Source organism: Erwinia sp. CGal63 (assembly GCF_037026505.1).
Classification (GTDB): domain Bacteria; phylum Pseudomonadota; class Gammaproteobacteria; order Enterobacterales; family Enterobacteriaceae; genus Erwinia.
In genome coordinates, this window is record NZ_JAKUMN010000001.1 from 846,541 (window position 1) to 902,698 (window position 56,158).

General features: G+C 56.3%; 56 protein-coding genes (2 of these 56 running past the window's edge). 35 read left to right on the top strand and 21 right to left on the bottom strand.

Features of this window, described 5'->3' with window-relative positions; all coding sequences use genetic code 11:
• Window positions 1–18 carry the 3' end of a metal/formaldehyde-sensitive transcriptional repressor gene (locus tag MKZ79_RS03800; protein WP_336140265.1) on the top strand. The gene continues 258 nt to the left of window position 1, outside the view, so the window shows 18 of its 276 coding nt (coding positions 259–276); its start codon lies off the left edge, out of view; its stop codon occupies window positions 16–18.
• A 10-nt stretch (window positions 19–28) separates the two neighbouring features.
• Window positions 29–379, top strand: coding sequence for a DUF3147 family protein (locus tag MKZ79_RS03805; RefSeq protein WP_336140266.1), 351 nt, complete (start codon window positions 29–31; stop codon window positions 377–379).
• Window positions 380–420: 41 nt separating this feature from the next.
• On the opposite strand, the gene ribA is transcribed toward MKZ79_RS03805, so the two are convergent.
• Complete coding sequence (ribA, locus tag MKZ79_RS03810) at window positions 421–1,014, bottom strand: GTP cyclohydrolase II (protein WP_336140267.1); 594 nt, start codon at window positions 1,012–1,014, stop codon at window positions 421–423.
• Window positions 1,015–1,227: 213 nt separating this feature from the next.
• Between ribA and pgpB the strand changes: the two genes are divergently transcribed.
• The 5 genes from pgpB (at window position 1,228) to yciH (ending at window position 5,218) form a co-directional block, all read left to right on the top strand.
• The gene (gene pgpB / locus MKZ79_RS03815; RefSeq protein WP_336140268.1) at window positions 1,228–1,989 is read left to right on the top strand and encodes a phosphatidylglycerophosphatase B; all 762 of its coding nucleotides are present in this window, start codon (window positions 1,228–1,230) and stop codon (window positions 1,987–1,989) included.
• Between the two features lie 132 nt (window positions 1,990–2,121).
• Window positions 2,122–2,430, top strand: a complete 309-nt coding sequence (locus tag MKZ79_RS03820) for a LapA family protein (protein ID WP_336140269.1) — start codon at window positions 2,122–2,124, stop codon at window positions 2,428–2,430.
• Between the two features lie 6 nt (window positions 2,431–2,436).
• Window positions 2,437–3,606, top strand: coding sequence for a lipopolysaccharide assembly protein LapB (gene lapB / locus MKZ79_RS03825; RefSeq protein ID WP_336140270.1), 1,170 nt, complete (start codon window positions 2,437–2,439; stop codon window positions 3,604–3,606).
• 527 nt (window positions 3,607–4,133) lie between these two features.
• Window positions 4,134–4,895: an orotidine-5'-phosphate decarboxylase gene (gene pyrF / locus MKZ79_RS03830; RefSeq protein WP_442897122.1), complete on the top strand. Its 762-nt coding sequence runs from the start codon at window positions 4,134–4,136 to the stop codon at window positions 4,893–4,895.
• Window positions 4,895–5,218, top strand: a complete 324-nt coding sequence (yciH, locus tag MKZ79_RS03835) for a stress response translation initiation inhibitor YciH (protein ID WP_336140272.1) — start codon at window positions 4,895–4,897, stop codon at window positions 5,216–5,218. Before pyrF ends, yciH begins: the two co-directional genes overlap by 1 nt.
• Before the next feature lie 50 nt (window positions 5,219–5,268).
• Here yciH and osmB read toward each other — a convergent pair whose 3' ends face one another.
• A complete protein-coding gene (osmB, locus tag MKZ79_RS03840) occupies window positions 5,269–5,487 on the bottom strand; it encodes an osmotically-inducible lipoprotein OsmB (protein WP_336140273.1) in 219 nt (72 codons plus the stop codon).
• Between the two features lie 375 nt (window positions 5,488–5,862).
• Here osmB and MKZ79_RS03845 point away from each other — a divergent pair, with 375 nt between their 5' ends.
• Both MKZ79_RS03845 and MKZ79_RS03850 read left to right on the top strand, forming a co-directional pair.
• Window positions 5,863–6,564, top strand: coding sequence for an L-ribulose-5-phosphate 4-epimerase (locus MKZ79_RS03845; RefSeq protein ID WP_336140274.1), 702 nt, complete (start codon window positions 5,863–5,865; stop codon window positions 6,562–6,564).
• 197 nt (window positions 6,565–6,761) lie between these two features.
• Window positions 6,762–7,631 (top strand): crotonase/enoyl-CoA hydratase family protein, encoded by an 870-nt coding sequence (locus tag MKZ79_RS03850; protein ID WP_336140275.1) that lies wholly within the window; start codon window positions 6,762–6,764, stop codon window positions 7,629–7,631.
• Here MKZ79_RS03850 and pdeR read toward each other — a convergent pair.
• The 3 genes from pdeR to MKZ79_RS03865 all read right to left on the bottom strand — a co-directional run bounded on the left by pdeR (window position 7,628) and on the right by MKZ79_RS03865 (window position 12,122).
• Window positions 7,628–9,613: a cyclic di-GMP phosphodiesterase gene (gene pdeR, locus MKZ79_RS03855; protein ID WP_336140276.1), complete on the bottom strand. Its 1,986-nt coding sequence runs from the start codon at window positions 9,611–9,613 to the stop codon at window positions 7,628–7,630. The two genes, MKZ79_RS03850 and pdeR, sit on opposite strands and share 4 nt — an antisense overlap.
• Before the next feature lie 159 nt (window positions 9,614–9,772).
• Window positions 9,773–10,063 (bottom strand): YbdD/YjiX family protein, encoded by a 291-nt coding sequence (locus MKZ79_RS03860; protein ID WP_336140277.1) that lies wholly within the window; start codon window positions 10,061–10,063, stop codon window positions 9,773–9,775.
• Window positions 10,056–12,122: a carbon starvation CstA family protein gene (locus MKZ79_RS03865; RefSeq protein ID WP_336140278.1), complete on the bottom strand. Its 2,067-nt coding sequence runs from the start codon at window positions 12,120–12,122 to the stop codon at window positions 10,056–10,058. The genes MKZ79_RS03860 and MKZ79_RS03865 overlap by 8 nt, the downstream gene beginning before the upstream one ends.
• A 212-nt stretch (window positions 12,123–12,334) precedes the next feature.
• Between MKZ79_RS03865 and MKZ79_RS03870 the strand changes: the two genes are divergently transcribed.
• Both MKZ79_RS03870 and MKZ79_RS03875 read left to right on the top strand, forming a co-directional pair.
• Entirely contained in the window at window positions 12,335–13,054 is a 720-nt protein-coding gene (locus MKZ79_RS03870) for an SDR family oxidoreductase (protein ID WP_336140279.1), read from the top strand.
• A gap of 254 nt (window positions 13,055–13,308) precedes the next feature.
• Window positions 13,309–13,746, top strand: coding sequence for a 6,7-dimethyl-8-ribityllumazine synthase (locus MKZ79_RS03875; RefSeq protein ID WP_336140280.1), 438 nt, complete (start codon window positions 13,309–13,311; stop codon window positions 13,744–13,746).
• A 407-nt stretch (window positions 13,747–14,153) separates the two neighbouring features.
• Here MKZ79_RS03875 and MKZ79_RS03880 read toward each other — a convergent pair whose 3' ends face one another.
• The gene (locus MKZ79_RS03880; protein ID WP_336140281.1) at window positions 14,154–14,864 is read right to left on the bottom strand and encodes an IclR family transcriptional regulator; all 711 of its coding nucleotides are present in this window, start codon (window positions 14,862–14,864) and stop codon (window positions 14,154–14,156) included.
• A gap of 170 nt (window positions 14,865–15,034) precedes the next feature.
• Here MKZ79_RS03880 and MKZ79_RS03885 point away from each other — a divergent pair, with 170 nt between their 5' ends.
• A complete protein-coding gene (locus MKZ79_RS03885) occupies window positions 15,035–15,727 on the top strand; it encodes an RraA family protein (RefSeq protein ID WP_336140282.1) in 693 nt (230 codons plus the stop codon).
• Window positions 15,727–16,677 (top strand): hydroxyacid dehydrogenase, encoded by a 951-nt coding sequence (locus MKZ79_RS03890; protein ID WP_336140283.1) that lies wholly within the window; start codon window positions 15,727–15,729, stop codon window positions 16,675–16,677. The genes MKZ79_RS03885 and MKZ79_RS03890 overlap by 1 nt, the downstream gene beginning before the upstream one ends.
• A 317-nt stretch (window positions 16,678–16,994) precedes the next feature.
• Here the strand turns inward: MKZ79_RS03890 and MKZ79_RS03895 are convergent, their stop codons facing one another.
• The 3 genes from MKZ79_RS03895 to MKZ79_RS03905 form a co-directional block, all read right to left on the bottom strand.
• Entirely contained in the window at window positions 16,995–18,335 is a 1,341-nt protein-coding gene (locus MKZ79_RS03895) for an MFS transporter (protein ID WP_336140284.1), read from the bottom strand.
• Between the two features lie 471 nt (window positions 18,336–18,806).
• Window positions 18,807–20,741, bottom strand: a complete 1,935-nt coding sequence (locus MKZ79_RS03900) for an exoribonuclease II (RefSeq protein WP_336140285.1) — start codon at window positions 20,739–20,741, stop codon at window positions 18,807–18,809.
• A 307-nt stretch (window positions 20,742–21,048) separates the two neighbouring features.
• A complete protein-coding gene (locus MKZ79_RS03905) occupies window positions 21,049–23,355 on the bottom strand; it encodes an FdhF/YdeP family oxidoreductase (RefSeq protein WP_336140286.1) in 2,307 nt (768 codons plus the stop codon).
• A gap of 241 nt (window positions 23,356–23,596) precedes the next feature.
• Between MKZ79_RS03905 and MKZ79_RS03910 the strand changes: the two genes are divergently transcribed.
• On the top strand, window positions 23,597–25,189 hold the full coding sequence (locus MKZ79_RS03910; RefSeq protein ID WP_336140287.1) for a PTS transporter subunit EIIC: 1,593 nt from the start codon (window positions 23,597–23,599) through the stop codon (window positions 25,187–25,189).
• Window positions 25,190–25,214: 25 nt separating this feature from the next.
• On the opposite strand, the gene MKZ79_RS03915 is transcribed toward MKZ79_RS03910, so the two are convergent.
• A complete protein-coding gene (locus MKZ79_RS03915) occupies window positions 25,215–25,721 on the bottom strand; it encodes an SRPBCC domain-containing protein (protein WP_336140288.1) in 507 nt (168 codons plus the stop codon).
• Between the two features lie 141 nt (window positions 25,722–25,862).
• On the opposite strand from MKZ79_RS03915, the gene MKZ79_RS03920 reads away from it, so the two are divergent.
• From MKZ79_RS03920 to MKZ79_RS03950, 7 genes are all read left to right on the top strand, one after another.
• A complete protein-coding gene (locus MKZ79_RS03920; RefSeq protein WP_336140289.1) occupies window positions 25,863–26,768 on the top strand; it encodes a LysR family transcriptional regulator in 906 nt (301 codons plus the stop codon).
• A gap of 322 nt (window positions 26,769–27,090) precedes the next feature.
• Window positions 27,091–27,258: a general stress protein gene (locus MKZ79_RS03925; RefSeq protein WP_336140290.1), complete on the top strand. Its 168-nt coding sequence runs from the start codon at window positions 27,091–27,093 to the stop codon at window positions 27,256–27,258.
• Between the two features lie 335 nt (window positions 27,259–27,593).
• The gene (locus tag MKZ79_RS03930) at window positions 27,594–28,304 is read left to right on the top strand and encodes a DJ-1/PfpI family protein (RefSeq protein ID WP_336140291.1); all 711 of its coding nucleotides are present in this window, start codon (window positions 27,594–27,596) and stop codon (window positions 28,302–28,304) included.
• Between the two features lie 281 nt (window positions 28,305–28,585).
• Window positions 28,586–28,888, top strand: coding sequence for a hypothetical protein (locus MKZ79_RS03935; protein ID WP_336140292.1), 303 nt, complete (start codon window positions 28,586–28,588; stop codon window positions 28,886–28,888).
• Between the two features lie 226 nt (window positions 28,889–29,114).
• Entirely contained in the window at window positions 29,115–29,390 is a 276-nt protein-coding gene (locus tag MKZ79_RS03940) for a hypothetical protein (protein WP_336140293.1), read from the top strand.
• Window positions 29,391–29,675: 285 nt separating this feature from the next.
• The gene (locus MKZ79_RS03945) at window positions 29,676–30,059 is read left to right on the top strand and encodes a hypothetical protein (RefSeq protein ID WP_336140294.1); all 384 of its coding nucleotides are present in this window, start codon (window positions 29,676–29,678) and stop codon (window positions 30,057–30,059) included.
• Between the two features lie 547 nt (window positions 30,060–30,606).
• Window positions 30,607–31,506, top strand: coding sequence for a LysR family transcriptional regulator (locus tag MKZ79_RS03950; protein WP_336140295.1), 900 nt, complete (start codon window positions 30,607–30,609; stop codon window positions 31,504–31,506).
• Window positions 31,507–31,516: 10 nt separating this feature from the next.
• On the opposite strand, the gene MKZ79_RS03955 is transcribed toward MKZ79_RS03950, so the two are convergent.
• The 6 genes from MKZ79_RS03955 to sapA form a co-directional block, all read right to left on the bottom strand.
• Window positions 31,517–32,653, bottom strand: coding sequence for a CMD domain-containing protein (locus MKZ79_RS03955; protein ID WP_336140296.1), 1,137 nt, complete (start codon window positions 32,651–32,653; stop codon window positions 31,517–31,519).
• Between the two features lie 190 nt (window positions 32,654–32,843).
• Entirely contained in the window at window positions 32,844–33,647 is an 804-nt protein-coding gene (gene sapF, locus MKZ79_RS03960) for a putrescine export ABC transporter ATP-binding protein SapF (RefSeq protein WP_336141339.1), read from the bottom strand.
• The gene (sapD, locus tag MKZ79_RS03965) at window positions 33,647–34,642 is read right to left on the bottom strand and encodes a putrescine export ABC transporter ATP-binding protein SapD (RefSeq protein WP_336140297.1); all 996 of its coding nucleotides are present in this window, start codon (window positions 34,640–34,642) and stop codon (window positions 33,647–33,649) included. Before sapD ends, sapF begins: the two co-directional genes overlap by 1 nt.
• Window positions 34,643–35,533: a putrescine export ABC transporter permease SapC gene (gene sapC, locus MKZ79_RS03970; RefSeq protein ID WP_336140298.1), complete on the bottom strand. Its 891-nt coding sequence runs from the start codon at window positions 35,531–35,533 to the stop codon at window positions 34,643–34,645. It lies immediately after the preceding gene.
• The gene (gene sapB / locus MKZ79_RS03975; RefSeq protein WP_336140299.1) at window positions 35,520–36,485 is read right to left on the bottom strand and encodes a putrescine export ABC transporter permease SapB; all 966 of its coding nucleotides are present in this window, start codon (window positions 36,483–36,485) and stop codon (window positions 35,520–35,522) included. Before sapB ends, sapC begins: the two co-directional genes overlap by 14 nt.
• Window positions 36,482–38,104: an ABC transporter substrate-binding protein SapA gene (gene sapA, locus MKZ79_RS03980; protein ID WP_336140300.1), complete on the bottom strand. Its 1,623-nt coding sequence runs from the start codon at window positions 38,102–38,104 to the stop codon at window positions 36,482–36,484. Before sapA ends, sapB begins: the two co-directional genes overlap by 4 nt.
• Before the next feature lie 494 nt (window positions 38,105–38,598).
• Here sapA and MKZ79_RS03985 point away from each other — a divergent pair, with 494 nt between their 5' ends.
• Entirely contained in the window at window positions 38,599–39,111 is a 513-nt protein-coding gene (locus MKZ79_RS03985) for an O-acetyl-ADP-ribose deacetylase (protein WP_336140301.1), read from the top strand.
• Window positions 39,112–39,113: 2 nt separating this feature from the next.
• Here MKZ79_RS03985 and pspF read toward each other — a convergent pair whose 3' ends face one another.
• A complete protein-coding gene (pspF, locus tag MKZ79_RS03990; RefSeq protein ID WP_336140302.1) occupies window positions 39,114–40,112 on the bottom strand; it encodes a phage shock protein operon transcriptional activator in 999 nt (332 codons plus the stop codon).
• Between the two features lie 153 nt (window positions 40,113–40,265).
• Here pspF and pspA point away from each other — a divergent pair, with 153 nt between their 5' ends.
• The 8 genes from pspA to MKZ79_RS04030 all read left to right on the top strand — a co-directional run bounded on the left by pspA (window position 40,266) and on the right by MKZ79_RS04030 (window position 46,726).
• Window positions 40,266–40,931: a phage shock protein PspA gene (gene pspA, locus MKZ79_RS03995; protein ID WP_336140303.1), complete on the top strand. Its 666-nt coding sequence runs from the start codon at window positions 40,266–40,268 to the stop codon at window positions 40,929–40,931.
• Between the two features lie 53 nt (window positions 40,932–40,984).
• The gene (gene pspB, locus MKZ79_RS04000) at window positions 40,985–41,212 is read left to right on the top strand and encodes an envelope stress response membrane protein PspB (RefSeq protein WP_336140304.1); all 228 of its coding nucleotides are present in this window, start codon (window positions 40,985–40,987) and stop codon (window positions 41,210–41,212) included.
• Window positions 41,209–41,556 carry an envelope stress response membrane protein PspC gene (gene pspC / locus MKZ79_RS04005; protein WP_336140306.1) on the top strand — a complete coding sequence of 116 codons (348 nt, stop codon included), beginning with the start codon at window positions 41,209–41,211 and terminating at the stop codon, window positions 41,554–41,556. Before pspB ends, pspC begins: the two co-directional genes overlap by 4 nt.
• A 26-nt stretch (window positions 41,557–41,582) precedes the next feature.
• On the top strand, window positions 41,583–41,807 hold the full coding sequence (gene pspD, locus MKZ79_RS04010; RefSeq protein WP_336140307.1) for a phage shock protein PspD: 225 nt from the start codon (window positions 41,583–41,585) through the stop codon (window positions 41,805–41,807).
• Between the two features lie 49 nt (window positions 41,808–41,856).
• Window positions 41,857–43,254, top strand: coding sequence for a YcjX family protein (locus MKZ79_RS04015; RefSeq protein WP_336140308.1), 1,398 nt, complete (start codon window positions 41,857–41,859; stop codon window positions 43,252–43,254).
• On the top strand, window positions 43,251–44,288 hold the full coding sequence (locus tag MKZ79_RS04020; RefSeq protein WP_336140309.1) for a YcjF family protein: 1,038 nt from the start codon (window positions 43,251–43,253) through the stop codon (window positions 44,286–44,288). The genes MKZ79_RS04015 and MKZ79_RS04020 overlap by 4 nt, the downstream gene beginning before the upstream one ends.
• 91 nt (window positions 44,289–44,379) lie before the next feature.
• A complete protein-coding gene (gene tyrR / locus MKZ79_RS04025) occupies window positions 44,380–45,948 on the top strand; it encodes a transcriptional regulator TyrR (protein WP_336140310.1) in 1,569 nt (522 codons plus the stop codon).
• Between the two features lie 67 nt (window positions 45,949–46,015).
• The gene (locus tag MKZ79_RS04030) at window positions 46,016–46,726 is read left to right on the top strand and encodes a helix-turn-helix transcriptional regulator (protein ID WP_336140311.1); all 711 of its coding nucleotides are present in this window, start codon (window positions 46,016–46,018) and stop codon (window positions 46,724–46,726) included.
• A gap of 20 nt (window positions 46,727–46,746) precedes the next feature.
• Here the strand turns inward: MKZ79_RS04030 and tpx are convergent, their stop codons facing one another.
• Entirely contained in the window at window positions 46,747–47,250 is a 504-nt protein-coding gene (gene tpx / locus MKZ79_RS04035; protein WP_336140313.1) for a thiol peroxidase, read from the bottom strand.
• Window positions 47,251–47,408: 158 nt separating this feature from the next.
• On the opposite strand from tpx, the gene ycjG reads away from it, so the two are divergent.
• A complete protein-coding gene (gene ycjG, locus MKZ79_RS04040) occupies window positions 47,409–48,389 on the top strand; it encodes an L-Ala-D/L-Glu epimerase (RefSeq protein ID WP_336140314.1) in 981 nt (326 codons plus the stop codon).
• Here ycjG and mpaA read toward each other — a convergent pair.
• Window positions 48,372–49,079: a murein tripeptide amidase MpaA gene (gene mpaA, locus MKZ79_RS04045; RefSeq protein WP_336140315.1), complete on the bottom strand. Its 708-nt coding sequence runs from the start codon at window positions 49,077–49,079 to the stop codon at window positions 48,372–48,374. The two genes, ycjG and mpaA, sit on opposite strands and share 18 nt — an antisense overlap.
• A 168-nt stretch (window positions 49,080–49,247) precedes the next feature.
• Between mpaA and MKZ79_RS04050 the strand changes: the two genes are divergently transcribed.
• From MKZ79_RS04050 to licT, 3 genes are all read left to right on the top strand, one after another.
• Window positions 49,248–50,867 (top strand): peptide ABC transporter substrate-binding protein, encoded by a 1,620-nt coding sequence (locus tag MKZ79_RS04050; protein ID WP_336140316.1) that lies wholly within the window; start codon window positions 49,248–49,250, stop codon window positions 50,865–50,867.
• 122 nt (window positions 50,868–50,989) lie between these two features.
• The gene (locus MKZ79_RS04055) at window positions 50,990–51,319 is read left to right on the top strand and encodes a hypothetical protein (protein ID WP_336140317.1); all 330 of its coding nucleotides are present in this window, start codon (window positions 50,990–50,992) and stop codon (window positions 51,317–51,319) included.
• Between the two features lie 158 nt (window positions 51,320–51,477).
• The gene (gene licT / locus MKZ79_RS04060) at window positions 51,478–52,341 is read left to right on the top strand and encodes a BglG family transcription antiterminator LicT (protein WP_336140318.1); all 864 of its coding nucleotides are present in this window, start codon (window positions 51,478–51,480) and stop codon (window positions 52,339–52,341) included.
• 100 nt (window positions 52,342–52,441) lie between these two features.
• On the opposite strand, the gene ascB is transcribed toward licT, so the two are convergent.
• Window positions 52,442–53,830 (bottom strand): 6-phospho-beta-glucosidase, encoded by a 1,389-nt coding sequence (ascB, locus tag MKZ79_RS04065; RefSeq protein ID WP_336140319.1) that lies wholly within the window; start codon window positions 53,828–53,830, stop codon window positions 52,442–52,444.
• 17 nt (window positions 53,831–53,847) lie between these two features.
• Window positions 53,848–55,728: a PTS beta-glucoside transporter subunit IIABC gene (gene bglF, locus MKZ79_RS04070; protein WP_336140320.1), complete on the bottom strand. Its 1,881-nt coding sequence runs from the start codon at window positions 55,726–55,728 to the stop codon at window positions 53,848–53,850.
• Window positions 55,729–56,050: 322 nt separating this feature from the next.
• Here bglF and zntB point away from each other — a divergent pair, with 322 nt between their 5' ends.
• Window positions 56,051–56,158, top strand: the start of a protein-coding gene (zntB, locus tag MKZ79_RS04075; protein WP_336140321.1) for a zinc transporter ZntB. It continues 876 nt past the right edge of the window; 108 of the gene's 984 nt are visible here — the first part of the coding sequence; it begins with the start codon at window positions 56,051–56,053; the stop codon falls past the right edge of the window.

A 56,158-nucleotide genomic window follows, 5' to 3' on the forward strand; every position in this document is an offset into this window, starting at 1 on the left:
CGTTCCTACTTAAAATAAAGAGAACGCTATGTTGTGGATAATAACCAAATATTTTATTACGGCAGGCATGGTAGTGCTCGTTTCCGAAGTGGCGAAGCGCAGCGATCGGTTGGGCGGGCTGCTGGCCGCGCTGCCATTGGTTACCGTACTGGTGTTAATCTGGATGAAGCTGGAAGGGCAGAGTCAGGTCAAAATCGCCAGTCACGCCTGGTACACCTTTTGGTACGTGGTGCCCACGCTGCCGATGTTCGTACTGTTTCCGTTTCTTTATCAGCGCTGGGGTTTCTGGCCGACGTTGGGAGCCAGCTGTGTCATGACCATCCTCCTTTTCGCGCTTTGGGCTGGCGTGCTGCGGCGATTTGGCATCGCACTGATGTAGCGGCGTTAAAAAAACGGGAGCCAGAAGCTCCCGCTGTACCGTTACTCTTTTGACAGCAGATGGCCCATTTTCTCGGCTTTGGTGTCCAGATAGTGGGCGTTTTCCGGATTACGGCCGACAATCAGCGGTACGCGCTCCACAATATTTATGCCTGCCTCGCTGAGGATCTCCACCTTACGCGGATTATTGGTCAGCAGACGGACTTCATTAACACCCAGCAACTTGAACATATCCGCGCAAAGGGTAAAGTCACGTTCGTCAGCGGCGAAGCCGAGCTGATGATTCGCTTCCACCGTATCAAAGCCTTTATCCTGCAGGGCATAAGCGCGGATTTTATTCAGCAGGCCGATATTGCGGCCTTCCTGACGATGGTAGAGCAGCACGCCGCGCCCTTCTTCCGCAATATGGTTCAGCGCCGCCTCCAGCTGAAAACCGCAGTCGCAGCGCAGGCTGAACAGGGCGTCGCCTGTCAGGCACTCCGAATGCACGCGCGCCAGCACCGCCTCGCTGTCCGTTATATCGCCGTAAACCAGCGCCACATGATCGTGACCGGTTGCCAGTTCTTCAAAACCAACCATAAGGAAATCTCCCCACGGCGTGGGCAGTTTGGCTTCTGCTACCCGTTTAAGCTGCATGTGACTCTCCAGATACATCAGGGGCTGCGCTAACCTTTGCGCCGACCGTTCATAATAGCTATTTTGCCACATTCGGGCGCCGGGCGGTTAACCTCTTCGAGCGATTGTTTTAATACTCCGAAATTATCGCCATCTCAATCAGTATGTTATTATTTTTTATCATATTGTCATCTGAAAAGTGTCAAAACTCTCTTAATCCCGCCGGAGAAAGCCATGTATGAAATTGTTAAACGCACCACGCTGGGTGCGCTGCTGTTGCTGATAATGCCGGTCGGCGTACTGCTTTCCGGCTGGCGCTGGCAGCCGGTGGAAACCGGACCAGGCCATAAAATTTTGTTCTGGCTGACCGAAACCGTCACCAGTCCCTGGGGCGTGCTGACCAGCGCTATCCTCTGCGGCTGGTTTCTCTGGTGCCTGCGCTATCGACTTAAATCGGCGGTTATCCTGCTGCTTATCGTGGTATCGGCGATTCTGGTAGGGCAGTACACTAAATCCTTTATTAAAGATCAGGTACGCGAGCCGCGCCCTTATGTGCTGTGGCTGGAGCAGAGCCACGGGCTGAATGAGCAATATTTTTACGAGCAGAGCCGCAAGCAGCGCAGCGTTATGGTACGGGATGCGATTACGCAAGATCCGCGTCTGCCGGGCTGGCTGAAATCGCACTGGGAATTCGAAACGGGCTATGCTTTTCCTTCTGGCCATACCATGTTCGCTGCCAGCTGGGCGCTGCTGGCGATAGGATTGCTGTGGCCACGTCGCCGTATCGTGACCATCTGTCTGCTGGTGGCCTGGGCGACAGGCGTGATGGCCAGCCGTCTGGTGTTGGGAATGCACTGGCCGCGCGATCTTATCACCTCGACGCTGATAAGCTGGGTGCTGGTCACGCTGGCTACGTGGCTGGTGCAGCGCTACAGCGGCCCGCTGACCGTACCGCCAGCGGAAGAGCAGGAAATAAGCGAACGAGACGAGGCGTGATTGTGTTGGCGCGGTTTGCCCCCATAAACCAGAGAGCGCGGGCATTTCATGCGCCCAAAACGCATCAGGCAAGCAACAGGGTTATTTTTTTGGCATAATTCATCTGGTTATCACCAGACTATGGGACGGACTGTGAAATACTTGCTGATTTTTTTAGTGGTTTTAGTGATCTTTATTATCTCCATTACTCTCGGAGCGCATAACGATCAGGTTGTCACCTTCAACTATCTGCTGGCGCAGGGAGAGTACCGCGTCTCAACGCTGCTGGCCACGCTGTTTGCTGCCGGTTTCCTGATTGGCTGGGCGATTTGCGGTCTGTTCTGGCTTCGTCTTCGCGTCGCGCTGGCTAATTCTCAGCGTAAACTGAAACGTCTCCAGCAGAAGCTGGGACAGGCAGAAGAAGCGGCGGCATCGCCAGCTGTTCCTGCCGTTAAGGAATAAATTTCTATGTTGGAACTGCTGTTTCTGCTGCTGCCCGTTGCCGCTGCCTATGGTTGGTATATGGGGCGCAGAAGCGCGCAGCAGGACAAGCAACAGGAAGCGAGTCGCTTGTCGCGCGATTACGTAGCCGGCGTAAACTTCCTGCTTTCTAATCAGCAGGATAAAGCGGTCGATCTCTTCCTGGATATGCTGAAAGAAGACAGCGGCACCGTCGAGGCACACCTGACGTTAGGCAACCTGTTTCGCTCGCGTGGCGAGGTCGATCGCGCCATCCGCATCCATCAGGCGTTAATGGAAAGCGCCTCCCTGACTTACGATCAGCGCCTGCTGGCCGTACAGCAGCTGGGACGCGACTATATGGCGGCCGGGTTTTACGATCGTGCGGAAGAGATGTTTAGCCAGCTCACCGATGAAACGGACTTTCGCGTCGGCGCGCTGCAGCAGCTGCTGCTGATCCATCAGGCGACCAGCGACTGGCCGAAAGCTATTGAGGTCGCCGAGCGGCTGGTGAAGCTGGGCAAGGAGAAGCAGCGGATGGAGATCGCGCACTTCTACTGCGAGCTGGCGCTGCAGGCGATGGGCAGCGACGATCTCGATCGCGCCATGTCGCTGCTGAAAAAAGGCGAATCCGCCGACAGACAAAGCGCCCGTGTTTCGATCATGATGGGCCGCATCCATATGGCGAAAGGCGACTATGCAAAGGCGGTCGGCTTTCTGCAGCGCGTTATCGAGCAGGACAAAGAGCTGGTCAGCGAGACGCTGGAGATGCTGGAAACCTGTTATCAGCAGCTGCAGCAGCCCGAGGCTTGGGCGGATTACCTTAAACGCTGCGTCGAGGAAAACACCGGCGCGGCGGCGGAACTCTATCTTTCTGATGTTATAGAGAAGGACGAGGGCGGCGAAGTGGCGCAGGTCTATATCAATCGCCAGCTACAGCGCCATCCGACCATGCGGGTGTTTCATCGCCTGATGGATTATCACCTGCATGAAGCGGAAGACGGCAGGGCGAAAGAGAGCCTGATGGTACTGCGGGATATGGTCGGCGAGCAGATCCGCACCAAGCCGCGCTACCGCTGCCAGAAGTGCGGATTTACCGCGCACGCGCTCTACTGGCACTGTCCTTCCTGTCGCGCCTGGTCGTCGGTCAAGCCTATTCGTGGCCTGGACGGGCAATAAAGCAGAGGCCGGTTATTTAGCCGGCCTTTACTACGCTGCCTGTACGGCAGTGAACCTAATACACCATAATGCGATTACTTCCCTCTCTTTCTAAGCTGCCTGTGCGGCAGTGAACCCGCGCGTCATGCAGTCGTTTTCCAGCGAAATTTTCTAAGCTGCCTGTACGGCAGTGAACAGCGCACCTTAATTATCCGCCAATCTCTTTATTATCGCCTTTGCATCGCCTTTGCATCGCCTTTGCACAGATGCAGAGGCATATTTCGTCTTGCTTATCATTACACCTTACAAGCTAAGCTGGCGTGACGCTTTGTCATTCCGGTATAGCGCTGAGAACGGCTTTCAACCGTACCCGAACAACGCAACGAAACGGTGCAGGTTCAGGATCACATAGCTATATAGTTACAACATACTAAGATAAACCAGTCAACTAACTCTTTCCAGCGGCAGCAGCGCCCGATAAGTCAGGCAGCATACCAGGGAAAAAACGTCGCTAAACTGTGAATTTAGCGGCGCCGCAGGTAGAATGCTTGCCGTTTATCTCCTGCACCCGGCGGTGCGCTATCTCAGAGGATTTTCCTATGCAAACATCTCACGGCTCCCGGATTCTGGTCGCGCTGGACTACGCTAATCACGCCAGCGCGATGGCTTTTGTCGACCGTATCGATCCGCGCAGCTGCCGCCTGAAAGTTGGCAAAGAGATGTTTACGCTGTTTGGCCCTCAGCTGGTGCGGGATTTACAGCAGCGTGGCTTTGAGGTCTTCCTCGACCTGAAATTCCATGATATTCCCAATACCACCGCCCATGCGGTAGCTGCGGCGGCCGATCTTGGCGTCTGGATGGTCAACGTCCACGCCAGCGGCGGCGCACGGATGATGAATGCAGCTCGCGAAGCGCTGCTGCCGTTTGGCAAAGATGCGCCGCTGCTGATTGCCGTTACCGTACTCACCAGCATGGAAGCCGAGGATTTGCGCGGCATTGGTATTGAACTGTCGCCAGCCGACCATGCGGAACGTCTGGCGCGTCTGACCCAACAGTGCGGTCTGGACGGCGTGGTGTGCTCCGCTCAGGAGGCCCGCCGCTTTAAACAGGCGCTTGGCGACGCATTTAAACTGGTTACGCCCGGCATTCGCCCCGCAGGCAGCGAAGCCGGCGATCAGCGTCGCATTATGACACCGCAGCAGGCGCTGCAGGCAGGCGTCGACTATATGGTGATTGGTCGTCCCGTTACCCAGGCCGCCGATCCGGCTGCGGCGCTTAACAACATTCTCGCATCGCTTCAGGAGGCGTAATGACCAACAACAGCCGTCTGGTTTATTCCACCGAAACCGGACGTATCGACGAACCGAAAGCGGTCGCGCAGCGGCCAAAAGGCGACGGCATTGTACGTATTCAGCGTCAGACCAGCGGCCGTAAAGGCAAGGGCGTTTGCCTGGTGACGGGCGTGGATCTGCCCGATGCGGATCTGGAAAAACTGGCGGCCGAACTGAAGAAAAAGTGCGGCTGCGGCGGCGCGGTAAAAGAGGGCGTGATTGAAATTCAGGGCGACAAGCGCGATCTGCTGAAAACGCTGTTAGAAGCTAAAGGTATGAAAGTGAAGCTTGCCGGCGGCTGAAACAACAAGGCCGCATTCGCTGCGGCCTTGATTGCATCTGTTGCGCTCGCTTAGCGGCTGATCTGGTGGCCGATAATCCCGCCAACCGCAGCGCCGCCTACGGTGCCCAGACCGCTGCCGTTAGAGAGAATAGAGCCGCCGATAGCGCCCGCGCCCGCGCCGATAGCGGTATTACGATCGCGTTTCGACCAGTTTGAACATCCGCTTAACGAAAGCACCAGAGTGGCGGCCAGCAGGCCAGCGGTAATACGTTTAGTTGTTACTGACATAGTCACTTCTCCATCATTGCTGCTGCAGGAATAACGCTATAAGTATAGTGGCGAACCCCTCGTTAAGAGCCGGGGCGCGCCTGTTTATTAGCGATTTATCTCACGAAAATTAAACATCGCCGACATATATCGCGACCCCTGAAAAGGGATTTGTGAAGCAGTGCTTATACATTTGTTAAGTTTTAGACTTATTTGTGTAAAGCTATTGCTGGCACGTATTCTAAGCATAGACGATCCTCTTCACAGGTAAAAAATCTTAATTTTCCGCCGTTTTGCGTAATACCCAGCTGATTTCTGCCACGCATCCAGCTATTGCCTCCATACCCTGACGCGCTACCTGCGAGGACAATAGTGAAAAACAGCGGGAGAAACCAAATGCTGGAAGAACTGAAACAACAGGTGCTGGAAGCCAACCTGGCGCTGCCGCGTCACGGGCTGGTGGTTTTTACCTGGGGTAACGTAAGCGCGGTAGATCGCGAGCAGGGCCTGATGGTGATCAAACCTTCCGGCGTCAGCTATGAGCAGATGAAGCGTGAAGATATGGTGGTGGTCGATCTGCAAAGCGGCGAAGTGCGGGAAGGTGATATGCGGCCTTCTTCCGATACCGATACGCATCGCGCGCTCTATCTTGCCTGGCCGGAAGTAGGCAGCATTGTCCATACGCACTCGCGTCATGCCACTATCTGGGCGCAGGCGGGTAGAGAAATCCCGGCCTGGGGCACCACGCATGCCGATGACTTTTACGGCGCTATTCCCTGCAGCCGACAAATGACCCCGGAAGAGATCGCTTCCCGTTATGAATGGGAAACCGGGCAGGTTATTATCGAAACGTTCCGCGAGAAAGATTTAGACCCGCTGGCGATCCCGGCCATTCTGGTCAACTCTCACGGGCCTTTTTGCTGGGGAAAAACGCCGGAAAAAGCCGTTCACGCGGCGGTAGTGCTGGAAGAGGTGGCTTATATGGGCATTTACAGCCAGATGCTGACGCCTGTGTTGCCGGCTATTCAACAGCCATTACTGGACTGCCACTATTTACGCAAGCACGGCAGCAGCGCCTGGTATGGACAGATAAAATAATTTAATCAGAAACGGTAACGTTATTTACCCCAAACTTTCCTCGCCGTAAATCCTTTATTTTTTTATCGCCTCGTTGGCTATTTAGTCAGCGGGGTAAAAATAATTTACCTTTAAAATCAAACGAAAGTTCAGCCTTCCCGCACTCTGCATTACGCTTGTGGCGCGCTATCGCGCACCCATAAACAGAGGACGAGAATATGACCGTAATTAATCAGACCACCTGCAGGCTGTTTAGCGAAGCTGGACAAACCACTCAACTTTCAGCTTATTACGAAGAAGGACGGCGCACTTTATGGATGATGCTACGCGCGCAGCCGCGACCCAGTTTTAATCACGAATTAATCGAGGAGATAATGAACCTGAGCTATGCCGCGCAGCGCTCCGGCTTACCGATCGATTTTTGGGTCACCGGCTCGCTGGTGCCGACGATGTTCAACGCTGGCGGCGATTTGGGCTTTTTTGTGGAATGCATCAAAAATGGACGTCGCGAAGCGCTGCGTGCCTATGCGCGCGCCTGTGTGGATTGCATCCACGCGGCGGCGCGCGGGTTCGATACTGGCGCGGTGACTATCGCCATGATCGAGGGCAGCGCGTTGGGCGGCGGATTTGAAGCCGCGCTGGCGCACCATTTTATTCTGGCGCAGGACACGGCCCGCATGGGCTTTCCGGAAATCGCTTTCAACCTGTTTCCGGGCATGGGCGGCTACTCGCTGGTGGCCCGTCGTTCGGGCATGAAGCTGGCGGAAGAGCTGATCTACGAAGGCGAGTCGCATTCCGCAGAATGGTTTGAAACCCGAGGACTGGTGGATCGCCTGTTTCAGCCGGGCGACGGCTATCAGACTACCCGCACCTTTATTGATACCATGAAGCCGAAACTCAACGGCGTCAGGGCGATGTTAAAGGCGCGTCAGCGCGTACTGCAGCTGACGCGGGCGGAACTGATGGATATCACCGAGGATTGGGTTGATTTCGCCTTCTCCATAGAGCCTAAGGATATCGCCTACATGGAAAGACTGGTACAGCTGCAGAACCGCCACAGCGCGCAGGTGATGCGCAAAGCGGGTTAAGCGCCGGCGTAGCGGTTAGCCAGCCATTGCTCCAGCGCGTCTGCGGGCATAGGCCTGGCGTATAAAAATCCCTGGCGAGCGTCGACACCGCTCGCCATTATAAACTCCTCTTCCTCTGGCGTTTCGATGCCTTCCGCAATCACCTGCAGATTAAGCGCTTTGGCGACCGCCACAATCGCCCGCACCAGCGATTGTGAAACCGGCTGGCTGTTGACGCCGCGAATAAAGCTCTGATCCAGCTTGATGGCGTTAATCGGCACGCGCGCCAGCTGTGAAAGCGAAGAGTAGCCGGTGCCAAAATCGTCCAGATGCACTTCCGCGCCGAGCTCACGGAACTGCGCCATCAGCGCCAGCGCCTGCTGTTCGTTTTCGATCAGGCTGCTTTCGGTCAGCTCAATATCAATGGGGCAGTGTGTCAGCTCCGCTTTATCCAATGCATGCTTCAGGTCGGCATAGATGCTTTCATCAATCAGCTGCCGCGGCGAGACGTTGACGGCCACGCGCAGATTGATGCCTTTTTTGCGCCAGGCCATTATCTGCGCCAGCGCGTTCAGCATCACCCAGCGACCGAGCGGGACAATCAGTCCCGACTCTTCGGCGTAAGAGATAAAGTCCGCTGGCGACACCAGGCCGCGCTCGGGCGAAATCCAGCGCACCAGCGCCTCAACGCTGTGTACTTCACCGGCACGATTCAGTTTGGGCTGATAGTGGAGGATCAGCTGATTTTGCTCCAGCGCCTTGCGCAGATTGGTGTCCAGCCAGAGATACTCAAACACGCGCTGATTCATTTCGGCGGCGAAAATGCAATATTTACTGCGTCCGCTCTCTTTCGCCGTGTACATAGCCGTATCCGCGTTGCGGATCAGGCTTTCGCGATCTTCGCCGTGCTGCGGGCTGAGCGCGATACCGATAGAGCAGCCCGAATAGACTTCGATCAGGCCGATGCGGAAAGGCTGCCGCAGGCGCTCGAGGATGCGCGAGGCCATCGCCTCCAGGCCTTCCTGAGTTGCGCCAACGGCCAGCACCAAAAACTCGTCGCCGCCCAGCCGCGCCAGCGTCTGATCCTTCGCCAGGCAGCTTAGAATCGCCAGCGACACCGCTTTCAGCAGCTGATCGCCAAACATATGGCCATAGGCGTCGTTGACCTTTTTAAAATTGTCCAGGTCAAGATAGACGATGCCGATCTGCTGCTGTACATCCTCGGCCAGCGCCTCCGCAATAGCGTTATTGATCGCGTTGCGGTTCGGCAGGCCGGTAATGCTGTCGGTGTTCGCCAGCACGCGCAGCCGCTCCTGCGCACGACGCTCTTCCGTAATATCGGTGCCTGAGCAAATCAGGTAAATTTCATTTTTGCCGCTGCCGCTGTGCACAAACTTGTTTCGGAACAGAAATAAACGCTGGCCCTGGCGCGTTTTGACCCAGCGCTCTACCTCATACGAGCTGCCGTCGCGGAAAAAACCGCTGATATTGCGGCGCGAAGAGGCCGCTTCCTGACGCGTCATAAACAGCTGAAAAACGTTGCGGCCGATCACTTCCTGCTCTTTCAGGCCGGTATACTCCTCGCTTTTACGGTTAAAGCGCTGAATATTGCCGCGCTGATCAAGGATCACGATCACCGAGTTGGCTTCCGACACCACCTGTTCGGCAAACGAAAGGCCCAGCGCCAGATCGCGCGCCACGCTTTCGGTATCGCCCCAGGCAGAGGCGCTGCCCGCCCATTCAGACTGGTTGACGCGGCGGCCGACCAGATGCATAGGCAGCGGTTCGCCATACATCGACACCGTCAGATTGACGCTGGAGGTGATTACCGTCATGGCGCGCAGCAGATTAGCCTGGGAAGGCGTCAAAGGGATGACCACATGCGTGTCAGCCGATTCATCCTCGGCAAACAGCAGCGCGTCGCTGTCGGCCTTCAAACGCCAATGAGGGCTGTTAGTACCAAACCAGGTATAAAGTAACGATTGCCCTTGCTCATCGGTCATCAGATTTCTCCCTGGAGGATGCTTTTACAGGCTGTATCTTCTTATTTTAGCAACAGTATTCGGCAAACAGGATAATCTCAAGCGCAATGTTTAAGATATTTTTTATGTCGGAAATTAACCGTGGATAAAAAAGCCCCGATCGGGCGATCGGGGCGGACTTCAGCAGGGGCATTTTCCCACTTTTCCGGCGGTGGAGGGAAAGCGGGCTTCAAGGCAGTAACGGTGGAACTCCTTTTCCGTCATAGGTTTATTCAGGGGATGATGCAGCTGCATATGCCGCAGATAGGTCTGGTAATCCTGTACGCCGACCATTAGCCGAAAACACTGCGCCAGCCGCGACATTAACAAACGTAACGTTAATGACTCTTTTGTGACTGTCGCCGTTATGGGGCGGCAGCGGATGACCCGCAGTTCGTTTTTCGGGGGTGATGAAAACACGGCTTTAGCCATGGCGCGCCTCGCTTCGCAGGGAAATCTCAGCTTCATGTACCGTCGGCCGCTGGCTATTTAGCGCACGACGAATGACGAAAAAGGCGGCAATCAGCATCGTGATGGCGACCAGCATAAAAAAGGCGCAGAGCGCGGCGTTGATCTGATTACTGAAGACGATGGTCTGCATGTCCGCTACAGTTTTGGCTGGTGCTATGATCGTGCCGTTTTCAATGCCTTTGGAGAACTTTCTGGCCTGAGCGAGAAAGCCGATTGCCGGTTTTTCGTGGAAGATTTTTTGCCAGCCTGCATACATAGAGGTAATAAAAATCCATGCCGTCGGCAGAAGGGTTACCCAGGCGTAGCGCTGCTTTTTCATCTTAAACAGCACCACGGTGCCGAGGATCAGCGCCATAGAGGCCAGCATCTGGTTGCCGATGCCAAACAGCGGCCATAGCGTATTGATGCCGCCAAGCGGATCGCTCACGCCCTGATAGACAAAAAATCCCCAGCCGGCGACGGCGACAGTGGTGCCGGCCATATTGCCCAGCCACGAGCGGTTGTTCGCCAGCGAAGGCACTACGGTGCCGACAAGATCCTGCACCATAAACCGGCAGGCGCGTGTACCGGCGTCCACGGCGGTCAGGATAAACAGCGCTTCGAACAGAATGGCGAAGTGATACCAGAACGCCATCATGGCACGGCTGTTAAACACGTCAGTAATAATGTGCGCCATACCGACGGCGAAGGTCGGCGCGCCGCCAGCACGCGACAGAATCGTTCCTTCACCAACATCTCTGGCGATGCCGCTCAGCATTTCCGGCGTCACCACAAAGCCCCAGCCGTTAATGGCCTGCGAAGCGGATTCCACCGTGGTGCCGATCAGCGCGGCAGGCGAGTTCATGGCAAAGTAGACGCCGGGCTCGATAATCGAAGCGCAAATCAGCGCCATAATAGCGACGAACGACTCCATCAGCATCGCGCCGTAGCCGATCATGCGAATATGGCTTTCGCGCTCGACCAGCTTGGGCGTGGTGCCGCTGGAAACCAGCGCGTGAAAACCTGAGATCGCGCCGCAGGCGATAGTGATAAACAGGAAGGGAAACAGGCTACCGGAAAACACCGGCCCGCTGCCGTCGATAAAGCGCGTAACGGCAGGCATTTTCATTTCGGGCATGGCGAACAGAATGCCGATGGCCAGGCCGATAATCACGCCGATTTTCAGAAAGGTGGAAAGATAGTCACGCGGCGCCAGCAGCAGCCACACCGGCAGCACCGAAGCGACAAAGCCGTAGATCACCAGTACCCAGGTCAACGTAGTGCCTTTCAGAGTGAAAAAAGGCCCCCAGAACGGATGCTGAGCGATGCTGCCGCCGTAAACGATCGCCGCCATCATCAGCACAAAGCCGATCAGCGACACCTCCGCAATTTTCCCGGGCCGCAGAAAGCGCATATAAACGCCCATAAACAGCGCGATAGGAATAGTGGCGGCGATGGTAAACAATCCCCACGGACTGTTAGCCAGCGCTTTTACCACGACCAGCGCCAGCGCGGAGAGGATAATAATCATCACGCCCAGCGCGCCAAGCATAGTCACGACGCCGGCAAACGCGCCCAGCTCCTGTTTCGCCATTTCGCCCAGCGATCGTCCGTCGCGACGGGTAGAGATAAACAGGATCAAAAAGTCCTGAACCGCGCCTGCCAGCATCACGCCGATCAGGATCCACAGCGTACCGGGCAGAAAGCCCATCTGCGCCGCCAGGATTGGCCCAACCAGCGGCCCGGCGCCGGCGATAGCCGCAAAATGGTGGCCGAACAGCACCCATTTATTGGTCGGGACATAATCCAGCCCGTCGTTCAGCCTTTCAGCCGGCGTCAGCCGCCGGTCGTCCAGCTCAAATACGTTTTTAGCGATAAAGCGACTATAGAACCGCCACGCGATGCTGTAACAGGCAACGGCGGCGACCACCAGCCAGAGCGCATTTACCTGTTCGCCGCGGCTTAGCGCCAGCATAGCGAAGGCAATGGCGCCGACTATCGCTACGCCTGTCCAGGCGACGGCCGATTTAACCTTGATCATCACAATATTCCTTGTTATCTCTGAGAGAGGGTGAGGTTAAAGTAATGTTGATATTTTCTTAGCGAAAGCAGCGCAACAGAGAAGTGTGAGGCGGGCGGTTTTTTCGGCATGACGCGACGATTGCGCTGACCGATTATCGAATAGCGGCTAAGGCGCTTTGGCACCCTTAGCCGAAGCAAAGGGCAATGGCCCTTATCAACCTGGAGTCCGACATGAGCAAAAATGTGGTTATCACCGGCGCGAACAAAAGTATTGGCTATGAAACGGCGCGTCAGCTGGGGCAGAGCGGCTATCGCATCTGGCTGGGCTGTCGCAACGAAGAGCGCGGTCGGGCGGCGGTTGCCGCGCTGGCGGCCGACAATATCGACGCACGCCTGGTCATCATGGACGTGACTCAGCCTGACAGCGTTCGCGCCGCAGCGGAACGCATTCGCGAAGAGGACGGCAGGCTGGACGTGCTGATCAACAATGCGGGCATTCCGGGCGCGCAGCTGGTCGCGCCCAGTACGCAAAGCATCGATGATATTCGCAGCGTCTATGAAACCAACGTATTTGGCGCGATTCAGGTTACTCAGACCTTTTTACCGCTGCTGAGGGCCGCAGGCGAAGCCAGGATTGTCATGGTCAGCAGCGGCTTAGGCTCGCTGAACTGGGTTTCCGATCTCGATCATCCTTATTCCGCCGTCGAGGCAGTGGGCTACACCAGTTCAAAATCCGCGCTTAATGCGGTAACCGTTGCCTTTGCCAAAGAGCTGGCGAAATACGCTATCAGCGTTAACGCCGTCGATCCCGGCTATACCGCTACCGATTTCAACGGGCATACCGGCTACAGAACGGTGGAGCAGGCAGCTTCTGGCATTGTCTGGCTGACGGAGCAGGCGGTTTCCGTTACCGGCGGCTTCTGGTTCGACGGCCAGCGCGCGCCCTGGTAAACCGGCCCTCTATACGCGCATCAACAGTTGCTGTTCAGATCGTAAAGTCTGTCTGGCGCCAGTAGCGCCTGGATAAGAGGATGATGAAATGAATGCCATGCTCAACAGCGCAAACTGCCGAACGTCCATATATTGACCGGTTCGCCGGACGGACAGATAACATTTGCTAAAGCCCTCATTCATAAGCCATGTTATTGTTCTCTCCTGCCTGTTCCTGCCGAAGACGGGGAACCTAAAACAGACCTGGATGAATTATGAATAAGATTAAAATTGCCTTCATCAAAGCCAACTGGCATGCCGACATTGTAAATAATGCCCTGACAGGCTTCAGGGAAGAATTAGCCGTACAGAACGTGGACGCGGAATTAAAAACTTTTGACGTACCGGGCGCGTTCGAGATGCCGCTGCTGGCGAAACGTTTAGCTGAAACCGGTAAATACGATGCCATCGTTTGCGCTGCGCTGGTGGTTGATGGCGGCATTTATCGTCACGACTTTGTTGCCGCTGCAGTTGTGGATGGGTTAATGAATGTACAGCTCGCCACCAACGTGCCGGTTTATTCTGTTTCGCTGACGCCGCATAATTTCCAGCCGGTTGAAGTGCTGGAGACATTCTATACAGAACACTTTATTAAGAAAGGCAAGGAAGCAGCGCGCGCCGTGCTGGCGATCCACAATCTGTCGATTGACTGATTATTATATATAAACTCAACTTCCGGTATGGGCATTCATACCGGATTTTTCCGCTCATTCCGTTGTTAAGCTATGTCGAACCCGCAATCCCTGCATTTTCCCCGCCTCACTCTCTTCAAAGAAAACAATGGGTTACATTAATACCTGGCAATCCACAGCGCAAACGTCCGCTCTTTGCTCAACACAGCCATTAAATGTGTAATCCCCTGTAGATTTTCTATTCCACATAACCCTGGCAATGAAGTCGATGATGCGCTGGAAATATCTGAGTCGACTGCAGTCTGACTCGCGAGGACTGCAACAGCAGTCCTGTGCCAGAAGCAGACAATGATTAATCCTGAGGCCAGAGGGGGTATAAGTTTAATAAGCCTCTTTCAACGCGGGCAGGCAAACGGCTTCCGACCAACTTATAACAAATAAAAATTATCGCATTTGATTTTAGGCGCACCTAACTTCAGGGAAAGGCTGTAAGCCTTCTCTTTCATTAACTTGCCTGTACCACTATCGCGCATTGATTGTGTTAAACGTGAAGAGGGGCCCGTTAAGGCCAGAGCCGCGAGCAGCTGATTTCCCTCGCCAAAAACGGGCAGAGAAAAGGCAGCGATATGCGGATCGCGCATACCGGAAGTAAAAAGCGGCAATTCCGGGACAGATTCAAACAGCCTCTCATTGAGCCCCCAATGACGAAGCACTTGCCCTATTGCTGAATTATCCAGTGGCAAACAGGTGCCCGGTAAGCGCGTTTCGCGCAATCCTTCAGATGGCTCTGCCCTGAATAAGCAAAGTCTCTGGCTGTTCTCGAGCACATACCATGTAGCGCTTTCCCCCGTTGCGGTGGCCAGCGCGTGCAGTTCAGGTTGAACGATACTTGCCAGATGAAATGACTGCTCATAGAGCTTGCCAAGATAGAGCAATCTTGGGCCAAGGGTATAAACGCCGTTGTCGCGTCTGATAACGTAGTTCATGCGTTCTAGTGAGTTCATCAGACGATAAACCGTCGTTTTATGATAACCCGAAAATTGTGCAAGGGCGGTAAGCGTCAACGCTTCTTCGCCAGGCTTAAAGCAATCCAGTAACGCCAGCGCTTTCTCAACGGCAATTACGCCTTCATTCCCCATCGGTACGTTCTCCTGTTTACGACGGTATGAGTTTACAGGGTAATTTGTGATTCACATCGTATTTACATCACAAATGAATACTTAACACTGGTGAGATCTAAATTAACATCGATATAGTAGTTTTATATTGTACAACAATGTTGTACCAGGTAAAACAAAGGGGTCAATTTATGCCACACGCAGAAAATAGTTACATTAAACGCGACGTCATTCGTGTTGCGCCTGAGCTGGTGAAACAGGCTGCTGAGTTTCAGGCTGCAATCCTTGCCGACGTTGCCGGACGGCGCGGTACGCTGCACGGTCGCATTAAGCCCGTTGCGCCCACCATGAAGGTGGCCGGTCCCGCCGTTACGGTCGAGGTGCGGCCGGGAGACAACCTTGCCATTCACGCGGCGCTCGCTATCGCTCAGCCTGGCGATGTGATCGTCGTTGACGGCAAAGGCGATATCAGCTGCGCTTTGATCGGTGAGATTATGTCCACACAGGCAGAAGCATCGGGTATTGCTGGTATTATCATCGATGGTGCCGTCAGGGATGCTGACGCCCTGTGCGCAAACGGCTTCCCGATTTTCTCCGCGGGCTTGAATCCTTGCGGCCCGACCAAGTCGATTGCGGGTCGCGTTAACTTTCCTGCTTCCGTTGCCGGTGCAGCGATCCAGCCCGGCGATCTCATCATTGGTGATATCGACGGCGTGGTGGTGTTACCGCGTGAAGCCGTTCCGGCTCTGCTCGAACTGGCACAGAAAAAGCTGGATGCAGAGAGCAAGCGTATTGCGGCCATTGGTGATGGCGACATTCGCGCGCCGTGGTTAGAAAAAGCCCTGTTTGCGGCTGGTATGTTAACCGAAGGCGAGGAATTGTAATGGCATCTTCTTATCCCGTAGTGTTGGTCACCGGCAGCGATCTGGCTGAAGAAGCGCTAAGCCTGCTTAAAGGCTTCAGCGTTGTTTATGCCGGCAAACAACCCAGTGAAGACGAATTGTACAGGCTGTGCCAGCAGCATAATCCGGTTGCCATTATTGTCCGTTACGGAAAAATAAATGCCCGTATTATGGACGCCGCTCCTCATTTGCGGGTGATTTCCAAGCACGGCAGTGGGATTGACGTTATCGATCAAAAAGCGGCGGCTGAGCGCCAGATTAGCGTTCAGTCGGCGCCCGGTGCTAATGCAGCGGCGGTAGCTGAACATACATGGACGATGATTTTAGCCTGCGCAAAAGCGGTTATCCCACTCGATCGTCGAATGCGTCAGGGGTATTGGGACAAATCTACCCATAAGTCTGTTGAACTCGAAGGCAGAACGCTGGGTCTCATTGGGCTGGGCGCCATTGGCAGTCGGGTCGCCCGCATTGGCAAAGCGTTTGGTATGAAAGTGCTTGCATATGACCCGTTCGCCAAATCCTTTCCTGACGAATGTGAATCCTCGTCGCTTGAAGGCCTGCTGCAGCAGGCGGATGTGATTTCGCTGCATTGCCCACTGACTGAGCAGACGCGGCACATGATCAACAGCGACAGGCTGAACCAGTGTAAAAAAGGCGCCATACTGGTTAATACCGCTCGCGGCGGACTGATTGACGATGAAGCTTTGTTAGCGGCACTCGATAACGGCACTGTTAGTTGGGCAGCGCTGGATAGTTTTGCTGTGGAGCCCCTTACCGCGCCACATATCTGGCAGAGCGTTGAGAATGTTATTCTGTCGCCGCATATTGGTGGCGTAAGTGATAACTCCTACGTAAAAATGGGAACAGCTGCAGCAAATAATGTCCTGAAAGTGCTGGCCGAACCAGTGAAAAGGGCAGCTACCCTGTCGTAATAAGTTCATTCGAACCACAATATTTAACGACCTTACCTGACCTGCGGGAATAAGTGTTAGTCTGCGGGTAAGGTCGATTACCCTTCCTGAAGCCACCGGTATTACGCTCACCAACCCCGGCAACGAGTATTTTCCAGACAGATAACTGTCTGAAATCTGGTTGCCCGGCAACCTGATAACCTCAATGTCTTAATGAGCAGAAAGAATGTTTTTATGTGAAGCGCTGAAAAGCTATCGTTTGGCGCGTTGACAGGCGAGAGGGAATACGTGGAAAGTATCCCGCAGGCTTTGAAGTGACTACCTGCGGGATGGTGACGTTATTTACTCAACGGCGACGCGATATTTTCGGCATCGATATTCAACGCTTTTTTACGGCCCATAATCAGTACGGCAATACCGCCGATACCACATAAAATCGCCAGCGGCACCATGGCAAGTGTATGACTGCCAGTGGCCTGGTTGATGATGCCGTAAACATTGACCATTAATCCGCCGCCAATCAGATTAGCCATTGCGCCAATGGCCGCCAGACCGGCCGCCGCCGTGGTAGAAGACATCCAGCCGGAGGCCAGCGCCCAGAAAGGCCCTTTCATGGAGTACGCACCTGTCAGCACCAGCGAAAGAATAACAACGCTGCCCATCAAACTGTTGGTGATAAAGGCGGAGAGCAGACCGCCTGCAATCAGGAAGAGCGTGAGCGCGGTATGCCAGCGGCGCTCGCCGCTACGGTCAGAACTTCTGCCCCAGACAATCATCAGGACAGAAGCCAGACCGTAAGGGATGGCGTTTACCAGGCCGGTGGTGAAGTTATCCAGACCGAAGGATTTAAGCAACTGTGGAGACCAGACGCTTAACGTTGACCCTGCCGCAGACGCACCGGCATAAATCAGCGCCATCACCCAAATATGTTTGTGGCGCAGCAGTTGCCATAAAGAAATATGGCCAATCGCTTTTTTCTTCGCATTCTCCGCTGCAAGCGTGCCATTCAACCAGGCTTTTTGTTCCTGATTTAACCAGCTGGCATCTGTAGGCCGATTATTCAGCATAAAGAAAGCGGCAATGCCTAAAATTACCGCCGGGACGCCTTCCATGATAAATAACCAGTGCCAGCCGCGCATACCGTACCAGCCATCAAGTGACAATATGGCTCCAGAGACAGGCGAGCCGATAAAGTTTGCTGCGGGAATGGCTACCATAAAGGTGGCAATTACACGGGCGCGATATTTACCCGGTATCCAGTAAGTCAGATAAAGAATCACGCCAGGAAAGAAGCCCGCCTCAGCCGCTCCCAAAAGGAATCGCAATACATACAGCGTGTTGGCGCTTTCAACAAAGGCGGTGCAGACCGAGATAATGCCCCAGGAAATCATAATGCGAGAAATCCAAATCTTCGCGCCAATTTTCTGCATCGCAAGGTTACTGGGCACTTCAAACAGGAAATATCCGACAAAGAACAGGCTACTGGCCAGGCCAAAAACGGCTTTGGAGAGCCCCAAATCTTCATTCATCTGCAGCGAAGCCATACCGATATTCCCACGGTCGATGATGGCAATCAGATAGCAGACGATAAGAAAGGGCAAAATGCGCCAGACCACCTTTCTGACCGTCTGCTGTTCGATATCGGCAGAGAAAGTCGTGATTTGCTTTTTCTCAGACATGATGATCCTCACAAGTTTGTCATAGCCTTACACGGTAAAACGTGGGGAAGGTGGTTGTTTTACTGTGTAAAACCGCAGTGTACAGAGTGAAATCATATCGCGATATTCCTTCTTTTTTGTCTGTGATTGTTATCAGGTTGTGTCTCTTGTCACAAAAAGGTATGTGATGCTTTTCATTTGTGTGATGGTGGAAGGATTTTATAGCGGGTCAGATTCTGGCCAGAGTGGGTCGATTGAACCAGCGCGCCTGCGCGGCGACAGGATAGATGCCGTTAATTCAGGTGCGGAAAGAGCAATGGCTTAACGTCGCAACAGCTATGCCTCTGCGTTTGTTGCCGGGATACTGTACAACCTCGCTGCGGCAGCATTGATTTGCCTGTTGCTGCTGATTTTGAAAAGCGCGACAAAGGGAATTGAGTTTCTGGGAAAAACAGCAGAGCAGGCGGGAGAGGACTCCCGCCTGAAAGGTCGTTAAGCGACCGGACGAGCCACGATGCTGCGGGTTTCCATGCGGACTTCCGCGATAGTGACTTCAATCAGGTCGGTGACGCGATAAGCGACTTCGCCCTTGATCTGCACCGTGCCGTTCTCCTGGCTGCAAACCAGTTCATCACGCACCGCGTGAATAAACGGCGCCGGGATAAAGGCGACAGCGCCGTTAGCGGTCAGGCGCACGCGCATCCCGCCGCGGGAAACATCGATAATCTCCGCCGCAAAGCGGGTATCGGTGCCGGCCGACTTCTGCAGGAAGCGCGAGTAGAGCCAGTCGCCCACGTCACGTTCCGCCATGCGGTTCAGGCGACGGCGCTCGCTCATCTTCACGGTGATCTCGTCCTGCGGCCGCGCAGCCGCTTCGCCTTTGATCATCGCTTTCAGCAGGCGATGGTTGATCATATCGCCATACTTACGGATCGGTGAAGTCCAGGTCGCGTAGGCTTCCAGACCCAGGCCGAAGTGCGGGCCTGGCTCGATGCCGATCTCCGCGAAAGACTGGAAACGGCGAATGCGGCTGTCGAGGAACTGGGTCGGCTGCGCGTCCAGTTCGCGACGCAGCTGGCGGAAACCTTCCAGCGTGGCGATCGCCTGCGGGTCGACCTTCACGCCGTGGTTTTCCAACACGTTGGCGGCCTGCTCGGCGTTTACCGGGTCGAAACCGTGATGAATATTGTAGATGCCGAAGCCCAGTTTCTCGCGCAGCACGGTAGCAGCGCAGATATTGGCGGTAATCATCGCCTCTTCCACGATGCGGTTGGCGATGCGGCGATGCTCGGCGATGATATCGAGCACTTCGCCTTTCTCGCCCAGCAGGAAGCGGAAATCGGGACGGTCTTTAAACACCAGCGCATGGGTCTGACGCCATTCGCCGCGCGCCAGGCACAGCTTATGCAGCAGACGGATCTGCGTGGCGATAGCTTCGCTTGTCGGCTGCCAGTCGCCGCTGTTTTCCAGCCAGTCGGAAACCTGGTCGTAAACCAGCTTGGCTTTGGATTCAATCCAGGCCGCAAAGAAGTGAATATCTTCGCCCAGCGTACCATCGGCCGCTACCGTCACGCGGCAGGCCAGCGCCGGACGACGCTCGTTGGGACGCAGCGAGCAGATATCGTCGGAGAGCTGACGCGGCAGCATCGGAATATTGAAGCCGGGCAGATAGTTGGTAAAGGCGCGCTCGGCGGCGATAGCGTCCAGCTCGCTGCCCGCCGCAACGTAAGCGGTCGGATCGGCGATAGCGATAGTCAGACGCAGTTTGCCTTCAGGCAGTTCTTCAACGTAAAGAGCGTCATCCATATCTTCCGTGCTGGCGCTGTCGATGGTGACGAAGTCCAGCGCGGTAAGATCTTCACGCTCAGGCTGCTCGGGCAGCATTTCGCCGGCCACGGCTTCCGGCGCTTCGCGCTCCAGATTGTGACGGGAAAGCGTAACCCACCACGGCGCCAGATGGTCGTCGCCGGTGGTAATAAAAGCGGTCAGTTCAGCATAAAAAGTGCGATCGCCTTTCAGCGGGTGGCGCTTCATTTCAGCGACGGCCCAGTCGCCGGCCTGGAAATCATGCTTCAGGTTGCGGTCGGGACGGCACTGAATGGCGTCTTTCAGCAGCGGATGATCGGGAATGATGGAAAGACGATCGTCTTTCTTCTGCACGCGGCCCACAAAACGCGTCAGGAACGGCTCAACGAGTTTTTCCGGATCGGCGACTTCACGATCCTTATCGGTCTGCAGCACCGCGATAATACGGTCGCCGTGCATCACTTTTTTCATAAACGGCGGCGGAATAAAATAGCTTTTCTGAGCGTCGACTTCCAGAAAGCCGAAGCCTTTTTCGGTGCCTTTTACCACCCCTTCAACACGCGGCGTCTGGGAGTGGAGTTTCTCTTTGAGCTGCGCGAGCAGCGGGTTATCCTGGAACATAATCTCAACGTTTTCGTGGCCTAAGAGCGGCAGACAGTTTTACGCGATTAACCGCGTCGCGGCAAGTAAAAAGCCCGGAAAATCGCGGGCTTTACCGCGCTTCGCCTGAGTTCGCCGCACGCTTTTTCAGCGCGCAGAGAAGGGCGTGGCGCGACGGGACAGCGGCGCGAATTCTTCCGCGCGGTCAACGGCCTGACTGCTGCTTTCAGGGCATTTTCAGAATTGATCCGCCTGGCGGCAATGGCGTGCAACGCCGCAGACAGACGTAAAAAAGCCGGGATTTACCCGGCTTGATTTAGTGGCCAACTCAGGCGATACGCAGACCCGGTTTGACTTCTGACAGCGTGATTTTTACCGGCACCGATTTCGAGGTCGGCGTACCGCTGCCGTCGCCGAAGCTGGAGAGCGGCACCAGCGGGTTGGTTTCCGGATAGTAGGCCGCCAGGTTGCCTGCGGGAATGTTGTAAGGCACCAGCTTGAATTCGGTCACCTTACGCGTAATGCCGTCGTTCCACAGCGTCTCGATATCCACATTGTCGCCTGCGGAGAAGCCCAGGCGCGCCATATCTTCCGGGTTGATAAACAGCACTTCACGCTGGCCGTACACGCCGCGATAACGGTCATCGAGGCCGTAAATCGTGGTGTTGTACTGATCGTGCGAGCGCAGCGTTTGCAGCGTAAACGGCACTTCCTCATCCAGCTGCGGGAACAGCGAATCCGGCAGGCGAGCGGCGCTGAACTGCGCTTTGTTGTTCAGCGTGTTGAAGCGGAACTCCGCTGCCGCGTTGCCCAGGTAGAAGCCGCCTTTGATCTCGCATTTCGCGTTAAAGTCGGCGAAGCCGGGAATAGTGGCGGCGATATGGTCGCGGATCAGATTGTAATCCGCCGCCAGGCCCAGCCAGTCCACTTTTTCCGAGCCGAGCACGGCGTGCGCGATACCGGCGACAATTGCCGTTTCGGAACGCTGGGTGTCGGCGATAGGCTTGCCGACGCCTTCAGAGGCGTGAACCATGCTGAAAGAGTCTTCCACGGTAATAAACTGCGGGCCGCTAGCCTGAATATCCTGCTCGGTACGACCCAGCGTAGGCAGGATCAGCGCGTCCACGGCGCCAGGGCAGAGGTGGCTGCGGTTCAGCTTGGTGCTGATCTGCACGGTCAGGCCGCAGCGGCGCAGCGCCTCTTCGGTACGCGGGCTGTCCGGCGCGGCGGCGGCCAGGTTGCCGCCCAGCGCGATCAGCACCTTGATTTCGTCACGCAGCATCGCTTCCAGCGCTTCCACGGTGTTATGACCGATTTCGCGCGGCGGCTCGAAGCCGAAGTGGTTGCCCAGGCTATCCAGGAAAGCTTTGGTTGGCTTCTCGTCGATACCCATAGTGCGGTTGCCCTGCACATTACTGTGACCGCGCACCGGGCAAAGGCCTGCGCCTTTCTTGCCCAGCTGGCCGAACAGCAGCTGCAGGTTAACGATCTCGCGCACGGTATCCACAGAGTGCTTGTGCTGCGTCACGCCCATCGCCCAGGTACAGATCACGCGCTCGGCGCTCTGGTAGATAGCGGCGGCTTCGCGGATCTGCTGTTCGGTCAGGCCGGACTGCTGAACGATATGCGACCATTCGGTAGCGGCGACTTCAGCCAGATAGGCATCCATCCCTTCGGTTTTGGCGTTGATGAACACTTCGTCAAAAATACCGGGTTCGCCTGCCGCGATCCGGGCGAAATGGGTTTCCGCCAGCGCTTTCACCATGCCGCGCACCGCCGCCATATCGCCGCCGAGGTTCGGCTGGTAATAGGTAGAGCTGATGGTGCCGGCTTTGCTGGTGACCACTTCCAGCGGCTTCTGCGGGTCGGCAAAGCGCTCCAGGCCGCGCTCGCGCAGCGTATTGAACGTCACGATTTTCGCGCCGTGATCGGCGGCGTGACGCAGGCTGTGCAGCATACGTGGATGGTTAGTACCCGGGTTCTGACCGAAAACAAAAATCGCGTCCGCATGATCGAAATCATCCAGGCGAATCGTGCCTTTGCCTACGCCGATACTGCGCTTCAGGCCGGTGCCGCTGGCTTCGTGACACATGTTCGAACAGTCAGGAAAGTTATTGCTGCCGTTCATGCGGCCAAACAGCTGATAAAGCCACGAAGCTTCATTGCTGGCGCGACCAGAGGTATAAAGCTCCATCTGATCGGGGTTATCCATCGCCTTGATGTGTTTAGCGATCAGGGCAAAGGCATCATCCCAGCTAATAGGCTCGTAACGATCGGTTTCACGGTTATAGCGTAGCGGCTCGGTCAGGCGACCCTGATATTCCAGGAAGTAGTCGCTCTGCTTATAGAGCGCGGAGACGCTGTGCTGGGCGAAGAAGCTGGCGTCGATAAAGCGGCGCGTGGCTTCCCAGGTAACGGCTTTGGCGCCGTTCTCACAAAAGCTGAAAGTGCTCTTGTTGTCGTCGCCCCAGGCGCAGCCGGGACAGTCAAAGCCTTTGGCTTTGTTCATGCGCATCAGGTTGCGCATATTTTTCAGAACTTGCTTGCTGTCAAAAACAAAGCGGGTCGTCGCTTCCAGTGATCCCCAGCCGCCCGCCGCCGCCTGGTAAGGTTTTATTGCAGTTTTAAATTTCATAGTGCTTCGCAGGTGATTTGAATGTTTTTGTCTTGTTAAGAAGTTATGACTTCTTTTATCGGCACAGTCTGTGAGTTCTTAACAAAATTGTCTAATTGATTGCTTTAATCATGCGATAGGTGGGGTTTATCGCTAAAGCGTGAGGCATATCAAAGAATCACATGGAAGCTTGTGCTTTTCTCCGCCGCACTTTTTGCGCTGGCTCATACTCAGGCTTTCCGCTGCGAAAGACGAGGGGCCTGTGAAAGAACTTGCCAGTAAAATCCATGCTTTCGGCAAGGCGTTAATGATGCCGATCTCCGTTATCGCCGCCGCCGGTATCTTTCTGGGCGTGGCGGCAGCGCTGCAAAACCCGGCGATTACCGGCGAGGCGTTTGCCAACCTGCACGTGCCGCAGCTGATTATCGGCTTTATCCGCAAGGTCGCCGGCGCGCTGTTCGCCAATCTGCCGCTCTTTTTTGCCGTCGCCAGCGCCATCGGCCTGGCGAAAGCGGAGAAGCCGACCGCCGCTTTTGCCGCCGTTATCGGTTTTATCGCCATGCATGTCGGCGTCAGCGCCACGCTTGCCGCACAGGGGCTGACCGCAGCCACCACCACGCCGGAAGCGCTCCAGGCAAAGGGGATGGAGCAAACCGCCGCCATGATGACCTCGGCGGAATATATCCCGATGCTCGGCATCTTCACCTATAACATGAGCGTGCTGGGCGGCGTGATCGCCGGGTTGCTCACCGCCGCTATCCATAATCGCTTCTACACCACGCAGCTTCCCACTGCTATCAGCTTCTTTGGCGGCAGACGTTTTGTGCCTGTGGTCACCGTGCTGGTGCTGCCGCTGGTGGGCGTGCTGCTGGCAGCAATCTGGCCGACCATCGGCGCGGGTATCGCCTGGGTCGGCGAGCTGATCGGCAAAAGCGGCCAGTACGGCGCCTTTCTCTACGGCAGCAGCGAACGGCTGCTGATCCCGACCGGCCTGCACCATATCCTCAACGAAACGGTGCGCTTTACGCCGATTGGCGGCGTCGCTACGGTAGACAACCAGACCATCGTAGGCGCGCTCAATATCTTCAACACCGCGCTGACTCATCCAGGATCGGTGCCGGACAATATTATTCGCAACGCCACGCAGTTTCTCGCTCAGGGAAAAATTCCGGTGATGATGTTCGGCCTGCCGGCGGCGGCGCTGGCGATTTATCACTGCGCCAGGCCGGAACATAAACAGCGCGTCAAGGCGCTGATGCTGGCCGGCGCGCTGACCTCCTTCACGACGGGTATCACTGAGCCGCTGGAGTTCTGCTTTATCTTTGTCTCACCCGTGCTCTATCTGTTGCACGCTTTTCTCAGCGGCCTCTCCTTTATGCTGATGTCGATGATGCAGCTGATGATTGGCAATATTCAGGGCGGCGCTATCGATCTGGTGGTGTTCGGTATTCTTGGCGGCAGCAAAACGCACTGGTGGTGGGCGCTGGTGCTGGGCGCGGTTTATGCGCCTCTCTACTACTACGGTTTCCGTTTCATTATCACGCGTATGCGGGTAGAAACGCCGGGCAGGGAAACGGAAGAGGCGGCGCCGGAAAGCCGAACGGTGGCGGCGGACGAGCGCATTCGGGTGATCATTAGCGGGCTGGGCGGCGAAAATAATATAGAAGAGGTCGATTGCTGCTTTACCCGGCTGCGCGTGCGGGTAAAAGAGATGAAAGAAGTGGTCGATCAGACTTTGATGACCACCGGCGCCAACGGCGTAAATCGCGTCAGCGACCACGACGTGCAGGTTATTTATGGCCCGCAGGTAGAGAAAATCGCCAGCGAAGTCAAAATCGCGCTGGGCGCGACCTGACGTTCGCCTCGCTCTGGTCTGACCGTCAGGCTTTGCGGGCACGGGCGGCGGCGACTAATCCCTTCAGCCACGCCTGATGGCCGTTGATCATGGGATCGGGCGTGGTTTTCGCCAGCTCTTTCGCCGGATTACCGTTCTGGGTTTCCTGGGTCAGGATACGCAAGCGCCCGCCCATATCCTCCAGCAGCCAGGCGTGATGCACATCCAGCCGCTTCTCGCCTTCGCCTGAGCAGCCGTGCCACGCCAGGCGAGCCGGTTCGTCGGCGGAAGGCGCCACATGTTCCGTGACCTGCGCATCCACCGGGAAACCGAAGGTCGTAAAGTAAAAGCGTACATCCTGCGCCAGCTCAGGGCCTTTGCCGTCATAAAAACGGATGTCAGCGGCATTCTCATAGTAAGTTGGCCACAGGGAAGGCGTGTTTAACAATGGCCAGATATCCGCTACGCAAAGTCCCGCCACAATCACTTCGTTCGAAGCGAAATTATCGCAAAAACCCGGAATATAGCCTTCAGGCCAGAAAATAGCGTTCATCGTCTACTCGTCAGGAAAGGGGAGCAGCGCCAGTCGCCGCCCGCTAAAGCCAGTATGCGAACCGCAGTAATATAAAACCAATCAGGGTTTATGATTGCTGATATCATAATTATTGATATCTCAGCTGGCCTTAACGAACCGATGAAAAACGATATTCGCACCCTGGATTTGAACCTGCTGAAGGCGCTTGATGCGCTGCTGGATGAGCGCAGCGTAACGCGGGCGGCGGCCAGACTGTCGCTGACTCAGCCAGCCGTCAGCGGGATGTTAACGCGCCTGCGTGACTGTTTTGACGATCCGCTATTCAGCCGCACGCAAAGAGGCATCGTGCCTACGCTTCGTGCGCTGGAGCTGGCCGCGCCGGTGAAGAAGATCCTCAGTGAAACCGAGGCGCTGTTACAGCCGAAAGTCTTCGACCCGGCCAGCGCGGAAATGACCATAACGCTTGCCGCAACGGACTATGCGCTAAAAGCGGTAATCGTGCCTTTTATCGCGAGGCTGCGGCAGCAGGCGCCAAAGATTCGGGTAGCGGTGGTGCCGGTGCATTATGAGCGCCTTGTCGGGCAGCTGGAGCGCGGCGAAGTGGACTTCGCGCTGGTCACGCCGGACACGGCGCCGCAGGAACTTCATGCCCGCAATCTGTTTGATGAACACTATGTTTGCATGATGCGCGCGGATCATCCTGACGCTGGCCCTGAGCCGCTGACCCTGGCGCGCTTTTGCGAACTGGATCAGGTGCTGGTCTCTTTTACCGGCGATAAATTCTCTGGCGCCACCGACGAAGCCCTGGCGAAGCTGGGCTGTAAAAGAAAGGTGGTGATGGCGGTAAACAGCTTTCTGATGCTGCCGGAAATCCTGCAGGTCAGCGATTTGATAGCGGTAACGCCTGCGCGTCTGGCAAAAGACGTAGAGAAAATGACGATAAAAACGCCGCCGCTGGCGATTACGGGCTTTACTAAAACCCTGGCCTGGCATGACCGAACCCATAGCGATTTGCGCCATCGCTGGCTAAGGACGCTGCTGGCGGAAACGGTGACTATGCAATAGTTTTCAGTGGCCGCTCTTGTTTTGGCTAATTAACGAAGCGGCAAAATGCATCTAAATTATTCATCAGCATAAAGTTTAAATATATTACACAGTGTGCAATATGAAGTTACATTTATCATCAATAATGATTTTTGTCAGAGCGTTATAGGTTGGTAATTTATTTCTACCGAGCCGCTATAAAATAAGTGGCCTTATTTCTTGCAACCTTTCTGAGGCTTGCTATAGTTATTCATGCACGACGTTCACCGGCGTTCGGTAAAACAGCAACAGCCGAGCCAACTATTATCCGGTGAGAAATTTGAAACACGAAGAGGATGTTATTATGACTCAGCATCGTGGCAATTCCGGCAACTTCGCCGAAGATCGTGAGAAAGCATCAGAAGCAGGTAAAAAAGGCGGCCAGAGCAGCAGTAGCGGCAGCTTCAAGAACGACCGCGAAAAGGCTTCTGAATCTGGCAAGAAAGGCGGGCAGAGCAGCCGCCGTAGCTGATTAGCCCGGCAGCTGCCGGGAGCGATAATTATCTGACGATAATTATGGAGTAAAGGGAGCAGATGAATAACAGGTAAAGGATATTACGTCGGCAAACTTTTGCCTGAAAAACCCGCTTTCCTCTGTGTCAGGAATGGCGGGTTTTTTGCATGAAAATAGCGCTTTTTATTAGTGATATATTCAGGCAGGAAATAATGGTTTTCAGGTTCTTATGCGGGTGATTATTTGCTATACCGGAGGATTGCCAGTAGTGATATTATTACATGGAATGACCTAATTTAAGATTGTTTCCCTTGTCCAAAGATGAGAACCTGGCGTTTTCACTACAAGGAAATATGATGAGCGCCTCTACTATTTCGATTGGCCTACTGCTTTATCCCAATTTAACCCAGCTCGATCTCACTGGCCCGTTTGAAGTCTTTGCCCGTGCGCCGAACGCCAGCGTACATCTTATCTGGAAAACTTTGGATCCCGTGGTTTCCGATCGTGGCATGGCCATTGTGCCTTCCGCAACATTTACAACCTGTCCAACGCTGGACGTTATTTGCGTGCCCGGCGGGCCAGGGCAAATCGCGCTGATGGATGATGTCGATACGCTCAACTTTATACGACGTAAAAGCGCAGAGGTGAGTCTGGTGACCTCGGTCTGCACTGGTTCGCTGATATTAGGCGCGGCAGGACTGCTAAAAGGGCGTAAAGCGACTTGCCATTGGGCATCGCTACAGCAGCTGGCGCTATTGGGCGCCGAGCCGGTCAGCGAGCGGGTGGTGCGCGATGGCAATCTGATTACCGGCGCAGGCGTCACTTCCGGCATCGACTTTGCGCTGAGCGTAGTAGCCGCGCTGTACGGGGATGAGGCGGCTCAGGCTATTCAGCTGCATATGGAATACGATCCCGAACCGCCATTCGTCTGCGGTTCGCCTCGCGTAGCGGCGAAAGAGCTGGTGGAGAAAGCGAGCGCTGAAATCTCGCCCTTTATCGCTAAAAGAGCGGCGGCAACGGCTAAAGCTGCTGCCGCGCTATCTGTCGACGGCCATCACGAGTAACAGTTAGCAGAACTATACGTGACAGCGTCACTTAAAGTCGGCGCAGGCAGCCGCCTTCGCCGGCCATCATGACTCTTTGATTCCCAACCAGTAATGCAGAAATCAGCACGCATCAACAGGCTATCAGGGTCAATAGCACGCGTTCTGAAGGAATATGGACTGATTCTGAATCCAGGCTTTTCGGCGACGATCAGGATGAATCTGCTGCCGGAATATGAATAATTATCGCAGACTTTCAGGCGAACTTTTCAGCCCAGTTGGGCGCTATTCCGGGGATTATTATGCTAACTGAAACCGTACAGACCGACGAGCTGGAAGGCAAAGCCCTGGAGTGGGCCGTCCTTAAAGCGATCGGCGGCGCGTGGCCCGCTAACGTCGCCAGCAACTGGGACAGGGCCGGCTATCTGATCACCAATCTGAATATCTTTTTAAGCAGCGGCGGCCACAAGCAGATGTTTATCGCTTACCTCGATGAAAGAGCGCCTTCCGTGGGTAAAACCTTGCCGGAAGCCGTCTATCGCGCCGTCGTCTATTCCTGTATCGGCAGCTGGATTTCCGTACCGGTTTCCGTGTTAAAAGCGTAAACAAACAGTGCGATTAATTATTAGCGTTCAGATTGTAGTGCCATTAATTTAGTTTATTTATGGCTAACGATTCAGGGTTAATTAACCCACGGGCGCTTTCTGCCTTTCCAATTTCTGCACAACTTGCCAAAAAGAGCGGCTTTCTGACCAGGTTTAGGTTTTGCCTATTCCAGCGAGAATCAACAACGCCTGGATAACGCTTGGCGACTCTGCAAATAATCAGGGTATGACTACATACCGTGTGAGAGTGGGTTTCCATAACCCTTCGGCCCTGACCTTCAGGCAGCTTGATGAAATTCTGGAACAGCAGCGATTCTGGCGTACGGCGTCGCGCAGCGCCACGTTTCGCTATTTTATGGAGTATGAGTATGAATCGGAGGTGCGCGATCTTTGCGAAGTCTGCGAGCTGGCCTATTCCCAGGCCTGTAAGGTAAAAAGATGCCCACTGGTGCTGGTGGTGGCCGATGCGAAAGAGGAACCCACTTCTGAGCCGATTGGCTAAATTGTATCGCATGCAGCCCGACAACCTTGTCTGCGTAGGCAAGAGTTGCTAAATTTATGACAGGCTGGTTAAAAAGTAATCTGATATCGGTGCCCTGAGGTTACGCCTCGGGGCTTTTTGTTTTAATCCACTGCTTTTATCGGGCCGCCGCCTGAAACGTTAGCGGTTTTCGACCCGCTTTCTGGTAATCAGGCCGTTCTGGTCAGGTCAGCCATCATAATAGCCGCTTTCTTTACGCCTCGCAGCCGCGAGGCTTTTTTATGCCCGCAATCCTGAGGAGGAACCATGCTAACCGTAAAAAGCTTTATCGGCGGCGTTACGCATATCTGCGAGGTGAGCAACATCACTATCGCAAGACGCGGCTCTGAAACCTTTGAGTTTGTGCTGATGCTCACCAAAGACCACCCGAATCCGGACTTTGCGGAGGTCATGCCCGCCATTTATCAGGATGAAGAAAAAACGAAGATCTTACAAAAAGAGGCGGTTCTGATCAGCGAAAGAGAAGGCGTGCGGGTAGAGGACGCGGCGGCCGTACTGATCAACGAAGTGGAAAGCGTTAAGATGCCGGGAATAAAAGAAGCGGACGGCACGCTGTATCAATATCTCTATCCGGGCGACAGGGTAGATGTGATGAACTCACACGGGACGGTGATTGAAACTGTTCGGTAATTTAAACAAATGTGCGTCAGCGCAACCTTTGTCAGGCGCAGGGTAGTCTGGCGCATTCTATGACGGAAGTATTCGACTCAGCTGCACGTTCGCTTGTGCTCATAGTGACCTTAAGCAGTACGCCTGTCTGCTTTGTGCCAGAAGCGGGCGTGTTTAACGCGGGCTCGCTGTGACAGAATGTCCATCAATCCATAACGGGCTAATTCTGCAGACACAGGTTTTCATACTGTTAGTGCTGTAGATTATCAGCTTGCAAAGAAGCCAACTATGAGCAACGACTTACTACAGACATCACGACAGGCAATTTATTGGGTAGAGCCAGTCCGTAACGTCAGGGTGTTGCGAATCATAAAAGCGTGGGCGGAGCGGTTGCCCGGACACCGTTAACGAATGTTCCAATAAATGCTGGAAAGCGCGGTTTGAATTGACTTCACTCCCGGGCTAACTGAACATCAGGGCAGGTCAATTTTATTGAGCACGCAATCGGGTATATCAATTCATTTATGCAGCGCTAAAATGAATATAACTTACTGAAAAAACAATAAAAATGGATATAAAACAGCTTATTTACCTGTGCAATCTGGAGCGCGAGCGCCATTTTGGCCGTGCGGCGGAGGCGAGCTTTGTCAGCCAGCCGACGCTGTCGATGCGGCTGAAAAATCTGGAGCGCGAGCTGGGGCTGTCGCTGATCAACCGCAGCAATAACTTCGATGGCTTTACGCCGGAAGGCGAAAGGGTGCTGACGTGGGCGCGCGAGATCGTTTCCGTCTATCAGGGCTTGAAGCTTGAGGTCGAGGCGCTCAAGCACGGCGTTTCCGGCACGCTGCGCATCGGCGTGGTGCCGCAGTGTAGCGTCTCGCTGCCGCTGATGCTGAAAGGCATTCAGGAGCGCTATCCGCAGCTTGACTACCGAGTCTCGGTACTCAGCGCCGATCAGCTGCTGGACGCGCTGAACAGCTATACCGTAGATGTGGGCATCGGTTTTTTTGAGCTGGTCACGCTGCGCGAGCTGCACTTCCAGGCGGAACCGCTGCAGGATAACGGCGTGGAGGTGGTTTTCCATCCCGAGCACTTTCCACAGCTGCTGGGCGAAGGGCCGCTCGACTTAAGCGAACTTAAAACCATTCCCTTTTGCCTGGCGGAGCAAACCCGCTATTTCAGACGCTATCTGGATACGCACTTTCGCGAAGCCGGCATTCATCTGCGGGTCATTCTGGAAACCACCTCGGTGTTTCAGCTGGCGCAGGGCGTGCAAGTTGGCCTGGGCTGTCTGATCTCGCCGCGTGGCCATCTGCTGCCCGCTATGACGCCCGAGCTGCGCTCCCGGCCGCTGGCGATTGCGCCAATGAGTCGCCAGGCGGCGGTGGTGATTGCCGAACCGGGCAGAGCGACGCCGTTGTCGCAGCATTTTTTCGATGAGGTGCGCCGCTGGTTAAGCGAGCGGTAAATTCAAACTGTCAGCTTCCCAGCGACTGCATCAGCCGATTATTCCAGCCAGCCAGCGCCGTACTGAAGATAACGTTCAGCGTGCTTTGCAACGACAGGCCCGCTTCCGCCAGCGGCTGCAGATGGGCAGCGCTGAAGCGCTCCGGCGAGCGGGTAAGCTGCGCGGCCGCCTGGATAAGCGCCCGATCGACCGGTCCGGCGACCGCCGCCGCTTTCTCCACGCTCTCCTGAAGCGCGTCGCGCAGCTTTTCCGGCGCATAGCGGCTAAAGCACATTCGGCTGCCGTTGATACGCGCGGCTACCGCGGCGGCCAGCTGGCCTTCCGGCGTGGTGATCCTCTCTTCCAGCACGTTAATGAGTTGTCCCCAGCCATACAGCACATCGCCGTCGTGCGCCAGCAGTCCGGCGCTGTGGCTTAACGCGCGCTGCGGCTGGCAAAAGGCCAGCGCTTCGAGCTGGTTTTCAGAGGCGTAGCGCGGCTCAACGGGCAACAGTCTTGGCTGCCAGTCGATTGCCCGTTCGAAACAGCTTTCGTCAGCATCGGCCGGTACGGTGACGCCAGGCATCCAGCGTACGGGCAGCGCAAGCAGGGCATGAATGCCTGCCGCTACCCGCGCCTGATAGCAGACGAAACCGATGATCTGACTGAAGGTAATGATATCGGGCGCGGTCAGGCCCGCTTCATCCAGCCGCTGCAGCGCCGCCTCATCAATCAGCGTTGGCTGCATCGCCAGCTGGCGGGCGTATTCGGTAATCTGCGTCAGGCGGCGATTGCTCTCGCGGGAAGAGTCCGGGCCGCTTAAGGGGTTGAGCCGCGCCGCATAGTGATTGCACAAGCGCTGCACGCCGGTGACCTGCGCCACGGTCAGCGCGGTGCTGAGGCGATCGTAAAGCGAGAGCGTATGCGTCAGCGAGGTGGTCAACGCCTCGGGGAACAGCAGCTGACAGAGATCCCGGGAAGCCAGCAGCGCGGGCTGCGCCTGCTGCAAATTCTGCCGCAGTTCGCCTTTGCAAAGCGTGGCCAGTCCCAGCAGGAAGCGGTCTTCCACCTCAGCGGCCTCGGGTACCAGAGGTTGCGCCCGCGCGGCGAGCGTGGACTGAGTTTCATGATACCAGTGGCTGTGGCTTTCCGACCGACGCTGTTCCATGATCGTTCCTTTTCAAGTTGGCTGGCCCTGACAACGGGCCTGAGGGCAAAGCTATCCTCGCGCAAGCGGAATGACCGACAAAGACCAATCGGTGCTAATAAATAGCGGAAAAGCATAATGATGAAAGAAACAGCGGTTTCTGCTGGAAAACCGCCCGCTGCCGGCGAGTCGGGCGGGTCGGCGTTCGGGATCAGCGATCTTTGCGCCAGGCGTCGGCCGTCAGCGCTTCGCCAAAGTGGCTGGTAATCAATCTCTTTGTCAGGTCGTGCAGCGGACAGGCCAGCACGTCGGCGGTGCTGCCGCGCTCCACCACTTCGCCATGATGCATCACGATAACCTGGTCGCTGATATGCTTCATCATGCCCAGATGCTGGGTCACGTAGATATAGGCGATGCCGTGTTTATCCTGCAGCTCAAGCATCAGGTTAACCAGCTGGGAACGCATCGACATATCCAGCGAGGCCAGCGCCTCGTCGGCGACGATGACTTTAGGCTGCAGAATAAGCGCGCGGGCAAGACCAACGCGCTGCTTCTGTCCTGGCGCCAGCATATGCGGGTAATAAGCGGCGTGATCGCGCAGCAAACCGACCTGGCGCAGCGTAGCGATAATCCGCTTCTCCCGCTCTTCGGCGGAAAGGTCGGTATTCAGCCGCAGCGGGAAATCCAGAATCTGGCCAATACGCTGGCGTGGATTAAGCGAGGTGGACGGGTCCTGAAATATCATGCGGATACGCTGGCTGCGGTAGCCGTAGTCGCCATACTCCAGCGGACGGTCGTCGATCAGGATCTCACCGGCGCTCGGCTCGACCATGCCGCTGAGCATCTTCGCCAGCGTCGATTTGCCGGAGCCGTTTTCGCCGATAATCGCCAGCGTCTGCCTTTCCCGCAGCGTGAAGCTGACCTCTTTTACCGCTTCCACATGCTGACGCCGGAACAGCCCGGTACGATAACGCCAGGTTTTGCTGAGGTTGCGGACTTCCAGCAGCGTCTCAATCATGGCTGGCTCTCCATATTCAGCGGGAAGTGGCAGGCGAACAGGTGCGATTTGCTGCCCGTCAGCCGCGGCGTCTCAATACATTTTTTCTGCGCGTAGGGACAGCGCGGCCCCAGACGACAGCCGATCGGCAGATGCTCCAGCGAAGGAATAGCGCCGGGCAGCGTATTCAGACGGCTTTTATGCGGCAGCGAGCGGCCAAAATCGGGCATCGCCCTGATCAGCGCCTGGGTATAGGGATGGTGCGGCTGCACGATCAAATCTTCGCTGGTGGCTGTCTCCACCGTTTGCCCGCAGTACATCACGTTAATCCGGTTTGCCCAGTGGCTCAGCATCTGCAAATCGTGGCTGATCAGCAGAATGGTGGTGTTGTTGTTCTGGTTCAGCCTGGAGAGCAGACGAAAGATCTGCGCCTGGGTCGTGGGTTCCATGGCGTTGGTCGGTTCATCGGCAATCAGCAGGCGAGGCTGATTCGCCAGCGCGATGGCGATCATCACCTTCTGGCATTCGCCTTCGGTCAGCTCATAGGGAAAGCTGCGCATAATGTCTTTATGATCTTTGATGCCCACACGGTGCAGCAGCTCGATAGCGCGACGATGGCGCCAGCGGAAACGCTGATACCAGCGTCCTTTCCATGTCCAGGCAGGGATCGCCTGCTTGAGCTGCTGACCCACGCTTTCTGAAGGGTCGAGGCAGGACTGCGGCTCCTGAAAAATCATCGACACGTTATGACCGACGATTTTTCGTCTTTCGCGCGGCGACAGCTTCAGCAGGTCGATATCGTCAAAGCGCATCCGATCGGCGGTTACGCGCCAGTTATCTTTGGTTACGCCGCAGATCGCTTTGGCGATCAGGCTTTTTCCCGAGCCGGATTCGCCGACCAGGCCGCGAACTTCGCCTTCGCTCAGGGTGATGCTGACGCGGTCTACCGCCTTGACCGGCCCGTCGGCGGTCATAAATTCAATGGTCAGATTACGTATATCGAGCAGCGGCATCTATTCAACTCCCGCAACGATGGCGCGACGAATGCCGTCGCCCAGCAGATTGATAATCAGTACGCTGAGCATAATCGCCGCGCCGGGCAGCATTACCGTCCAGGGCGCGACGTAAATCAGCTCCAGCGCATCGCCAAGCATGGCTCCCCATTCGGGAGAAGGCAACTGCGCGCCCAGATCCAGAAAGCCCAGCGCGGCGATATCCAGGATCGCCATCGACAGCGCGCGGGTAAACTCCGACACCAGCAGCCCCAGAATATTAGGGAAAATGGCGTAGCGCAGAATATTCATACTGGTCGCGCCATCCAGGCGTGCGGCGGTAACATACTCTTTTTCCAGCTCTTCATGCACTGCGGTATAGACCGAACGCACCAGGCGCGGAATAATCGCCAGAAACACCGCCAGCCAGGCATGGCTCAGGCCCGGCCCGAAGAAGGCGACGACGATAATCGCCAGCAGCAGCGAGGGAATGGAAAGGAAAGTATCCAGGATATGGTTCATTACCGCCGAACGCAGCCCGCGCGTCAGCCCGGCGAAAACGCCTAACACCAACGCGCAGAGCGAGGCCAGCACGGTAATGGCGATAGCCGATCCCACTGTTGGCGCCGCGCCGCTCAGCAAGCGGCTTAGCAAATCGCGGCCCAGATCGTCTGTTCCCAGAAAGAAGGAGACATCGCCGTAGCGCGACCAGGAGGGCGGCAGCAGCTGATAGCCTAAAAACTGTTGATCCAGGCCATAAGGCGCCAGCAGGCGGCCAAACAGGCACAGCAGCAGCAGCGCGATGAACAGGTAGAAGCCGATCATCGCGGTGGTGTCGTGGTAAAACAGCCGCCACGTCGTGCGGAAAGTGCTGGGAAGCCGCTTTTCGGCGTAAATATTATCGGAGGGCATACCATTCCTTATGCTTCAGCGGCGTCGTCAGCGCGCCAAGAATATCGGCGAGCACGTTCACGGTAATCACCAGGCCGCCGACCATCATGACGCCGGCGGAGATCGCCGCATAATCCTGCTGCCGGATAGCGTCCACCAGCCAGCGGCAGAGGCCTGGCCAGCTGAATACCACTTCGGTAATCATCGCCAGCGTCAGCATGGTGGAAAACTGCAGGCCAAGTCGCGGGATGACCGGCGGCAGCGCGTTATGCAGCACGTGACGGCGAATAATCGTCAGGCGCGACAGGCCGCGAGTTGCGGCGGCTTTAATATAATTTTGCTCCATTACCTCGCGCGTACTGATACGCAACAGGCGCACGACTTCCGTCGTGGGCGCGACGGCCAGCGCCGTAACCGGCAAAATCAGGTGCAGCAGCACGCTTTTCAGCATCTCGTGCCGCCACGGCGAATGGCTCAGCCAGGCGTCAATCAGCGCGAAACCGGTGATATTCTTCATCGGGTAGAGCAAATCGATGCGGCCCGATACCGGCAGCCAGCCGAGATCCAGCGAAAAGAAAAGCGTCAGCAGCAGCGCCAGCCAGAACACCGGCATGGAAAAGCCCAGCAGGGCAAGCGCGCTGATCGCCTTATCCTGCCAGCGATTGCGCATGATGCCGGCGGCGATGCCAAGAGGAATGCCGATGGCCATCGCCAGCACGAAAGCGAGGATACAGAGCTCCAGCGTGGCGGGGAATACCTCCAGCAGCTGAAGGGAAACCGGCTCGCCGTTGATGCTGGAGACGCCGAAATCGAACTGCAGCAGCCCCTGATACCAGAACAGCATCGCGTCGCTTAGCGAGGCGCCCTGTAAGGGCGCGTGAGGCGTAAAATAACTGAGGCTAAAGCCGACCAGCGTCAGCAGGAACAGCGTCACCAGCCACAGCACCAGCCTTCTCAGCGTATAGATAATCATGGTTTCGCCTCCCGATCGCGATAAACGCCCGCGAAAGAGGCGTTGCCGAACGGACTCAGCACCAGGCCATGAATATCATGGCGATAGGCCTGCAGCCGCAGCGAATAGGCCAGCGGCAGCACCGGCAGCGCCTGAGCCAGCATCGTCTGCGCTTTGTCGTAATAGTCGATGCGCGAGGCGAGCTGCTGCGAAAGCAGCGCTTTTTGCAGCGTCTCGTCAAAGGCGGCGTCGCACCAGTGCGCATAGTTGGTCTGCGAGCCGATAGCGGCGCAGCTCAGCAGCGGGCGGAAAAAGCTGTCGGGATCGTTGCTGTCGGTAGCCCAGCCGGTCAGCGTCAGATCGTGATTCATCTCCATCAGGCGCGCCTCCTGAAAGCGGCCTTCGACCGGCACAATTTTTACCGTGACGCCAATTTGCGCCAGATCCGCCTGAATAAGCTCGGCGGTTTTCAGCGGGCTGGGATTCCACGCCTGCGAGGCGGTTGGCACCCAGAGCGAAAGCTGCAAATCTTCCACGCCCAGCGCCTTGAGCGCGTCGCGCGCTTTTTGCGGATTGTATTCGGTCACGCGGGCGCTGTTGTCATAGGCCCAGGAAGCGCGAGGCAGGATAGACGCCGCGGTTTCCGCCGTACCGTAATAGACGGACTCCATCAGCCGTTCGTTATTGATCGCCAGCGCCAGCGCCTGACGCACTTCCGGGCGATCCAATGGCGCTTTGCGCGTGTTGAACGCCAGGTAGGCGATATTCATGCCGGGCCGCAGCGTCAGCCGCAGACGAGGATCGTCGCGCAGCACGGAAATCTGGCTGGCCGCCGGATAAGCCAGCACGTCGCATTCGCCGGTCAGCAGCTTGGAGAGGCGTCCGGTGCCGCCTGCGCCCATATCGATCACCACCTGCGGCATACGCGGCAGTCCTTTCCAGTAATTCTGATGGCGGGCGAGACGGACATACTGGCCGGTACGGTATTCGCTGAGCTGGAAAGGGCCGGTGCCGACCGGCTGGCGATCCAGCTGCTCCTGGCGATCGACTTTGCTCAGCTGCGCGGCATATTCGGCGGAAAGCACCGGCGCGTAGTGCGTCGCCAGGTGCCAGAGAAAAGAGGCGTCCGGCGCGTTCAGGCGAATCTCCACCGTATCGTCGCTCAGCTTTCTTACGCTGGCGACGCTGTCGGCGAACTGCAGGCTGTCGAAATAGGGATAGCTGCCGCCGTTGACGTTATGCCAGGGCGATTTGCGGCTGAAAATGCGCTGAAAACTGAAGGTCACGTCGTCCGCATTCATCGGCCGCGTCGGCGTAAACCAGGCCGTTTTCTGAAAGGCGACGTTATGGCGCAGATGAAAACGGTAGGTTGCGCCGTTATCCAGCACCTGCCAGCTCTCCGCCAGCTCCGGGATCAAACGGTAGGTATAGGGGTCAACGTCCAGCAGACGATCGTAAAGCTGCGCCGCCAGCGTATCCACCACCAGTCCGCCGCTTGCCATCTGCGGGTTGAAGGTGGTGGCCGAGCCGTTTACGCAATAGACGAAACCGCTCTGGCGGATATCTTCCGGCGGAGCGGCGGCGACCGAAGCGCTGATCAGGCTAAGGCCGGCAAGAAAAGTGCAGAGTAGTGTGCGCATAAGTCATCTGAAATATCAGGCAATCCACAGAGTGTACCGCACTCCGGGTTTTCCCCCAAAGTTTGCCGGGACGACTGACGCTTTTTCGCGCTGGCAAAGAGAAGAGCGCGCTCAATCTTAAAAGGCCGCGATAGCGACGAAGAATACGCCCAACGTTATTACGGTAATGAGAATTATTATCAATAAAGACTTTACAACGCTTTGTGAGAATGATTATTATTCTTCTGCGCTTCAACGGGGCTCTACCAGAGAAGGGCACGACATTGCTCACATTGCTTCCAGTATTTTTAGCCCGCCCTGCGCGGGCTTTTTTTTGTGCGGCCTATACCGCTTCGGCACTGTTGCGATGCGCTCAGGAGTGTTGCGTAAGGCCGCGCTCTTGCGGCAACTGTCGCTGCAGGAGCGGCACTCCCCTGCTCAGGCGCCGATGCTGATAACAGGCATGACCTCACCAGGCAGCCCGCAGCTATACTCAGATGACAAAGGAGGCGCTTATGTCTGAAAAAATTCATCTGTTACAGGGCGATATCACACAGATCCCGGTTGAAGCCATTGTTAATGCGGCCAACTCGTCGCTGCTGGGCGGCGGCGGCGTGGACGGCGCTATTCACCGCGCGGGCGGCGGTTCGATTCTGGCGGAATGCCGTAAAATCCGCGAGCGGCAGGGCGGCTGTCAGCCTGGCGACGCGGTAATAACCGGCGCGGGAAATCTACCCGCGAGCTACGTTATCCATACCGTAGGCCCAATCTGGCAGGGCGGAAAAAAAGGCGAGCCGGAAATACTGCGCAGCGCCTACAGCCGCTGCTTCGATCTGCTGGAGGAGAAGCAAATCCCCGGCGTCTCTTTTCCCAATATCAGCACCGGCGTCTATGGCTTTCCTAAAGCGCTGGCGGCGCAAATCGCTTTAGAAGTGATAACCAGCCGGCTGAACTCGCCAATCGAACGCGTCAATATCGTCTGCTTCGACGCGGAAAATTATGCCATCTACCGCGATCTACTGGCATAGCTTCAGCTTTCGTTGTTGATAGCAATATTGTGTTTTTTCATCATGGCGCGCAGCTGGTGATAGGTTACACCCAGTAAGTCTGCGGCGCGTCGCTGGTTATAACGTGCCTGTTCCAGACTGCGATGCAGCAGATCTTTCTCCTGCTGATGCTGCCAGCGGCGTAGATCCAGCGGCAGCGAAGGCAGCGAAGGCAGCGCATCAGCGTCGGGCTGTGCTTGCGGCAGCGCAATCCAGCCGCGCTGAAAAGGGTTAACAATAATATCATCCAGCGCTTCTTCGCTGTCGCCATGACGATAGACAGAGCGTTCCACGACGTTTTTCAGCTCGCGTACGTTGCCCGGCCAGCTATGGGCCAGCAAGGTCTGCTGCGCCTGCGCGGTAAAGCCGGGGAAAAAAGGCAGGCCAAGCTCGCGACACATCTGAATGGCGAAATGCTCGGCCATTACCAGAATATCGCTGCGGCGCTCGCGCAAAGGCGGCAGCTGCACCACGTCAAAAGCGAGCCTGTCGAGCAGATCGGCGCGGAACTTTCCCTCTTCGGCCAGCTGCGGCAGGTCAGCGTTAGTGGCGCAGACCAGGCGTACGCTGACCTGTAATGGCTGGCTGCCGCCAACGCGTTCGAGCTGGCCATACTCGATGACCCGCAACAGCTTCTCCTGCACCAGCATCGGCGCCGTCGCCAGCTCGTCCAGAAACAGCGTGCCGCCGTCGGCGCGCTCGAAGCGGCCCAGATGACGCTTTTGCGCGCCGGTAAAGGCGCCAGCCTCATGACCGAACAGCTCAGAATCCAGCAAATTTTCGTTCAGCGCCGCGCAGTTCAGCGAAATAAACGGGCCCTGCCAGCGTTCGGAGAGGTAGTGGAGTCGGCTGGCGATCAGCTCCTTGCCGGTGCCGCGCTCGCCGATAACCAGCACCGGCTTGTTCAACGGCGCCAGCCGCGAAACCTGCTCCAGCACCTCCAGAAAATTGTTTGACTCGCCCAGCAGCGTCTCTTTTTCCATTATTTTCACCAGATGTTGGTTAATTACGCCACGTTAAACAATCGCTGTCGGCGTGTAAAGTGAGCAGGTTCAATAAAATCAACAGGATAAAATTTGGCACGCTATTTGAATAGTATTAGCCGTAACCCAATTAACGCTAAGAGGATAATCATTATGGGTATTTTTTCTCGTTTTGCCGACATCGTGAACGCCAACATCAATTCGCTGCTGGAAAAAGCGGAAGATCCGCAGAAGCTGGTGCGCCTGATGATTCAGGAAATGGAAGATACGCTGGTGGAAGTTCGCTCTACCTCAGCCCGCGCGCTGGCAGAGAAAAAACAGCTGCTGCGCCGCATCGAGCAGGCGGAGATTCAGCAGGCCGAATGGCAGGAGAAGGCCGAGCTGGCGCTGCGTAAAGATAAAGACGACCTGGCTCGCGCCGCGCTGATTGAGAAGCAGAGGTTGAGCGATCTTACCACCTCGCTGACCCGCGAAGCGGAGCAGGTGGAAGAGACGCTGAGCCGCATGAAGGGCGAGATTGGCGAGCTGGAGAAAAAGCTGAGCGAAACCCGCGCTCGCCAGCAGGCGCTGACGCTGCGTCATCAGGCTGCTTCTTCTTCCCGTGATGTTCGTCGTCAGCTGGATAGCGGTAAAATCGATGAGGCGATGGCGCGCTTTGAATCTTTCGAACGCCGCATCGACCATATGGAAGCCGAGGCCGAGAGCCACAGCTTCGGTAAAAAGAAAACGCTGGATCAGCAGTTCGCCGAGCTCCAGGCCGACGATGCCATCTCTGAACAGCTGGCAGCGCTGAAAGCGAAAATGAACCGTAGCGAATAACTGGCCGCGGGCATTCTGCGGAGTGCCCGGCATTTGATTTCAAAGGAGAGTGAATGAGCGCGTTATTTCTGGCGATACCTCTGACCCTGTTTATGCTGTTCGTGGCGCCGGTCTGGCTATGGCTGCACTACAGCAAGCGTCAGAACAGTGATGCCACACTGTCGCAGGACGAGCTGCAGCGGCTGCAGCAGCTGACTCAGGATGCCCGCAGAATGCGGGAACGTATTAAGGCGCTGGAAGAGATCCTTGACGCGGAACACCCGAACTGGAGGCAGCCATGAACGGCAAAAAACTGTACCGCATTCCCGCTCGCGGCAAGGTAAAAGGCGTTTGCGCCGGAATTGCCGACTACCTGGATATTCCGGTGCGGCTGGTTCGGGCGATTGTGGTGCTGTCGATGATCTTCGGACTCTTTATGGTCACGCTGGTCGCCTATTTTATTCTGGCCTTTGTGCTGGACGAGATGCCGCAAAGCGTCGAGCAGGGCGAGCGGGCGCCGACAGCGCACATGCTGCTGGACAGGCTGGAAGCGGAGCTGCGCGGCGGCGAGACGAACCTGCGGGATATTGAACGCTACGTCACTTCTGAAACATTCAGCGTGCGCAGCCGTTTTCGTCAGCTGTAACAACCACTAATTTACCGGAGAAAACCATGCGTAACTGGCAATCTACTTTACATCGCAACGCCGCGCCAACGCTGAAAAAGGCCGGTAAATTTGTGCTGCTCGGCGCCCTTAGCTATGGCCCGGCAGGGCTGGCGGGCTTCGCCGTGAAATCGGTCGCCCGTCGTCCGCTGAAAATCGTGCTCGCCTGGGCGCTGGAACCGCTGATCCGTCGCGCGCTACGCGGCGCGACCGCGCGCTGGAATAAACCCTGAAAGTCGCGGCTATGCTATCCTGAGCCGTCGGCTTAAAGGATACTGACCCATGAAACGACTTCAGACAGAACTGATTTCCCTGATGAATCGGGGCGCGGATCGCCATCTGCGCCTCGCCGTCACCGGCCTGAGCCGCAGCGGCAAAACGGCTTTTATCACCTCGATGGTCAACCAACTGCTTAACGTCAACACGGGCGCGCGCCTGCCGATGTTTTCCGCCGCGCGGGAAGGGCGTCTGTTGGGCGTCCGGCGCGTGCCGCAGCGCGATATGGGCATTCAGCGTTTTACCTTTGATGAAGGTATGGCGCAGCTCTACGGCGAGCCGCCCGCCTGGCCTACGCCAACGCGCGGCGTCAGCGAAATGCGTCTGGCGCTGCGCTATCGCTCACGTGAGTCTCTGCTGCGTCATTTTAAAGACAGCGCTACGCTCTATCTGGAAATCGTCGATTATCCCGGCGAATGGCTGCTGGATCTGCCGATGCTGGCGCAGGACTATCTGAACTGGTCGCGGCAGATGACTGGCCTGTTGCAGGGCGATCGCGCCGTCTGGGCCGGGCAGTGGCGCAAGCTTTGCGACGGGCTGGATCCGCTGGCGCCGGCGGATGAAAACCGGCTGGCGGAGATCGCCGCAGCCTGGACCGACTATCTGCTGAAATGTAAGCGGGAAGGGCTGCACTTTATCCAGCCCGGACGCTTTGTGCTGCCGGGCGAAATGGCGGGCGCGCCGGCCCTGCAGTTTTTCCCCTGGCCGCAGGCGGAAGAGGCGAACGAAACCCGGCTGGCGCAGGCGGATGCCACCACCAATATCGGCATGCTGCGCGCCCGCTACAACTACTATTGCCAGCACGTGGTGAAAGGCTTTTATAAAAACCACTTTTTGCGTTTCGACCGCCAGATCGTGCTGGTGGACTGTCTGCAGCCCTTAAACAGCGGGCCGCAGGCGTTTAACGATATGCGGCTGGCGCTGACGCAACTGATGCAGAGCTTCTCCTATGGCCAGCGCACACTGTTCCGCCGCCTCTTTTCGCCAGTAATCGACAAACTGCTGTTTGCCGCGACCAAAGCCGATCACATTACCAGCGATCAGCACGCCAGCCTGGTTTCGCTGCTGCAGCAGCTGGTGCAGGACGCCTGGCAGAACGCAGCCTTTGAAGGCATCGCTATGGAGTGTCTGGGGCTGGCGTCGGTGCAGGCCACGCAAAGCGGGCTGGTGGATCATCAGGGAGAAAAGATACCGGCGCTGCGCGGACACCGGCTGGCCGATAATGACCCGCTGACCGTTTTTCCGGGCGAAGTGCCGCCGCGTCTGCCGGGCGGCGCGTTCTGGCAGCAGCAGGGATTTCATTTTGAACAGTTCCGGCCGCAGCGGATGGATACCGACAGGCCGTTGCCGCATATCAGGCTGGACGCGGCGCTGGAATTTTTACTGGGAGATAAACTGCGATGAACGCACCACTTAAACCGCGCATCGATTTTGCGCAGCCGCTGGCGACGGAACAGGCCGAGGCGATCAAGAGCGCCAGGCACTTTACGGAACAGGAGGCGAGCTTTATCGCCGTTGAACCCGAGTCGCGGCCGGAAGAGGAAGACGCGGGCGAAAAGGCGGTGGAAGCGGCGCTGCGGCCGAAACGCAGCCTGTGGCGCACGCTGGTGAAAACCGGGCTGGCGCTGTTTGGCGTCAGCGTGGCGGCGCAGGGCGTGCAGTGGACTTACCACGCATGGCAGGCTCAGGACTGGATAGCGTTAGGCGGCTGCGCGGCAGGCGCGCTGATCGTCGTAGCCGGTGCAGGCTCGCTGATAGCCGAATGGCGGCGCCTGTATCGGCTGCGGGAAAGGGCGGAAGAGCGCGACATCGGCCGCGAGCTGTTAAACAGCCAGAGCATGGGAAAAGGCCGTGAGTTCTGCGAAAAGCTGGCGCGGCAGGCCGGGCTGGATCGCAGCAATCCGGCGCTGCAGAGCTGGCACGCCTCGCTGCACGAGACGCATAACGATCGCGAAGTCGTGGCGCTTTACGCGCAAATCGTACAGCCGGTGCTGGATAATCAGGCGCGTCGCGAAATTGGCCGCAGCGCCGCCGAATCGACGCTGATGATCGCGGTCAGCCCGCTGGCGCTGGTGGATATGGCGTTTATCGCCTGGCGCAACCTGCGGCTGGTCAACCGTATCGCCGCGCTGTACGGCATCGAGCTGGGCTATTTCAGCCGCATTCGCCTGTTTCGGCTGGTGTTGCTGAATATCGCTTTCGCCGGCGCGTCGGAGCTGGTGCGGGAAGTGGGTATGGACTGGATGTCGCAGGATCTCGCGGCGCGCTTTTCGGCACGCGCTGCCCAGGGGATCGGCGCTGGCCTGCTGACCGCGCGGCTGGGCATCAAAACGATGGAGCTGTGTCGTCCGCTGCCCTGGCTGGCCGACGATAAGCCGAAGCTGGGCGATTTCCGCCGCGATTTAGTGACAAAGCTGAAAGAGACGCTGCAGAAATAGGCGACTGTCAACTTTTCCTTCCAGAACGCTTCTTGGCCCTGCTTTGATGGAGTATTATTAAAACCCGCCCGGAATCAATAAAGGTTTATCCATGCGTCTGGAAGTTTTTTGTCATGACCGGATTGGTCTGACCCGCGAACTGCTCGATCTGCTGGTCGAAAGAAATATCGATCTGCGCGGCATCGAAATCGCCCCTGTCGGCCGTATCTACCTTAACTTTTCAGCGGTGCCTTTCGAGCAGTTCAGCCAGCTGATGGCGGAAATCCGCCGTATTCCCGGCGTGACCGACGTGCGCACCGTGGCGTTCTTACCTTCCGAACGTGAACACCGTGCGCTGAGCGCGCTGCTGATTGCGCTGCCTGAACCGGTGTTTTCCATCGATACGAAAAGCAAAATCGAGCTGGCTAATCCTGCCGCTCAGGCACTGTTCGCGCTGAACGAAGAGAAAATGCGCAACTATGGCGCCGGCGCGCTGATTAACGGCTTTAACTTTCAGCGCTGGCTGGAAAGCGATCGTATTGAGCCGCAGGCGCATCACGTGGTGCTGCAGGGACGCGATTTTCTGATGGAGATTACCCCTGTTTTCGCGACGGGCGAAAACGAGCAGGCGAACAATCCGGCGGGCGCGGTGATTATGCTTAAATCCACCGCCAGGATGGGCCAGCAGCTGCAGAATCTGGCAGTCAACGACGACAGTGAATTTCAGCATATCGTCGCGGTAACGCCGAAAATGCGTCAGGTGGTGGAGCAGGCGCGTAAGCTGGCGATGCTGGATGCGCCGCTGCTGATCGTGGGCGACACCGGCACCGGCAAAGATATGCTGGCGCGCGCCTGTCATCTGCGCAGCGCGCGCGGCAAAAAGCCTTTTCTGGCGTTGAACTGCGCTTCGCTGCCGGATGACGTGGCGGAAAGCGAGCTTTTCGGTCACGCGGCGGGCGCTTATCCCAACGCGCTGGAAGGGAAAAAAGGCTTTTTCGAGCAGGCCAACGGCGGATCGGTGCTGCTGGATGAAATCGGCGAAATGTCGCCGCGCATGCAGACCAAGCTGCTGCGTTTTCTCAACGACGGCACCTTTCGCCGCGTGGGCGAAGAGCATGAGGTGCATGTGGACGTGCGGGTCATCTGCGCCACGCAGAAAAACCTGACGGAGATGGTGCAGCGCGGCGAGTTTCGCGAAGATCTCTTTTATCGCCTGAACGTGCTGACGCTGAACCTGCCGCCGCTGCGCGATCGCCCGCAGGATATTTTGCCGCTGACGGAGATGTTCGTTGCTCGTTTCGCCGATGAACAAGGCGTCGCCAGACCGCGGCTCTCATCTCAGCTCAACGCTTTTCTCAGCCGCTACACCTGGCCGGGCAACGTGCGCCAGCTCAAGAATGTGCTCTACCGCGCGCTGACGCAGCTGGAAGGCTACGAGCTGCGCCCGCAGGATATTATTCTGCCGGAGTTCACGATGGATATTCAGCTGGGCGAAGAGGCGATGGAGGGATCGCTGGACGATATCACCAGCCGTTTCGAACGCTCGGTGCTGACCAAACTCTATCTCTCCTATCCCAGCACGCGCAAGCTGGCGAAACGTCTTGGTGTTTCCCATACCGCTATCGCGAACAAGCTGCGCGAATATGGCTTGAGTAAAAAAACGGATGGGGAAGGAAAGTAGCGGGCAGGCGGAGCTACGGCTCCGCTGAGGTTATTGCGCGCCAGACTCAGTGGAAAGGGATTCGCACATGGAAAGTAAAGCTTATATTCGCGCCGTTATTCAAAGAGAAATTGAAAATGAACTAAAGAAATTCGGCGAGTTTACCTGGGCCTATATAGTGCTTCAAAAAAAGAGTATGCAGCTCGCCTTTTATGCCACGAACTATCCGCAGGAGTGGGTAACGCACTATTTTGAAAATAACTTACAGTGTACCGATCCAGTAGTCAGCATCGGATTAAAAAGCCTGACGCCTTTTGCCTGGAACAAGCAGACCAAAGGCAGCAGCTATCCTCATGGCGATGATTTGCTTGCCAGGGCAGCAGAATATGACATCAACGCAGGCTACACTTTTGTCCTGTACGATTATTTTAATAATCTGGCTATGTTAACGTTGCTGGTAAATAGAGATGTAGTAAAAGATATCCAATATCTTCTTCATTTTCATAAAGACCGATTGAATCTATTTTTGGCCAGGTTGCATGAAAAATATCTCTCTTTAGATTTTTCGGAAAAATATAGTAAGCCGGCATCATCCACGCTTTTAACCCCAAGAGAAAACGCTATTCTTTATTGGGCCAGCGTAGGGAAAACCTACGAGGAAGTAGGAATCATTCTGGGGATAAAAACGACCACGGTTAAATTCCATATGGCGAATATTGTCAAGAAACTGGGCGTTGCGAACGCCCGACAGGCGGTTTGCCTGAGCGTTGAACTTCGGCTGATTAAACCGGAAAATTAAGGGCCGACTGGCCCTTAATTTTATTTCAGCGCGGCCAGCGCGGCATCGTAATCGGGTTCGGTGGCGATCTCGTCCACCAGCTGACTGTGCAAGACTTTATCCTGCTCATCCAGCACCACGACCGCGCGGGCGGTAAGGCCCTGCAACGTGCCGTCGCTGAGCGCGACGCCATAATCCTCTTTAAACGCCGCGCCGCGTAGCGTGGAGAGCATTACCACATTGTTCAGCCCTTCAGAGCCGCAGAAGCGCGACTGGGCAAACGGCAGATCGGCAGAGATGCAGAGCACCACCGTGTTGTCCGTTTTTCCCACCAGCTCATTAAACTTACGCACGGAAGCGGCGCACACGCCGGTATCCACGCTGGGGAAAATATTCAGCACCTTGCGCTTGCCTGCATAGTGGGCGAGCGAAACATCAGAAAAATCTTTGGCTACCAGCGTAAATGGCTTAGCCGTCTGGCCCGGCGTCGGCAGTTCGCCTGCCACAGCGACCGGATTGCCCTGAAAATGTACGGTCTGAGTCATAACCTTTCCTTATAAGCGCGGTAAACTGAATTCTGAGTGTAAGACATGGCGCTAAACTCCAACAGAGCAAAGCACAACATTTCCTGCTTTATTGTCAAAATCGTCCCGCAATAGCTATGGTGTTGAGGGAACTATTTCACTGCCAAAAGGAACCGCTAATGAGAAAAGTGAAAGTCGGGCCGGAAATCTGGCCGCTGCGCGCGCCTTTTGTTATCGCGCGCGGCGGCCGCAGCGAAGCGGGCGTGGTGGTGGTTGAACTGGAAGAAGAAGGCGTCACGGGCGTCGGCGAAGCCACGCCTTACGCACGTTATGGCGAAACCGCAGCTTCGGTACAGGCGCAAATCGCGGCGCTTGCAGGCGAGCTGGAACAGGGAATGACGCGCGAGGCCCTACAGCAGGCGCTACCGGCGGGCGCGGCGCGCAACGCCATCGACTCCGCGCTATGGGATCTGGAAACCCGCAGGCTGAACAGCGATCTCTGGCGCATCAACAATATTCTGCGGCCCGATGTGATCGAGATGGCGCAAACCATCAGCATCGACTCGCCGGAAGTGATGGCCAGCGGCGCGCTGGCGCTGTGGCAAAACGGCGCCAGGCTGCTGAAGGTGAAAATGGACAACACCCTGATTACCGAACGGCTGGTGGCGATACGTACCGCCGTGCCGAAAGCCACGCTGATCGTCGACGCCAACGAATCCTGGCACAGCGAAGGATTGGCGGCGCGCTGCCAGCTACTGGCGGATTTGGGCGTGGCGATGCTGGAGCAGCCTCTGCCGGCTGCGGAAGACGCGCTGCTGGCTAACTTTATCCATCCCTTGCCCATCTGCGCTGACGAAAGCTGCCATACCCGCGAAAGTTTGCCTCAGCTGGTGGGACGCTACGAAATGGTCAATATCAAGCTGGATAAAACCGGCGGCCTGACCGAAGCGCTGGCGCTGGCCGCCGCCGCGAAAGAGGCCGGGCTGGAGGTGATGCTGGGCTGTATGCTCTGCACTTCAAGGGCGATCCGCGCTGCGCTGCCGCTGGTGGACAAAGCCCGTTTTGTCGATCTGGACGGGCCGACCTGGCTGGCGCAGGACGTGGCGGCCGGGCTGCCTTTCCGCTGCGGTAAGATTCTGCTTTCAGAAGGGTCTGCTTAACAGCTGCACCAGCGCGGTGAGGTACTTTTCGCTGGCTTCATCGGCGGAAACGGGAGGCAGCTCGGCTGTGATCACCGGCAGGCCCAGATCGGCGCACCAGCTGCCGAACGATCCGGGCGTAGCGTAGCCGACTGAGGTGACCAGCGGCAGATGCAGGTTTTCTGCCAGCCAGCTGGCCGTCTCGCTGCCAAGCGGATCCTCAATGCAGGCCAGCGGCTCATGAAAACTCACCACCCAGGCCGGTTTCAGCTGATGAACCAGCGCGCACAATGCCTGCGTTTCCGGCTCGGAACCGGCGCTTTCTCCCGCCGACAGCGTCACGTCCCGCTCATCCGCCGCGCTGTTCCAGCGATAAACCGTTTCGCCCGGCTGCCAGTTGGCTGCCGGAAAATTGCGATTGAGATCCACGCCGCGAGCGTTGGCGCGCAGACCCAGCTGGCAGCCGTCAGGGTTGACGGCCAACACCACGTGATGCCGACGATGGCGCTCCTGCAGCGTGCGCATCGCACAGGAGAGCGTAATAACCGCCGCCGTCTCATCGCCGTGCGTGCCGGCCAGAATCAGGCCGCTGTCGTCCTGCGCTTCGGGAGCGGGAAACCAGAGCAAGGGCGCGCCCAACACGCTGGTGCCATAGCGTTGATACTCTGCGTTGAGTTTACCGCGACGAGGGCGCGGATGATTCAGAGGCATAGCGACTCCTGGATTTTCTGCAAAAGCTTTTTATAGCAGAGTCGTGGCAGGGAAGGGATCGCCTTTCTCCGCTCTGTGAAGCGGCGCGCCGGAAATTGCTGTAATAATGACAATAAGTTGCGCTAAAGTTCTTGTTACTGATTCCGCCGTTATGTGCGAGGTATCCCGATGGGGAACGCTTTTCGTTTTACGCTGACGCTGCTGACGCTGAGCGTCAGCGCCTCTCTCAGCGCCGCCGAGGTGCCATCCGGCACGCAGCTGGCCGCCCGCCAGGAAGTCGTGCGCCATATCAAAGATGAGCCCGCTTCGCTCGATCCCGCTAAAGCGGTAGGACTACCGGAAATTCAGGTTATCCGCGATCTCTTTGAAGGATTGACCAACCAGGATGCGCAGGGGAAAAGCGTGCCGGGCGTCGCCGAACAGTGGCAGACAACCGACAATAAAACCTGGATTTTCACGCTGCGTAAGGATGCCCGCTGGTCAAACGGCGATGCCGTGACCGCCCGCGATTTTGTCTACAGCTGGCGTCGCCTGGTCGATCCTAAAACCGCCTCGACTTTCGCCTGGTTCGCCGATGTTGCCGGCATCGCCAACGCCGCCGCCATTACCCGCGGCGAAATGACGCCGGACAAGCTGGGCGTGACCGCGCTGGACGATCGTCGGCTGAAGGTGACGCTGGATAAGCCAGTGCCCTGGTTTGTCAGCCTTACCGCTAACTTCAGCCTCTATCCGGTGCCTGAAAAAGTGATTGAACAGCAGGGCGCGGCGTGGACGCAGCCCGGCGAACTGGTGGGTAACGGCGCCTATAAACTGCAGGAAAGAGTGGTGAATGAAAAGCTGGTGCTGGTGCGCAACGATCGCTACTGGGACAACGCTCGCAGCGTGATCAATAAAGTTACCTTTGTGCCCATCAACGAAGAGTCGAGCGCCACCAAACGCTATCGCGCGGGCGATATCGATATCACTGAATCCTTTCCCAAAAATATGTATGGCCTGCTGAAAAAGCAGTTGCCGAACGAGGTTTATACCCCGGAACAGTTGGGCACCTACTATTACGCTTTTAACACGCAGAAAGGGCCAACGGCGGACGTCCGCGTGCGCAAGGCGCTGTCGTGGAGCATCGATCGCCGCATTATCGCGGAAAAAGTGCTGGGCACCGGCGAGAAACCTGCCTGGCGCTTCACGCCGGACGTTACCGCTGGTTTTCAGCCACAGCCCGGCTTCCTGCAGCAGCACAGCCAGGCGGAGCTGAACGAACAGGCAAAGGCGCTGCTGGCGGCAGCGGGCTACGGGCCGACGCATCCGCTGAACCTGACGCTGCTCTATAACAGCTCTGAAAATAACCAGAAAATCGCTATCGCCGTCGCCTCTATGTGGAAAAAAAATCTTGGCGTTGGAGTGAAGCTGCAAAACCAGGAGTGGAAAACCTATATCGACAGTCGCAACAGCGGAAACTTCGACGTTATCCGGGCTTCCTGGGTTGGCGACTACAATGAGCCTTCCACTTTTCTGAGCCTGCTGACCGCCAGCCACAGCGGCAATATTTCGCGCTTTAAGGACGCTTCCTACGACGAGCTGCTGGCGAAAGCGAGCAGAGAAACCAGCGAGGAAAGTCGCAATCAGGATTACAACCGTGCCGAGCAGATTCTGGCGGATCGGGTGCCCATCGCGCCCATATACCAGCTCTCTAATGGCCGTTTGATCAAGCCCTGGGTGAAAGGCTACCCGATAACCAATCCGGAAGATGTCGCCTATAGCCGGATGCTTTATATCCTCAGGCATGACTGAGGATGTTGCCTCGTTAGCGGCTAACGCTCAATAAGCCAGCAAATAGTGCGGGTGCTTCATGCATCGTTATCCGCCTCACGGCGGATAATCATTGACCATGACCCTACGCTATCAGGTGCTTTATGACTAAAATCGTGACCTTGTTCTCGTTGATGCTGCTGTTGTCAGGCTGCGCGTTTAAACAGTATCCCGCTTCGCCGCCGGTCAGTGAAGTGCAGCAAACCACGCTGGATTGCCCGGCGGTGGAGAAAGAGATTGCCAGCCAGCAACAGGTGCAGCGGCAGATTGATAAGACCGGTGAATTTGACGGGCTGACCGTACTGGGCTTTATCGGCGATTTCGGTATCGGCAACGGCGTGGCGAAAGGCCTGGCGCAGAAACATGCCGATAAGCGTATGAACCAGTTAAAATTATTAGAGAAATCAAAGTGCCATCTGGCTATGGCGAGCTAAAAAACGAATTACGAGATATCTCACAATTTTGTCACTAAAGGCTTGAGCTCAATGGGCAATGCACTAAGGTAGCGACTGGATTGCTACTGCTTCGCTGCAGGCAAAACCTGACATCGGCGCGATCCGATCGTCAGGTTTTTTTATTTATGGGTAACTAAATGGATATTATCAAAATACTCAATAACAATGTGGCGCTGGTGCTGGATAAACAGGGCAGGGAGCAGGTTGTGATGGGGCGAGGACTGGCCTATCACAAACGACCGGGCGACACGCTTGATCCCGGCCAGATAGAGAAAGTTTTCGCGCTGCAAAACAACGAACTGACGGGACGACTGGCTGAGCTGCTGATGGAGATCCCGCCGGAAGTCATTGCCGCCAGCGAATGCATTATCGCTATGGCCAGGCAGGCGCTGGCGGTCACTCTGCATGACAGTCTGGCGATTGCTCTGACCGATCATATTAATTTCGCGCTGCAGCGCCAGCGTGAGAATATTCCCTTACGTAACGCGCTGCGCTGGGAAATCCGCTTGCTCTATCCCAAAGAGTACGAGCTTGGCGTTACGGCGCTGGCGATTATCGAGAAGCGGCTGGGCGTGCGGCTGGAAGAGGATGAAGCCGGTTTTATTGCCCTACACCTGGTTAACGCCCAGCTGCACAGCGAAATGCCGGAAGTACTCTGTATTACGCGCTTTATGCAGCAAATACTGGATATCGTGCGCCACCAGCTGCAGATTGAATATCAGCCCGATTCGCTGAGCTATAACCGCTTTGTCACCCATCTTAAATTTTTCGCTCAGCGCATGACAGGGAAAAAGGGCGTCGCCAGCGAGGATCGCTCCCTGCACGACGTGGTGCGCAACCGCTATCCGCAGGCCTATCGCTGCGTGGAAAAAATCGACCGGCACGTGATGAAAAATTACGCCTACAGACTGGGCACGGAAGAGCGCATGTTTTTGACCATTCATATTGAGCGGGTCAGGAAAGAGACGCTGGCGTTAGAAGAGCGCGAGGACGAAGCCTGAAGGCAACCGCGTGGCTCAGGCTTCTGCCGACGGACAGGCTGATAAAGCGGTTATGACTTTATCAGCCGATGCGGCTTTGCGGTCAGTGTGGCGCGCAATTTTATTTTAGCGCGGCGCCCTGACTTTTGATGACTTCCTGATACCACCAGAAGCTTTTTTTCCGCTTGCGCGCCAGCGTGCCGTTGCCCTGGTCGTCACGGTCGACATAGATAAAACCGTAGCGTTTGGATAGTTCCGCTTTGGAAGCGCTAACCAGATCGATCGGCCCCCAGCTGGTATAGCCCCAGACCTCCACGCCGTCCTCAATCGCTTCGCGAACCTGTACCAGATGATCGTTCATATAGGCGATACGGTAGTCGTCGTTAATGGCGCCGTCCGCTTCCACCTTGTCTCTGGCGCCCAGGCCGTTCTCCACGATAAACAGCGGCTTCTGATAGCGATCGTAGAGTTCGTTCAGCAGCAGCCGCAAACCCTGCGGATCGATCTGCCAGCCCCATTCCGATGCGGGCAGATGCGGATTAGGCACCATATCCAGAATATTGCCGCGTGCCTGAGCCTGGGATTTATCCGCCGTGGCGCAGCCGCTCATGTAGTAGCTGAAAGAGATAAAGTCGACCGGCTCCTGAAGATCGCGCCTGTCCTGCTCATCTGTCTGCAGCTCTATGCCGTTTTCCCTGAAGAAACGGCGCATATAAGCGGGATAGGCGCCGCGCACCTGAACGTCGCCGAAGAACAGCCAGTCGCGATTTCTCTGCAGCGTCTCCAGCATATCTTCCGGGCGGCAGGTCAGCGGATAGAGCAGTCCGCCCAGCAGCATATTGCCGATTTTGCCTTCCGGCACGATCTCGTGGCAGGCTTTTACCGCACGGGCGCTGGCCACCAGCTGATGGTGGATAGCCTGGTAAACCGCTTGTTTGTCGCTCTCCTCCGGCAGGCCTACGCCAGTGAAAGGCGCGTGCAGCGACATATTTATTTCATTAAAAGTGAGCCAGTATTTCACTTTATGCCTGTAGCGCTCGAATACCGTGCGGGCATAGCGTTCAAAAAAGAGGATGGTCTGTCGGCTGCCCCAGCCGCCGTAGTTTTTAACCAGGCCATAGGGCATCTCATAGTGAGAAAGCGTCACCATCGGCGCGATATGATATTTCGCCATCTCGTCAAAAAGGCGATCGTAAAAAGCCAGCCCCGCCTCGCAAGGCTGTTCTTCGTCTCCCTGTGGATAGATACGCGTCCAGGCGATGGAGGTGCGTAAAACGGTAAAGCCCATTTCGGCAAAGAGTTTAATATCTTCCGGATAGCGGTGATAAAAATCGATGGCGATATCTTTAATGTTAAAATCGCCTGGTTGGCGTTCTACCCGCTCGCCAAAGATGCCGTGTGGTTGCAGATCGGAAGTGGAAAGGCCCTTGCCATCTTCCTGCCATGCGCCTTCAACCTGATTGGCGGCTATCGCGCCGCCCCAAAGAAAATCCTGCGGAAATCTGTTCATGTTTTCTCCTTTAACAGTTAAACGATCAGGGTTAGCAGCGCGTCGTTTTCCGCTACCTGCTCCTGCTCGCTGACGGGAAGCACATCCAGATAGTCGTCGCTGTTGCTGACGATGACCGGTGTAGTAAGGTCGTAACCGGCTTCACGCAGCGCCGGAAGGTCGAATTCAATCAGTAGATCGCCCCGGCGTACCGGCTGATCCTGCGCAACGTATGCGGTAAAATGCCTGCCGTTCAGTTTCACCGTATCAAGCCCAACGTGGATTAATAGCTCAACGCCGTTGTCGGCGATCAGGCCTATTGCGTGGCCGGTACGAAACAGCGAAGCCACATGGCCATCAACGGGCGAAATGACGCGTCCGCAGTCGGGAACGATGCCGACGCCTTTTCCCAGCAGGCCGCTGGCGAAAGTTTCATCGGCCACCTGCTCCAGCGGTACGACTTTGCCGCCCAGCGGGCTGTTCAGAACGATATTTTCCGTGAGTTTGCGTGGCGCTTCCTTCGGCGCTGCCTCAGCAGCGGCCGCCTCTGGTTGCTGCCGTGGAGCCAGACCAAAAAAGAAGGTGGCGACAGCGGCGAATATCATCGCCAGCAGCGCACCCGCCAGCACGGCATACACGGTGATGTCGATCCCCGTTTTAGGCACGCTTTGAAACACGGTAAAGATGCTGGCCAGCCCGAACGAATAGGCGCTGGCCTGGTAAAAACCAATCAGCCCGGCGCCCAGCGCGCCGCCGATGCAGCCGAAGATAAAGGGACGTCGGTTGGGCAACGTGACGCCATAAACGGCCGGTTCGGTAATGCCGAAAATCGTGGCGCTGAAGGCGGAAGCCGCGATGCCTTTCAGCCGGCGGTCGCGGGTTCGTAGCAGCACGCCCAGCGTCGCGCCGCTTTGACCCATAACGGCGGCGAACAGCAGCGGCGCCATAAAATCCTGACCGTGTATGCTCAGGTTGTTGATCATCAGCGGCACCAGTCCCCAGTGCAGGCCGAAAATAACGAAAACCTGCCAGAAGCCGCCGAGGAACAGGCCAGCAAACAGCGGGCTCAGGGCGTAAATCCACAGGTAGCCGTCAGCCAGCTGCTGGCTGAGCCAGGTGGCCACCGGCCCGATAGCCAGGAAGCTTAACGGCACCACCACCGCCAGACAGAGCAGCGGCGTGACAAAATTGCGCACCGCGTCGGGCAGGCGTGGATTAACGGTTTTCTCAAGCAGGCTGGCGAGCCAGGCCGCCAGCAGAATCGGGATCACCGATGAGGCGTAGTTGATCAGCACTACGGGCACGCCGAAGAAAGAGAGCGCTGCCTGGCCATGCTGCGCCTGGTTGAACGCTTCCAGCATCTGCGGATGCACCAGCGCAGCGCCAATCGCCATCGCGGTAAAGGGGTTGCCGCCGAACTTTTTACCCGCGCAGTAGCCCAGTACGATGGGAAAGAAATAGAACAGCGCATCGCTGGCGACGAAGAGGATGCGATAGCTGCCGCTCTGCTCCTGCAACAGTTTGGTCGCCAGCGCCAATGCCAGCAGACCTTTAAGCACGCCGGAGGCCGCCATCACACCTAAAAACGGCGTAAAGATGCCGGAGACGATGTCGATAAAACGATTGAAGAGAGACTGACTGGCGGGCGCGGCGGTGGTCTGTTCGCCTTCGCTTAAGCCGCCTTCGCTAAGTAAAGCCTGATATACCTCGCCAACCTGGTTGCCAATCACTACCTGATACTGTCCGCCGCTTTCGACGATGGTGATAATCGCCGGATTTTTTTTTAACGAGGCCGTATTGGCCAGCGCGACAGATTTAAGTCTGAAGCGCAGTCGGGTTGCGCAGTGAACCAGCGACGCGATATTTTCCCGGCCGCCTACGCCCTGCAAAATCTGTTGGGCCAGCTGCTGATATTTCATAAAATGCTCCCTGCACGATTGCCGTAACGAAAAAAAACCAAAAAAAAACCTGAACCGCTTATTTTCATGCCCTGCGGCGAAAATAAGCGGTTCAGGTTTTGCCTGCGTAAACAGTGACAACCCTGATTAGCAGTCTGGATATTTCCTCAACCGCAGAAAAATAACAAGCGGCCATAACCGGTCGTTATTCGAATCGTGAAGCCGATCGGCTTTTATTTGCAAAATGACACGCTTTTTAACAGCCGTCCGCAAAGGGAGTTTTGCTTTGGTTAGCGCGCAGGCTAGACTGTATCGCATTGATTATGCTTAGCGTGGAGCCATTGTGGAGAGCATCGCCGGCAAGGCCTTACAGGTATCAGACGCCATTATTTCCTGTCAGCTGGATGGAAAGGGCGGACTGATTCCGATTGATGATAAAGACGTAATTCAC

Excerpts from the sequence above, each read along its gene's own strand:
- MKZ79_RS03895 (WP_336140284.1), bottom strand. The coding sequence starts at position 18,335 with ATGTCTGAGAAAAAGCAAATCACGACTTTCTCTGCCGATATCGAACAG.
- MKZ79_RS03920 (WP_336140289.1), top strand. The coding sequence starts at position 25,863 with ATGAAAAACGATATTCGCACCCTGGATTTGAACCTGCTGAAGGCGCTT.
- MKZ79_RS03850 (WP_336140275.1), top strand. The coding sequence starts at position 6,762 with ATGACCGTAATTAATCAGACCACCTGCAGGCTGTTTAGCGAAGCTGGA.
- MKZ79_RS03940 (WP_336140293.1), top strand. The coding sequence starts at position 29,115 with ATGACTACATACCGTGTGAGAGTGGGTTTCCATAACCCTTCGGCCCTG.
- pspC (WP_336140306.1), top strand. The coding sequence starts at position 41,209 with ATGAACGGCAAAAAACTGTACCGCATTCCCGCTCGCGGCAAGGTAAAA.
- pspA (WP_336140303.1), top strand. The coding sequence starts at position 40,266 with ATGGGTATTTTTTCTCGTTTTGCCGACATCGTGAACGCCAACATCAAT.
- ycjG (WP_336140314.1), top strand. The coding sequence starts at position 47,409 with ATGAGAAAAGTGAAAGTCGGGCCGGAAATCTGGCCGCTGCGCGCGCCT.
- MKZ79_RS03955 (WP_336140296.1), bottom strand. The coding sequence starts at position 32,653 with ATGGAACAGCGTCGGTCGGAAAGCCACAGCCACTGGTATCATGAAACT.
- MKZ79_RS03880 (WP_336140281.1), bottom strand. The coding sequence starts at position 14,864 with ATGGGGAATGAAGGCGTAATTGCCGTTGAGAAAGCGCTGGCGTTACTG.
- pgpB (WP_336140268.1), top strand. The coding sequence starts at position 1,228 with ATGTATGAAATTGTTAAACGCACCACGCTGGGTGCGCTGCTGTTGCTG.
- yciH (WP_336140272.1), top strand. The coding sequence starts at position 4,895 with ATGACCAACAACAGCCGTCTGGTTTATTCCACCGAAACCGGACGTATC.
- tyrR (WP_336140310.1), top strand. The coding sequence starts at position 44,380 with ATGCGTCTGGAAGTTTTTTGTCATGACCGGATTGGTCTGACCCGCGAA.
- osmB (WP_336140273.1), bottom strand. The coding sequence starts at position 5,487 with ATGTCAGTAACAACTAAACGTATTACCGCTGGCCTGCTGGCCGCCACT.
- MKZ79_RS04015 (WP_336140308.1), top strand. The coding sequence starts at position 41,857 with ATGAAACGACTTCAGACAGAACTGATTTCCCTGATGAATCGGGGCGCG.
- pspD (WP_336140307.1), top strand. The coding sequence starts at position 41,583 with ATGCGTAACTGGCAATCTACTTTACATCGCAACGCCGCGCCAACGCTG.
- pdeR (WP_336140276.1), bottom strand. The coding sequence starts at position 9,613 with ATGACCGATGAGCAAGGGCAATCGTTACTTTATACCTGGTTTGGTACT.
- MKZ79_RS03905 (WP_336140286.1), bottom strand. The coding sequence starts at position 23,355 with ATGAAATTTAAAACTGCAATAAAACCTTACCAGGCGGCGGCGGGCGGC.
- MKZ79_RS03870 (WP_336140279.1), top strand. The coding sequence starts at position 12,335 with ATGAGCAAAAATGTGGTTATCACCGGCGCGAACAAAAGTATTGGCTAT.
- MKZ79_RS03865 (WP_336140278.1), bottom strand. The coding sequence starts at position 12,122 with ATGATCAAGGTTAAATCGGCCGTCGCCTGGACAGGCGTAGCGATAGTC.
- MKZ79_RS04030 (WP_336140311.1), top strand. The coding sequence starts at position 46,016 with ATGGAAAGTAAAGCTTATATTCGCGCCGTTATTCAAAGAGAAATTGAA.
- bglF (WP_336140320.1), bottom strand. The coding sequence starts at position 55,728 with ATGAAATATCAGCAGCTGGCCCAACAGATTTTGCAGGGCGTAGGCGGC.
- MKZ79_RS03875 (WP_336140280.1), top strand. The coding sequence starts at position 13,309 with ATGAATAAGATTAAAATTGCCTTCATCAAAGCCAACTGGCATGCCGAC.
- pspF (WP_336140302.1), bottom strand. The coding sequence starts at position 40,112 with ATGGAAAAAGAGACGCTGCTGGGCGAGTCAAACAATTTTCTGGAGGTG.
- MKZ79_RS03845 (WP_336140274.1), top strand. The coding sequence starts at position 5,863 with ATGCTGGAAGAACTGAAACAACAGGTGCTGGAAGCCAACCTGGCGCTG.
- MKZ79_RS03925 (WP_336140290.1), top strand. The coding sequence starts at position 27,091 with ATGACTCAGCATCGTGGCAATTCCGGCAACTTCGCCGAAGATCGTGAG.
- MKZ79_RS04020 (WP_336140309.1), top strand. The coding sequence starts at position 43,251 with ATGAACGCACCACTTAAACCGCGCATCGATTTTGCGCAGCCGCTGGCG.
- MKZ79_RS03945 (WP_336140294.1), top strand. The coding sequence starts at position 29,676 with ATGCTAACCGTAAAAAGCTTTATCGGCGGCGTTACGCATATCTGCGAG.
- pspB (WP_336140304.1), top strand. The coding sequence starts at position 40,985 with ATGAGCGCGTTATTTCTGGCGATACCTCTGACCCTGTTTATGCTGTTC.
- MKZ79_RS03805 (WP_336140266.1), top strand. The coding sequence starts at position 29 with ATGTTGTGGATAATAACCAAATATTTTATTACGGCAGGCATGGTAGTG.
- MKZ79_RS03950 (WP_336140295.1), top strand. The coding sequence starts at position 30,607 with ATGGATATAAAACAGCTTATTTACCTGTGCAATCTGGAGCGCGAGCGC.
- sapA (WP_336140300.1), bottom strand. The coding sequence starts at position 38,104 with ATGCGCACACTACTCTGCACTTTTCTTGCCGGCCTTAGCCTGATCAGC.
- MKZ79_RS03930 (WP_336140291.1), top strand. The coding sequence starts at position 27,594 with ATGATGAGCGCCTCTACTATTTCGATTGGCCTACTGCTTTATCCCAAT.
- MKZ79_RS03935 (WP_336140292.1), top strand. The coding sequence starts at position 28,586 with ATGCTAACTGAAACCGTACAGACCGACGAGCTGGAAGGCAAAGCCCTG.
- ascB (WP_336140319.1), bottom strand. The coding sequence starts at position 53,830 with ATGAACAGATTTCCGCAGGATTTTCTTTGGGGCGGCGCGATAGCCGCC.
- lapB (WP_336140270.1), top strand. The coding sequence starts at position 2,437 with ATGTTGGAACTGCTGTTTCTGCTGCTGCCCGTTGCCGCTGCCTATGGT.
- ribA (WP_336140267.1), bottom strand. The coding sequence starts at position 1,014 with ATGCAGCTTAAACGGGTAGCAGAAGCCAAACTGCCCACGCCGTGGGGA.
- sapB (WP_336140299.1), bottom strand. The coding sequence starts at position 36,485 with ATGATTATCTATACGCTGAGAAGGCTGGTGCTGTGGCTGGTGACGCTG.
- MKZ79_RS03915 (WP_336140288.1), bottom strand. The coding sequence starts at position 25,721 with ATGAACGCTATTTTCTGGCCTGAAGGCTATATTCCGGGTTTTTGCGAT.
- sapD (WP_336140297.1), bottom strand. The coding sequence starts at position 34,642 with ATGCCGCTGCTCGATATACGTAATCTGACCATTGAATTTATGACCGCC.
- MKZ79_RS03860 (WP_336140277.1), bottom strand. The coding sequence starts at position 10,063 with ATGGCTAAAGCCGTGTTTTCATCACCCCCGAAAAACGAACTGCGGGTC.
- MKZ79_RS03890 (WP_336140283.1), top strand. The coding sequence starts at position 15,727 with ATGGCATCTTCTTATCCCGTAGTGTTGGTCACCGGCAGCGATCTGGCT.
- MKZ79_RS04050 (WP_336140316.1), top strand. The coding sequence starts at position 49,248 with ATGGGGAACGCTTTTCGTTTTACGCTGACGCTGCTGACGCTGAGCGTC.
- sapC (WP_336140298.1), bottom strand. The coding sequence starts at position 35,533 with ATGCCCTCCGATAATATTTACGCCGAAAAGCGGCTTCCCAGCACTTTC.
- licT (WP_336140318.1), top strand. The coding sequence starts at position 51,478 with ATGGATATTATCAAAATACTCAATAACAATGTGGCGCTGGTGCTGGAT.
- MKZ79_RS03885 (WP_336140282.1), top strand. The coding sequence starts at position 15,035 with ATGCCACACGCAGAAAATAGTTACATTAAACGCGACGTCATTCGTGTT.
- MKZ79_RS04055 (WP_336140317.1), top strand. The coding sequence starts at position 50,990 with ATGACTAAAATCGTGACCTTGTTCTCGTTGATGCTGCTGTTGTCAGGC.
- tpx (WP_336140313.1), bottom strand. The coding sequence starts at position 47,250 with ATGACTCAGACCGTACATTTTCAGGGCAATCCGGTCGCTGTGGCAGGC.
- mpaA (WP_336140315.1), bottom strand. The coding sequence starts at position 49,079 with ATGCCTCTGAATCATCCGCGCCCTCGTCGCGGTAAACTCAACGCAGAG.
- MKZ79_RS03985 (WP_336140301.1), top strand. The coding sequence starts at position 38,599 with ATGTCTGAAAAAATTCATCTGTTACAGGGCGATATCACACAGATCCCG.
- MKZ79_RS03900 (WP_336140285.1), bottom strand. The coding sequence starts at position 20,741 with ATGTTCCAGGATAACCCGCTGCTCGCGCAGCTCAAAGAGAAACTCCAC.